Here is a 54,140-nt window from a genome sequence, read left to right as displayed (position 1 = left end):
GGGGCGATGACCAACGGGTACCATTGGTTTGGGAATATTGTCTGAATACTCCCGCAAACGCATGCCAAGACCGCCACAAAACAAAACTACTTTCATATAATTGACTCCCTACCTGGCGTGTTACGAAAAGAAAGTTTCGATCATTTCTGTTCGTAACAGGTCAATCTGCCGCCCGGAGGGTAATTCGATGTCGTCATAGGTCAGGGCGGTGTCTTTTGGTACCTTCCGTTTGACCTTGCAGTTCTGTGCGACGCCCATGGGCAGCAAATTGTCTTTCAGGCTGGTTTCAAAATTATCAATTAACGCATAGTTGGTGAAGCCACCGATGCCATCCAGAGTGTCGCCTTCGGACAGATCTTTCTTGGCTATGGCAACCGCCTCGCAAAAGGGCTTTCCTTTAGGGGCAACGGCGGCATCGTGGCAAAGCACGCCACGGGATACGGTGATCGGTATTTCCAGTTGGGGAAGGTGGAATGGGGTATAGAAAACATAGAAGGGCCCATCACCCATTTTCAGATACCGTAGATAGTCCATTTTCATAGGGTGCTCGGTATGACCGACAATGAACGCACCAGTATAAGGTGAGGCACCCAACAGAAAATCAACTATGCCTTTGCCCGCCTGAAACGCATCTTTCGGAAAATGCTGCAAGCAGGTCCTGACATCGTCACAGGCAGGCCCGTGCATACCCCGTTTTGCAACCCCGAAGCCAAGCGCATTGCCAGTCACTGTCAGCTCCATCGACAGCTTGGTGCCATCAACAAACGAGGTCATCATATGGGGTTTTTGATTATTTGCCTCAGCAAATGCCTTTTGTGTTTCCGGCGTACGGTGAACGTCATAAAAACCTTTCAAGTTGCCCGCGCCGACGACTTCAAGCCCCATCGTTCTGACGTGTCTTGCCAGGTTGGATGCAACCCCCGGTTCGTCGCCGTCGGAATTTGAATAAATAACCCCTTGTTTATCGGCAACGTGCTTCAAAAGCGGGCCGACGGTTGCGTCCATTTCACAGTTCAATGCAAACGTGTGTTTTCCTGCTTTTATAGACGCCAGGGAGGCCCAGGCACCGTATTCGACTTCCCCCGTTGTTTCGATAACGGCGTCAATACTATCAGCGCCCAGCGCCACCGCCGCATCGTCTGTCACACAGTGACGACGTAGCTTGATTGCGTCTTCGAGTTCTGCCGAGCTTTTAATGGTGCGAATGTCGTTGATACCGGCCTGACGAAATATCTTTTCCGCTGAACTCAGTGTCCGGTTAACAATGACGGCAAGGTGAATGCCTGGGAAGGAGCTGACAATTTGTGAAACGATGTGCATGGCGCTGTACCCCGCACCAATGACCGCAACCTGAATAGGACGATCTTCAGCAATGCGTTTTGCAATTTCTGTGTCCACAATAATCATAATAATTCCCTCTATTAGATTTTGTTATTTGAAATCAGGCCAGCAGGTGTCGTTTTCGGAAATAACACTAACGTCAAGAGGCCACCGAATGCCGAAGTTGGGATCGTTGTATCGAACACCGGTCGCCGATTCAGGGTGATAAAATTGGCTTGTGTGATAGTAAATTTCGGTATCATCAACGAGCGTCTGATAACCCGTGGCACAGCCTTCCGGCACGTAAATCATGGAACCATTATGGGCGTTCAACTCCACTCCGTACCAGCTTTTAAATGTACCGGATTCCGGTCGCAAATCGACGATTACATCAAATATTGCGCCTCTGGGGCAGCGGAGAACTTTTACTTCTCCGTGGGGAGCGGATTGCAGGTGGAGTCCTCTCAGTGTGCCGGCTTTGGCGCTGACCCCAATATTGGATTGCCGGATGTCAGCCACTAACCCCATGTCGTTAAATTCCTTTTCACACCACAAGCGTCCAAAAAAACCGCGTTCATCACCAATTCGATTAACATCAATGACGAAAGCGCCTTGAATCGGGGTTTCGCTGAATTTCATAGGTCTCTACCGGTGTTATATTTGCCAAACAAGGTTGTTATCCAGCTTGCCACTTTCAATCAGATCGAGGATGTGAGCGATGCGTTTGTATCGAACTCCCTCATAGTCGTCCTTGCTGAGGCCGTATTTCAGATAAAAATCGAAACATTCCTGAACACCCTTTTCGGCCGTCCATCGAGTTTTGAATTCGGGAAAAACGCGGTGAATTTTATCAAAATTCACTCTGTAGGAGCGTGGGTCGGGGCCTGCATCTTCAGCGTACTCAACGTCGCAATCCGGCACGGTTTTCTTTACGAATTGGGCAAGATCCCGCATTTGATAGTTTTCATTATTACTTCCGACATTAACGGCCAGGTTGTGAATAACGCTTTGCTCCGCCCGAAGTGCGCAGACAACGGCCTGGGTGATGTCTTCAATGTGCACCAATGGACGCCAGGGGGTGCCATCACTTTTTAGCAATATTTTGCCTGTCGTGTGAGCCCAGGCAACGAGGTTATTGATCACCAGATCGAATCGGATACGGGGAGAGACACCATAAGCCGTGGCGTTACGGAGGAATACGGGGCTGAAATCATCCGTCGCCAGTTGAGATACATCGCGCTCTACGTAAACCTTGGATTTGGCGTAGGGCGTGACAGGATTGAATTCCGCTGTTTCGTCCAACACGTCCTGGCCAGCCTTGCCATACATGCTGCAGGACGAGGCAAACAAAAATCGCTTTACCCCGACCTCCCGAGCCATCTCAGCGATGCGCACGGACGCTTTGTAATTAATGTCGTAAGTCAGATCGGGATTGATATTGCCCAGTGGATCATTGGATAACGCGGCGAGATGAACGATGGCATCAAAACCTTCAAGATCCGCGCGCTCAACGTTGCGCACGTCTTTGTTGATGGTGGGGATTTCGAGCGGATCGTCGCCATACGTACAAAACCGGTAGAGATCAGTATCCAGGCCGGTAACGTCGAATCCTTCTTCCAATAACATTGGAACCATGACTGTTCCAATAAATCCTTTATGGCCTGTTACTAGTACTTTCATGTTATCTCCATCAGAGGGGTAAGCTCAGGATCGGTGCAGCAGGCCGTAGCGGATCACATCGGCCAATTCTTTTTTCATTGGTTTCTTGTACCAATAAGCGCGTTTTAGAAGGTGGTAGCAGAGCGTCGCTTTTTCGCGTGGTGGGATAGGTGACCTTGCGACCGCTTTGTAAAATTCGTAAATACTTCGCCAGGTTTGCATGACCATCCGACGTTTGGCCGGGTCCCAGAAATTCCGTTGTCGTTCCGCATCGCTTCTTTCCCAGCTACTTGCTTGAGGGTGCATGCGACGATTAAATAAATGAACAGGTACCTCTTTGAACTTACCGTACAAGGACAGCTCGCCAATCAGATTAATATCGGATGCGATGTAGTTCCCCAATAACGCTGTCTTTGCCAGAGGTTCGCGACGAATAAGGCCATACATAACATTTTGTAAGCCAATATTTTGGGTACAAGTGATAAAGCGCTGAGCGGCACTGGCCGATAACAGTTCAAGGTTGTCGTTATAGTCTTCGATTAAATGCCCATCAGCATCAATAACTTTCGTCTTACCATAAGCGAGCACAGTATCTGGGTCCGCCTGCAAGGCTGCCAGGCAGTTTTCGACCAGAGTGGGCTCTATCGGATCATCGGCATTTTGCCAGCGAAAGTATTCGGATCGAGCAGGTGCAAAACAGCAGGTATAGTTTTTGGACGCCCCCAGGTTGATGGGGTTTCGGGAATAATGGATGCGTTTGTCCTGCCGGGCGTAATCACGACAGATTTCTTCGGTAGCATCGCTGGAGGCATTGTCTGCAATATAGACAATGAAGTCTCCGAATGTCTGCTGTAGAACCGAGACAAGTGTTTCTTCCAAGTAACGTTCACCATTATAGACAGGCATTCCAATGGCGACTGGCGGAGTCTCTTGATACTGCTGATTCATAGCGCTTTCCTTCGCCGAACCCAGTGTCACAGTTCAAGGTTAATGTTAGTACATAATGGAATGCAATAGTAGAGATTGGAGGCTATTTTCCTCAGATTTACAACGTTCGAGAGACAATACTCGCAAGCTCTTGATCGCACTAAGCAGAAACGTGGCATTCTATTTAAAGTCATTTTTGAAGGAGTGTTTTTAGATTAAAAGACAGTAAAAAAAAATCTATTATAATAAATCAAACCAGTAAGTTTTAACTCCCCGTGCAAACAACGGTGATTTGCATTAGAAAGCAGATGTCACCACACCAATTTGGGTATTATCTAACTTACAGCCAGGGACATGGGCAGGAGAGGAACATGTTGCACATTATTGGGGCGTCCTTTGAGTCACATGGAGGTAGTTGTAGTGTTAAACGGGCCTATTCAGCACGTATTCGGAGCGGTCTCTTAGCTTTAGTCACGTTTGTCATTGCCGGTTGCAGCGAAACGCAAGGGCAGGCGAGTGCTTCCGAAGACGCTCTTTACAGGTTCGAATTCGTTGATTTGGCAGGTCCCAACGCGCCCTGGGGCAAGGCGGTAGGCGATATTAATGGGGATGGACTGCTGGATATTGTGGTGGGCGGTCATCGGGCTCGCCACCTATCGATTATGGAACGGCTTGGGAGCAAGCTCGGGCTGTTTGAATTTGATTACAGTGGTGGAGAGCTTGTCTGGTACCAGAACCCTGAGTGGTCACGCCATGTTTTAACGGAAAGGTTACGCATCAGGACGGATATCGAGATTGCCGATATCGACGGTGACCACCAAAACGATATCGTTTTGGTTTCCGATACCGGCTTGTTCTGGCTTCGGAATGATGACTGGAGTCAGCATCGAATCAGTACTGATAAGTTTCATGATGTGGAGATCAGTGACCTCGATCATGATGGTGACTTGGATATTATTGCCAGGAACCAAAGTTTGTTTGGCTACAAGAATGGCGATCAGGTTCATGTTTTTAGACAGGATCCCAATGATTCCTGGGTTCAAATTACGATGTCGGTGCCCCACGGAGAAGGATTGAAGCACGCGGACATGGATGGCGACGGCTTTGACGACATAATTGTGAATCAAGTCTGGCTGCGCAACCCGCAAACGCTTGATCAGCAGGCCGAATGGCAAAACGTTGTCTACACCGGCGGAGTGACGGATGCGAATGCAAACTATGTTTGGCAGGACGTTTTTATAGATACGGGTGATTTCAATGGGGATAACCGTGAAGATATTGTGCTAGCGCCATCAGAGGCTGCCGGCCAGTATTATCAGATTGCCTGGCTGGAGGCGCCTGAAAAAGCGGGCGATGAGTGGGTGAAGCACATAGTCGATGCCAATGTGGAGGCGGTACATCACTTTATTGCGGCAAGGGACGTGGATCGAGACGGTGACCTGGATATTCTGACGGCTGAAATGAATCAGGGGGAGGGGGACAATCCGGTCAAGCTGTATTTGAATGAGGGTGCCCAATGGACGAAACAGATTATATCTCACGAAGCATCCCACAGTATGCGGGCGGTGGACATCGACAATGATTTTGATATCGATCTCATGGGCACGAATTGGCAGATTGCCAATTATGACAAAGCTTACCCAGTCAAGTTGTGGCGGAACACTTCGGCAGAGGGTATAGCCTGGAAGCGGCATGTCATTGACGGCGAACGTCCGGGCCAGGCGACCTTTGTCTTTGCTGAGGATATTGATTCAGATGGGCTGCGCGACATCGTGACCGGTGGGTACTGGTACAGCAACCCGGGCAACTGGACAGCCGATTGGCCTCGGTTAAAAATTGGCCCCCGTGCCAATAATGTTGCTTTCGCCGGCGACTTTGATGCCGACGGTGACGTTGATTTACTTGCTTCCGGATGGCGTGGCTATAACCAACAGCCGACCTTGTCTGAGAAAATATTGAATCGGCTGGGCTTAAAAGAGGTTGATTACAGCAACAACGGTGAGCGATTTGTGTGGGCAGAGAACACCGGTACAGGCCAATTTCTGATTCATCAAAATATTGAGCCCGCCGCTGGCGATTTTCTCCAGGGCACAGCGAAGTATAAAAACGTTGATCAACAACTATCGGAAATTCTGCTGTCCTGGCATAAAGCGGGCATGGGTATTCAGAGCCTGACGGTCCCGTCCGATCCTGTTTCGGATCTTTGGCACTGGCAACAGGTCAGCACAATTTCAAAGGATGAGGCGATTACAGCCGCCGATCTGGACGATGACGGTCGACCAGACATTGTATTGGGGACGACTTGGCTGCGGCAAAAAACCGATGGGCATTGGGAGGAGCATGTGTTGGACAGTACATTCGAAAGCCCGGATCGCAACCGGGTGGCCGATTTGAACGGCGATGGTGTGCTTGACGTGTTGGTTGGGTTTCAGGCGGTCAGCCAAGAGGGTGAGCTTGTTTGGTACGAACGCTCGGAAGACGACCGCACTCATTGGGAAAAACACGTTATTGCCAGGGTGATTGGTCCGATGAGTCTTGATGCGGCGGATATTGATGGCGATGGCGATCTGGACGTGGTGGTGGGTGAGCACAATCTGAAAAATCCAGAAAACGCCAGGATGATCTGGTTTGAAAACCTCGAAGGTGACGGTGTTACGTGGCGGGGGCACCTGGTTTACCAGGGTGACGAACACCACGATGGGGCTCTGTCTGTTGATCTTGACCGTGATGGTGATATCGACATTCTCTCCATCGGCTGGAGTCATGGCAAAGTGGTGGTGTATGAGAATCTGGGGTTGCAAAAAATGGAGTAGCGCATGGAGGTGACTTGCAGGCAACGATTTGTCATCAGGCCCTCATAACGGTGTGGTGGCAGACAGTTCACAGGCTCCCTAAATGACCCATTGCTAATTACCACTAATCGTTACTATTTATAACGACTTATAACGACTTATGACAGTTTAATACTAGGCCTGATCTTGCGACAGGTCGTTGTTCCCTTTCAGTGACGCTGTCAGTGATTTTAGTTGCTTCCATTCTTCACTGCGTGCCAGCAAAGCGCTACTAAAGCCCCAGGTCAAAACAACAGCAAAGAGTACAAACAGACAGCCTCTGATTAAAAACTCCAGCAAATTCGGCAGTGTCGAAAACGTCAATTGCGTTAATAGCCAAGCTGCCCCGAGGCTGGCTGCAAATGAGGGGGTACAGAGCCAAAGCAGTCTTAATAGGTTGAAGGGCGCCAGTCGGTTCAGGATCACAATCAGGCCAAAAGTCGTTACCACGGCAAGCCAGCCGCGGTACCACGCCATGTTTGAGAGACTATCGGTTGCAAGCGTCAAAAGAGCAATGATGATCAGTGCAGTAGAGATGACATCAAATGTGAACAATGCCTTCACTCTTCCCAGCGCGATCATGGCGTCACTGACCAATGCAAACAAACAAAAGGTGAGAAAGAATAGGCCGAAAGGCCGGAGTAGCGGCGCGTATTCCGACCATTGAGGGCCGAGAAGTACCGCGGTGATGAGCTCGGGGTAGAGCATCAGGAAGGTGGTGAGGGGCATCAAGATCGTCGCCATTAAAGCAAGGCTGAGTCTTATCCGGTAAGCCAGCACGGGTTTGTCATATTTGCTTTGCGCTATTGCCGCTAATAGGGGCTCGCTCATGGGTATGATGGCGGAAAGGGCCGGTAGCAGGCTGACCTCACGAACCAGGTTGTAACCACCAAGCTGCACGGTACCAAAAAATCTTGAAACCATCAGGTTGTCTATCTGCGATCGAGTGAAGCCAACTATGCCCCGCAGCACCAACCATTGAGAAAAGCTCCATTGATCGCTGATGCGTGTCAGGGACCAACGGGGCCGGAATGAATGCACCCGATAAGATCCAATGGCGAGAACAATGGATGAGACGAGGGTGCCGGTAATAATGGCCCAGTGACTGGGCTGGATGAGCGCAATGATGATCACCGTGACAAAGGACAAAACCTTTTGCCAAAGGGCGAGCCTGAACCCCGGTCGGTAGTTGATCTCCCTTGCCAGCAACATCATTCCTGGCGTCTTGAGCGCCCGGATCGGCAACGTGAGAGCGGCGACGCTAAGCGCCAAGGTCAATTCTGGTGTTTGAAAGTAACCGGCTATGGACGGTGCGCTAACCATGATCAAAATAGCCATTGTGGTTTTGATGAGCACATCCATGCTCCAGGCAGTGTTTAGATCGTGGTCGTCGACATCGTCCTTTTGCACGATGTATTGCTGATTGCCCGTTTCCACCAAAAGCTCAAAAAACTGCAGCGCAATCATGACCAGAGCGACAATGCCGAAATGCTCAGGCGTCAACAGTCTCGCCAGAATCAACGTGCTTGCGATGCCAAGGCCACGCTGCACCAGTTGCAGCGCTAACAGCAAAGCAGAGCTTTTGATCACTTTTTGGCTGGCGGACATTTGGGGCTTAAGGCTCCGGTGCGTCGGAAAGGGGTGATGTATTGAGGATGTAGTCTAGCTGAGATCAGAAGAGAGAAATGAATTGATGCGGAATTCAGTTCTTGCGTTGGTTTCTATAAAAAAACAATCGCTAGTAAAAAGCCAGTCGAGGCTGGCTTTCTACCTCAACGTATTCGACTGTCAGCTCTTGCGTCGCCGTTGGAACGCCAAGCCCAAGATTCCAAGGCCGAGCAATGCCAGCGTTCCTGGGGCCGGTACTTCTTCCGTAACCACCGTTAAAACAGATTTCCCAAGGTAAAAGTCTCCTAGGATCGATTTGACTGTGACGTCTAGCATGCCATCAGCATTAATTGCCGCCAGCGCAGTGACCTCAAGAGCGCCGTAAAAACTGCTGAGGCTGATGCCGCCAGAGTCAAAATCAAACTCCTCTATGACGAACAAAATGACCTCGGGAAGAAAATCGTACCATGGGTCATAATCGTCATAGATCGAGACTTTTAAATCGCCGCTGATGGCAGTCCCTGGGGTAAACCCTTCGTCGATCAGGTTATGGGTGTATGAGTACTGCGAGCCCCAGTTAACTTTCTCATACTGATACACGGTATCCACAATCACGCCAGCGGTTGCACTAGAGAACGTCAGCATTAATCCGACCAACACCAAACCAATTCTTTTCATTTTAACGTTTCCTTACGTTTTAGGTGGTGCGATATTGCCACTGCTAGGGCTAAGCAAAAGGGGGGCCACTCGTACAATTTTCTTTAATAACAAATGAATCGCAGAATTTTATGGGTGCTGTTTCAGTGAGATTGTAAGAATTACCGACATTGTCTCTGTGGCTACAGTATCTTTGGCTGAAGTGTCAGATGCTCACTGGTTTCTGTGATTTTTTGAATGGCACTGTCGCAGGATTGCGCGTTGCAATTCGATTGCAATGTCACAACGGCAAACCGGGTCTGGCCAAGAAAAGTGGCAGGGATTTGAAGCAGTTTAGCGAAGGTGTAGTTGCTGGTTCGGTAGGTCCCGATTTGAAACCATTGAGCGTAAGCTGTCCGTTGCAATCCATTGACTCGGCGGTAGACCTTTACCAGATTTCCCTGTTTTTTCTGATCCTCGTACCACTGCTCTGGGTCAATCGGGTTGTGAAGGTATGGTACGAGTTTTTCGTCGGCGGATTGCCGTTGGGTTTGGGCGATCGATATCCAGACACTGTCGACCTGAAAATTCCACACCTGGTGGTCGAATTGCTGAGGAAAACTCAAAGCAATGGGTAGACTGCTGCCCACGTCGGAGCGAGCATCCGGGTTCGATAAAGTCCAGATGGGGTCATTTTGTTGAGTTGATTGCAGCAACGTGATTGTCAACGTTCCAGCCATAAATGCTGCGATGACAAATACAAAACGGTTCCTGGTGACTATCGGTGGCGTGGCAGGGGTGTTGTGGTGACGAGTATGAGCTGGAATAACCATCGTAATGGGAATGACAAATGCTGCAAACAGAAGCCAGCCAAACAGCTCATGATTGGCGACCAGATCGCTCTTCATGTCGGAATAATAGGCGATCAGGACGAGAGCGGTAATACGAACCCAATTGATCAATAACGCGAGCAGGACGGCGCCGCAAATCATGATCAACCAGCCTTTGGCTTTGTAGTCGTTCAATATGGAAATTGTTGACGCCAATAGGATAGAGATTGCCAGATAACCGATACCGGAGCAGCCGTTGGCAATGATCAGTCGCCCGAAAGGCAGAGTGATATTGCTTCCTTCGATCAATGCCGTGACACCAAAGCCTGCAACCCACGTACTAACAACGGCACTGGATATCTTGACGAGTGCTGGAATCAGGTCTGCCCAGATTGGAAGCGACAGACTCAGGAGCAGAACATATGGTAAGAATACTACTGTCGGTTTATACCCGAGTAACGTTGCTGTTACTGCCAGCAGCACCACCGGGAGCATCAGGTAGGCAAGGGTGTCGATGCGAATAAGTTCGAGAATGGCCCAAACCAGAACAACGGTCAGCAACCCAAGCCCCTCAATAGCAGTTTGCCGCTGGTCGGATTGTCGGTTGTCTGAGTCTGTTCGGGTCGGTGGGTGGATGGTGAACAAGCCAAGGTAAAGCAGGAACGTAGGCAAACCATGGGCGAGCGATTGCTCCCACTTTGTCCACTCTTGAATGAGCCGAAACCAGGTCGGGAAACACAGGACCATGCTGATAGCGGTTATCAGCAGATAGTATTTGGCATCAGCAATCTGTTGCAGAGTTTTCCGTAACATCTGGTCCATTTCTTTTGTCTGACAGAAAGGCCTCAAGGATACTGTTTGGTGAGGATTCCGTCACTACTAAACCCTGGGTCAGTCGTCAGTGCCACTGTTAACTGGCAGCCAGATTCGTGCGTGTCTGTTGTCGCGGCGAAAAAAAAGCCAGCGGCTTGAACCACTGGCTTTTCACTTACTGTCACATTTGGATCAGGCCGTCATGCTTTTTTTCGACGCGCAGCACCCAGTCCGATCAAACCCAGGCCCAGCAAGGCTAATGTGCCCGGTTCAGGAACCGCTACAATATCCTCTACGTAAATCAGAAGGTCATTGAAGTCGCTATCCGAACCATCTTCGAAGCCCAGGATATAGTCGTCACGCTCCCAAAGAGTGCAGTCCGCAAGAGAGTCAGCGGCGCATCCGTAATTGATTTCACTGCCGAGATTCAGGTACTGACCCTTGCCCTGAATTGCAACAAAACGCTCTGTTCCGCCGTTCAGCTCGGAATCTGAATAGACCAGTGGCGCACCGCCACGTCCCAGGTAGAAGCCAAATTCGTTGCTGCTGAATGTGCCTGCCTTTGTGTTATTGACATACACGCTATAGCTGCCGCCAGAAATATCGAAACTGACCTGGGCGCGAGTGGCGTTATCAACAACCGGACCGACGTAACTGCCCGATGTGGTGTAGCTGCCTTCATCCGCACCGGAAAACAGCTGGATGTAGTCTGATCCGTTATAGATGCCGAAAGACTGGCTGGATAGCCCGCCCGTAATCTCGATCAAAAAGGTGGCCGAGCTGTTGCTGCTGTCAGGTGAGGATCGGAAGTATGGGTTGGTTGTTGCCTGGTTTGTTGCGGTATCGCCCAACACATCGACCGAACTGCCTGCTACGAGCAGGGTACCATTGATGATTTCATTCAGGTTCGCTTCGGACCCATCGTTTATCATGGCGGCATGGGACGACGCAGCACTCAGAGCCACTAATGCAAAAGTCGTTCTGACAAATTTCATAAATCATTCACTCCGTGATTTATCGGGGACTTCATGTGCGGCTCGGCTGTCTTCGGGAGACCCGTAGCTTTCCGTCCTTGTCTCGCAACAAGTTTGGCATCTAACGAGCAAAATTAACTCAGTCATCCCTTAAGCTAAATTCGTGCCAAAACAAAATAAGACTATATATCAATAGGATGGGATGGGTTTATTGTTGGCTATGTAAAGCAAGCTGACACTGCCTGTTAATAAATAGGAACACTCTTGTCAGGTCGGCAGCAGACGTTGGCCGGTAAATCCGGCAATGGAAATAAAAGATTGCGTGGAGATCTGGGGCAGATCATTCGTTTGAATACTGTAAAAACTGAAGCGTTTTCCTGGGAAATGGCACCGCTCAGGAGTTTACAAAGACGGAGGTCTGGCCATATAGAGGCCATTGAAGCAACCAGGAACGGTTGCTCCGATGAGTGAGAAGAGTTGAATTGAATATTCAGCCGTGCACGCAGGTGGCTGGCTAGTAGGCTTGTTTTACGGACTGAAGGTGCTTTTTGATGTCGTTATTATCCGGCGCTTGAGCGTGAGCTTTTTCCATAATTGCAATGGCTTGTTTGTTTTGCCCTTGCAGGTGAAGAATCCAGCCGTAGGTATCCAAAACGGCCGGGTTGTCAGGCGCCAGGCGGCTTGCTCGCTCTGCAAACTCTAGTGCCCGAATACCATCGCTTTCGCGCAATAGCCAAGCCAGATTATTGAGCGCTGGAATATTCTCGGGCTGCTTTTCCAGAACCGATTTGTAACGTGAGGCAGCGGCTTGCTCACGACCTTCTGAGAGCAAACCTTCAGCGTCGGCCAAGCCCGCCACTATGCTTTCTGGCTCAACCGTGAGCCAGGCTTCTGTTAATGACGTGACGGCTGAAGGATCTTCTTTCTTGGCCAGTTGAACCAGCAGTGGCATGAGGGCAGGATTTTTTGAGGCCTGCCACTGTGCGTTTAGCTGTTGGTAAGCCTCCAGTGTGCCAGCCTGGGCTGTCAGCAACCTAACTCTCATCTCCACGGTGGCCTTGGAAACACCGAAGGAGCTCTCCAGACCGTTTAGTAGCTCTGCCGCGTCGGCGTACTTTCCCTCAAGTGTGGTGATTCGGACTTGTGCCAGCGCAATGATGAGGTTGTTTGGCTGCATGGTCTGCGCTTCTGCCACCTTCGAATGCGCAATGGGCCAGTTTTCGTCCGTGGCCGCCTTTTGTGCTTCGGCCATCAGCAGTTGCGCCATTGCCCGTTCGGCTATCGGCGGTGCGTCAACATCATTGATGTCTGTAAGTTTGTTACGAGCCTGAGCAAAATTCCCTTGTTGTATGTCGAGCAATGAGGTCAATACGGTGGTGGTGGTTTGAAGAGCGGGGGTGCTTTTGCCTATGCTTTCCAGCCATGCGTCCACTTCGGCCGCAGAATGGTTGAGGGCATAGATCTGACTTGCCTGCTGGATCGGAAACGGATTGGCTGGGTTGATTTCAGCTGCAGTCAGTAGCGTATTGATGGCTTTTTCGGTCTGATTCTTTTTCAGATAAAGTTGTGCCAGGACAATGAGCGGCTCCTGGAAGTCCGGTGAGTCGCCGACCAGGGTCTCGAGTTCCGTAACGGCCGTTTCCGTCTTGCCAAGTCCGAAGTCAGCGATACTCACCAGCAATCTTGCTTCGGGCTCGTCCGGATAGCCAAAAACCAGAGAGTCCCTCAACTCCGACACTTCTTTGGTCAGGCCCATTTGGAGCAACAAGGACAAATAAGTGCCCGTTGCTGTCCATTCCGCGGGTTCGGCTGTGAAGGCCATGCGCAGTTGGCCGAGTGCCTGTTCCTTTTTGTCAGTGTTTGCATAATGCTTTGCGAGCGCGAGGCGAAGCCTGATTTTGTTTGGAGTGATTCCGAGTACTTTGCTAAGACTCGTGACGCCCTCGGACTCATGCCCTGGCAAGCTCAGAGCCAATATGCCATGCATTGAAAGCAGGTCAGTATCATTTGGCCTTGCTTCAATTGCCCGGTTAAGTGTGTCCAGGGCTTCATTGCGCTCACCGGCATCGATGCGGGCCATGGTTGCGGCCCGGATGAACTCTGTGGGAGAGGTCTCGGGATCCAGGTTGTCGGTGAGCAAGGTCATGCCTTCAGCGTGTTGGCCTTGCTCAAGACTCACGACACCGAGAATTAACGCAACGCGCTCGTTGTCCGGGTTGAGTTTGAGGATGTTTTTCAGAATCGTCTGGGCCTCTTCAAACTTGCCCTCCTTGATCAGGCCGATTGCCGTCTGCGCCTGATCCTCTGCTTCTGAGTTCGTATTTTCCGCCAATATACGGTTGTATATTTGTGCGTCCGTCATTTTGCCTTGCTGGGTAAGCGTCCGGGCGAGAAGGATCAGTGTGTCCCTGCGTAAAGGGAGGAAAATGTCGGAGTCGGGCAGCAGGCTCAGGGTGTCCGTCAAAGCCTCCACGGCTTGTTCGAGATTGTCGGACTGATAGTGTGCCAGGCCTTTTAAGTACGAAATTCGGGCGCTATCGCCATGTTGGGTGGTCCAGCCATCAGCAATGTCGACGGCTTCGGCGAGTTGTTGCATCGTTAACCGCGTCCGGATTTCACCTGCTTTCGCTTCAACATTATCCGGGTGTTCGTCGCTTAACGTTGTGAACATGGCAAGGGCCGCAGTGGTCTCGCCCGACTGCCTTCTCGCTTCCGCTTTGATCAGGTTTGCCTGGGTGCGTCGCTCGGGAGAGTCAAGTGACACGTTGTCGAGGGTCTCAACGGCGGATAAGTGCTTCCCTTGTTCAACATAGGCTTTCGCCAATGTGAGACTTACCGCCTCAGGCTGCGATTCGAGCCAGGGGCTCAGTAGTTTAGAGGCTTCTTTGGCGGCGCCCACGTCAAGGTAAAGATTCGCCAGCCTGACAATGTAGTCGACATTGGCAGGTTCTTTCTGAATGGCATTTTTTACTTCAATCAGGGCAGAACGGTACTGCCCCTGCTCGGCGTAGGTCTCGCTTCTGTTAATGTGGGAAAGAGCCTCAGAATTGCCAGACTCATCACCGCAACCCGTCAGTAATGTTACGGTAGGCGCAGCAATAACAAGCATTAACAGAAACAGTTTTGGTAGTGCTCTCATGAGGTTCACCTAAAGCGGCTTTCTAAGTCGTCCATTGATTTTAGAGGCAGAGATCATTTGCCCGCTTTTAGGCGCCTGATGCTTCATGCGAGGTATCAATCTTATATTTGTCCGTCAAATTGTACATTGTGGGTCGAGTCACACCGAGTAGTCTCGACGCTTGTGCGATGTTGTAGTTGCTCGTTTGAAGGGCTTGCATTATCGCTGTACGTTCGGCGTTCTCCCGAATCTGCCTCAGGTTCAAATGGCTTTCTGAGCAATCGGCGTGGGTTGCGAGTTCGAGGTCCGTTGCGGCGATACGTTTGCCATCCGCCATGATGATGGCGCGCTTGACCTTATTGATCATCTCGCGAACATTGCCGGGCCACGAATAGCTGTTGATCGACCGGATGGCGTCTTCGGCAAATTGCATGTTGGGTCGATCCATTTGTTTCCCAAGGGTCTTTAACAATGATTGGGCAATAACGATCGCATCCCCGTCACGATCCCGTAGCGACGGAACGGTCAGCGTGATTTCGCTGATTCGATAGTAGAGATCTTCCCTGAAGGTGCCTTCACGAACTTGCTGTTGAACATCCTGGTGGGTCGCACAAACGACTCGGACGTCGACGGAAACCGGCTGAGACGATCCCACTCTGTCGACGGTACGTTCCTGCAGGAAGCGAAGCAGTTTCGCCTGCAAGGCCATGGGCATATCACCGATTTCGTCAAGAAACAGCGTGCCGCCATTCGCCGATTCGATCTTGCCTTTTTTGTTTTGAGTGGCGCCTGTAAACGCGCCTTTTTCATAGCCGAACAGTTCACTTTCCAGAAGATTTTCAGGAATGGCGGCACAGTTGATTGCCGCAAAGCTTTTGTCGGCGCGATTACTGAGGTCATGGAGCGCTCGTGCCAACAATTCTTTGCCGGTACCGGTCTCGCCGGTGATGAGTGTTGTGACATCGGTGGGCGCTACCTTCTCCAGGGTACGGCACACCGTCAGCATCTGCGGACTGGCGGCGATAATGCCCTTGATGGAGGTACCATTACGGAAGCGCGTAAGCTCTTGGTTTTCTCTTTCCAGTTCCGCCAGCCTGAGCGCACGGTTGACAACAAACGTGAGGATATCGGCATCGAGGGGTTTCTGATAAAAATCGCTTGCCCCCATTCCGATGGCCTTGACAGCGTTTTCCTTATCTTCACGCCCGGTGACGACGATCACTTTGGTTTGAGGGGATAAGCGCAGGATATCGTCCAGCAGGGCAAAGCCCTGACTGGCGCCGCCAGCATCCGGTGGCAATCCCAGATCCAGAGTGACGACGTCCGGTTCCAGACGGCGTAGGGCCGTCAGGGCCGACTCTCGGTCACTGGCAACACTGATATCCAACTCATCATTGAAACACCAGCGCATTTGGCTCTGGAGTCCTGGGTCGTCTTCAACAATCAAGATGCGTTTACTCACAACAGCGACAAATCCTTTTCGGTTATCGTGATAAGCACTGACTCATTCGGTTTTGTGCATTTTTAGAGTGATATAGCAGATCAAACCCCAAGGTGAAGTTTTCACTGAATTTTGACGCATTGCAATCACAATAATGTCCAATGCTCCGAAACGCCAATTATTCGGCGCCACCAGCCTCCTGGGCTCCGGGTAAGTCGATCAAGCCCTCCATTCCAGTCGCGGTATTGCTGGTGGTTTTGGCAATGGGGAAGCGAACCGAAAAGCACGAACCGACACCCGGTTCACTGGTGACATCGATATTGCCCCCAATCTGTCGGACATACTCACGGGCCTGATAGGCGCCGATGCCCATGCCCGCCAAGCCTTTGGTGCTTTCGAAGGGCTTGAATAATTGCAGCTTTATGAACTCTTCTGACATGCCGGTACCACTATCCTGAATGAACAGAACAACTTGACCGCTGGATTTTTTCAGAGTCAGCGTCACTTCGCCTCCGGGTGGCGTCGCATCCTGAGCGTTTTGTATTAAGTGGCCGAGAACACTGCGCAGGAGCTCCGGGTCGGCGCGGACCATGACTTGCTCCTTTGGTCCTTCGACTTGTGGGGCTGGCTTGTTGCGTGCGTATTGGGCAGCCAGGTCCGATACCAGACTGAAGAGGTCAATGGGGAGGGCCTGGCTGGAGTTTTCAGTGGGTTTTCGAATATGGTCGACGAGGTTGGCCATTTTTCGCACGGCATGATCCGTGGTGTGGATCATGTCGTCAATGAACGCTGGGTTACCGCGATGTTTTGGGGCATTTTTGACCATAAGGGAGAGTTGCGCAATCAACGTCTTAAGGTCATGAACCATGAACGCGGAGGCTTTGCTCACTGCCTCGAATTGCATGGCCCGGGAGAGGCGATTCTGAGCATCCGCCTGCGCCAGAAGGTTAGAGGTCTGACGGGCAACCACGCGCACAAGATCAAAATTCTCCCAGTTCAGTTCCACCTTGGCGTAAGGGGTACCGATCAGCACAATGCCGTAGAGTTCTTCGCCGAGATACATTGGTATGACAAGCCAGCCATCGGTAAATTTGAGGATGGCGTCCGGGATTTCGAGGAGGTTGTAGCGTACGGGATCAATCCGGTATTCGTTAAGGTCTATGATCCATTCGCGATCCCGAAAAAACCTCACCAGCTCGGATTTATTATCGATGGTGGTGTACTTGGGTGGGGCCAGGTTAACGGCAGTATTGAGAACGTAGTTGCCTTCCTCGTCCCGTATCCAGAGCACTCCGGAATTGCTTTCAACCAGACCAGTCAATATACGCACGATGCGCTCCGGAAGTGGCGGGTCTTCAGACAGGTGGGCAAACAGCTGGGTCATTTTCAGCCATTCTTCACGATAGTCGTATTTGTAATCGAAAAAATTCTGGCTGATAAATACCATCAACCGCGCTCTGAAACGGTTTGAGGTCAGCAGCGTTGCAAAGAAGGTCAGAAAGGCGGTGAAAAACAACACCTGCAGTGCTTCGCCCCAGCCTCCGCCGAGAACCCGGACATAATAACCACCAGCCGCTACGGTCAGAAGGTAGCCGCCCGCGAAAACGAGCGTGCCAACGTGGAAGATAACGTTTCGGGACAGCTGGAAATCAACGGGCTGTTTGCGGGTATTGATCATATTCACGGCAAAGAGAGGCACAATGAGGGTGTTAACCCCACCGCGGGCATTCCAGTATGCATTGGAAATATGGCCAAAGAGCAGTGCATCCGAATACATGAAAAAGTCGAACGCAAAAATAGTGGCAATGCCAATGCAAATGTATTTGACACTGGAGCGACCAAACGAAACGGAATTACGCCAGATCTGCTCAACCAGGCAAATGCCGAGCAGCGACAGTGCGATTTGACCAATGATCTTGGTTTTACCGTTGAGAATTTCCCAACCCAGAAAATATTCGAGGGCGCCAACAGTCAGTAAGGCCAACACCAGTCCCAGTGCCATCGTGCCAAGCACAGTGCGTATCCGGCCCGTTAATTCAATAGTTCTTGAGCCGTCGCGTATGAGGGCAAAAAGTACCGCAATCCAGGCCGCATCGCGGAGTAACTCGAGCAGGTAGCGGATGAAAAATGGAGGTTGACTCCAGATGCTTTGTGCCGCCAGGGAGGCCGCCCAAAGCACCGATACGATGGCAGCCAGCAACAGGGTGCGGTCTGTATCGCGACGGAGGTATTTGGACGCAACAAGAATGGCGAGCAACAGAAATGCCAGAGTCGCAGCAGCATGGCTGACCAGACTAAAATCTGTGACCATAATCCATCACGTCCTGTGACACTCAGCAGCCGGACCGTCCGGCTACAACTTATTATATGGGCTTCTTGTTTTCCCGATAAAACCGGAATATTTCTTTTAACGGTCGCTTTGGCTGAAAATTGAATGCCCTTGAAAATGACCGTCCGTCAATAACCACAGGATACTTGAAAAAATCTATCAGATAAGATGGGAAACTTCTCAGATTCAGCGTCCGCAAAATCAACCTGGGCAACACAGGTGGTATTGAGGGCACCGGTATGCGCTTGCAGTCACAGAGTTTCAGGGCGTGCTGGTAGGCTACCCAATCCTCTGGGGCCACATTGTAAATTCCTTTGTGGTCTTGCTGATAAGCCAGGACGATGGCGTCAGCCATGTCGTCAATGTGAATAAACTGCATCATGGGCGAAAAACCGGCCAATACCGGCGCACGCTCACTTGCCAACAACGTGCTGATCGAGTTTCGAACGCCCGGGCCAACGATGTTGCAGGGTCGAAGCACTGTAATGTTCAGGTCGGGATAGCGCCAAAGGTAAATGTTGGCGAGATTTTCAAGTTCAACAGAATCGATCAGATCGGCGGTAAGCCCGGCGCCTTTTAATGGAGCCTCTTCATCAATCAGCGCCGGGTTATACGCAACGGCGCCGTAGACGTGATAGGTGGACAAGACCACGACTCGTTTGATGCCGTATTTGTGGCTCAGGTCCAGCAATTTTTGGCTGCCCAGCACGTTGGCGTTATAGCGCCGCATGCGGGTCAACTGGCTCGACATGATGCGCCCAAGGTGGATGACGCCATCAAAGTCATAGCGTCGAAACAGATCTTCGAACACACGTTTATTGAAATCGATGCAGTAACTTGGGATATCGTCACCCAGGTACACTTGCTCCCTGAAATCCACTGCCACAAGGTCGCAGTGGTCTCGCAGGCGATTAATCACTTGCTGGGCGAGGGCGCCGGCGGCGCCGGTAATAAGAATATGGGGTCTGCGAGGCTCGTTCATCAGAACAGTCGTTTCCTTTCACTGAGGCCTTTATCGATCAGTTCACTGATCGCCGCTTTCACTTGCTCGACTCGCTCGGTTACCTGTTCCTCAGGAATTTCGGCATCGTCAAAAATTAGGGGGTCACCGAAATTCAGGTGGACCTTGGCCGGAAATACGAAGGGCAGGGCAATCGGGGCGTAGGGCACGCCCAGTAATTTGGCCAGGGGTTTGATGTTGGCAATCGCCGGGATGCTTTCCTCACACCCGACCACGCCGACCGGCACAATAGTCGCCTTATACTTCATCGCCAAATGCATGAAGCCATTACCAAAGCGCTTGAGCTGATAGCGGTCGCGATAGAGTTTGCCTGACCCCCGGACACCCTCGGGGAACACAATTACCGCTTCATTGTTGGCCAGCATCTTGGCGCAGTTAGTGGGGTCGCCCAAGACAGCGCCCATTTCGTTGAGCAGGTTGCCAAGATAAGGCACGGTTGGAAAAAACCGTTCGATCATGGCACGGGGCATTCTCGGATTGTGCTTGCGGGAGGCGAGCGCGTAACCAATCAACACGCCATCCAGCGGAAGTTGGCCACTGTGATTGGCGATGATCAGCACGGGGCCATGGTCGGGGACCTTCTCAACGCCATCGGCGGACACCCGGAAGTACTTTTCGTAAAGTTGCCGGGTAAAAGCAAAGCCGACTTTCATAGCTTCGTTGTTGTAGCCCCAGGGGTCATAGCCAAGGCTGCCTATCGGTTTGCGGATTCGGTTGATTTGATCATCCAGTGCAGCCGGTACAAGTTTTGTTCTCAGGAATGACCTAATGCTCATGGATTGTCCTTTTCGATCCAATGTTTGTCCGAGTTACCTGTTGAGCCCCGGGGTTGAGCCAATCCAGGGAATTATACTTAAATGCTGGCAGGGATCAGTGCTCCACGCCAGTTTTTATCAGCGGTTCTCTAACAGCACCCATCTGATGATCATTCCTTTCCGAGCCGCAGGGCGAGTGTGTGACTTTGGCCTTGATTTAAGACTTGATAGTCGTTGGCCGCATTGGCCGTCTCAACACACAGCATGTTCTGCCAGCCCAATGTGGGGAAGTCGGAAAGCCGTATCGACTTCTCAGGACCAGGGTTCCAGACCACGGTGGAGTCGCTGCCAGAGGAAGATACAAGCTGAGTTCCCGCTGGAGTGACGATTCGTAGCGGCCCATCTGACTCGTAAATTCGGTCGGTTTCGCCGGAAAAGGTGACCGGGCCATTTTGAGTGTGAGCCTGCCACTGATCGAGAGTGTCGATGTAGTGGGCGCCCTCCAGACCGAGAATTTTGGTGTTGGCAATATCCGGCGTTGGCAAATAAGTGTGGAGGGCTTGGCTGAATGCCAGGGCTTGGCTGTCCGCATTGGTCGTTGTCAACGCAAGCTGGCATTCGGTGGCCGAGAACCGAAACGTTATCAAGGCCCGGCACCGACCCTGCCAAAGACCCTGAAAATCCCGATTGGCATCCAGAGAAAGGCTGATCTCAACAGTTTGAGCGGATTCCCGGACATCCTCCAGCTTCCACACCGCCGTGCGGGCAAAGCCATGAGCCTTCATCGCGACAATTCGCCTACGCACTTCCGGGGCATTTTTAGCCGGCTCACCGAACCAGGGCCAGCAAACTGGAATCCCGCCTCGAATGGCTCGACCGGTTTCGTAACGTGCGGATTCGCTCACCCAAAGCCAATTTGAATGGCCACTGGGCGCGAAATGAGTCAAGTGTGCGCCTTGCAAAAACAGCCGGGCGCTGAACAGAGGGTGGTTGACCTGCAGAGCTTCTAACTGTCCTATCGTCGTCCAGCGGGTAAACGACCATTGACCGGGTGCAATTGGCAAAAGTGACCTCGTAGTGCGGTTGGGTATGGAGTTAGGGGTATGTCCGTATCTTTAACTCACAACATGGCCGCGCGTCCAGCACGCAATACGGATAGACTGGGTTTCATTGTTCTCGAGGTGGGCCATGGACATATCCGAATTAAACCTGACAGTTGCTTCTGCCTCAGGCGAAACGTTACCCATTACCTTTGCTTGGACCGAGGATTGGCTTGACGAGCTGGCGTTTGGCCTGACCGAGCAAGGCTGGGTATCGCATGATGTTCATGAATATTTGCCGATAGGAATGCTGGGCGCCTTGGGTCTTGAAGTGCAGGGACTGCATCGGCGACAAGCAATGACGTTGGCGGGTATCGGGCGTGGTCTTGATCATGTCACTGACCCCTCTGTCCGCCGAGACCGGATAGCCTGGCTTGATGGGGTGTCACCGCCGCAAAAAGCCTTGTTTGAGTTTTTGACCCGGATACAGGTTGCACTTAATAAGCGACTGTTTCTCGGATTGCGACGGTTTGAAGCGCATTACGCTACGTATCAGCCCGGAGATTTTTATCGCAGACACGTGGATAGTTTTGTCGGGCGTGCCTCCCGGGTAGTCAGCCTGGTGCTGTACCTGAATGACGGCTGGCAAGCAGAGCAGGGTGGTGCACTCCAGATCCATAATAAAGACAGTGACGATGAGGTCTGCGGTACTGTGCTTCCGGAAGCCGGGCGCATGGTGGTGTTCTTGAGTGAGGAAGTGCCTCACGAAGTACTGAAAGCACAACGCACCCGGCACAGCATCGCTTGTTGGTTTCGACAGGACGAAGTACCGATTCCGCTGTAATTAAACGACAACTATCAACACTCGGTGCTTTTGGGATTGATGCGGTGCCCGCTGCCTGATACTATGCGCGCCGCATCCCGACATGTGGGTGCGGAACGTTATGGTGGCTCCGCTGGTGCCTCCGCAACATGAAATCGTGAACCCGGTCAGGCCCGGAAGGGAGCAGCCGAAGCGGTGGAATTGTGTGCCGGAGTGTTGCTGGTGGGGCCACCCCCAGTCTTCCTTGATTGTCAGTTCTCCCCGATACCAGTTACATCCGAATTCCCTCTGATTTGTATACTCGCCCGGCCAGGTCCTGCATCCGCACCTTGCTCTGTTTGGCTTCTTCTGAGTTCGTGTCCATGCTAAGGTTGAGCCCATTTACAGCCGCAGTTGACCGACAAAATGAGCTATCAGGTACTCGCCCGAAAATGGCGCCCCCAGACATTTCAGGACATGGTTGGGCAGGAACATGTTCTGCAAGCCCTTGTGCATGCCCTTGAGCATAAGAGATTGCATCATGCGTACCTCTTTACCGGTACCCGAGGTGTTGGTAAAACCACCATCGGAAGACTGTTGGCTCGATGTCTGAACTGCGAAACCGGCATCACTTCTAAGCCGTGCGGGGTGTGCTCCAGCTGCGTCGAATTGCAGGAGGGGCGGTTTGTTGACCTGATTGAAATCGATGCCGCCTCCCGAACCGGTGTTGACGATATGCGGGAACTGACGGACAACGTCCAATACGCCCCGACCCGCGGACGCTTCAAGGTTTATCTGATTGATGAGGTCCATATGTTGACCAATCAATCGTTCAATGCTTTTTTGAAAACCCTTGAAGAACCGCCGGAACATGTGAAGTTCCTATTGGCGACTACGGACCCCCAAAAATTACCCGTCACGGTGCTTTCAAGGTGTCTGCAATTTAACCTGAAGCGCATGACGCCGGAACATATCGCGGGTCATTTGCGACATGTTCTTACTGAAGAAACCATCCCGTTTGAAGATCCAGCGCTGTGGCTGTTGGCCCGTGCCGCGGATGGCAGTATGCGGGATGCATTGAGTCTCACCGATCAGGCCATCGCTTTCGGTAATCAAAAGCTCTCCGCCAGCGATGTCAGTAGCATGCTGGGCACCATCGACCAGCGCGATATTGAGCAGTTGGTGACCGCACTTTCCAACAACGATGGCCCGGCCTTGCTCTCGGAGATTCGCCGAATTTCCGATTTCGCCCCGGATTACAGTGCTATTTTGGCCGATCTGTTGTCGCTGTTTCATCGGGTCACCATGGAGCAGGTGGTGCCGGGAAGCGCCGACAACGCCCTGGGCGATGTGGAACAGGTCCAGACTTTGGCGAAGCAGTTGAGCGCTGAAGATGCGCAATTGTTCTATCAGGCGGCTCTGATGGGGCGTAAAGATCTTGCGGTTACACCAGATGCCCGTATGGGGTTTGAAATGACACTGTTGCGAATGCTGGCGTTTCGGCCCGGAACTGACCGCAGGGAACCGCCAACGTCGTCGTCATCTCAGCCAGTGAATGCGGCTCCAAAAGAGGAACCCGACCCTTCGGCGCAATCTGCGCCAGCCGAGGTGGCAGAGTCTCACCCGGTGACTCAAACTCACACGCCAGAACCGTCTGCCGAGGCGGAGCAGCGACTCAGTGCCACGGAGACCGCTAAAGCGCCTGTGGCGCCGCCAGAAGCCGTTCAGAAGCCGCCCCTGCCTTGGGAAAATCAAGAGGGCGACACGGGTCAACAGGCCGAACTGGATGCCTACGCAGACAGTCTGGCTTCGCAGTCCGATGAGCTGGACGCCGGCGAGGGCTATGATCAGCCGGCGAGTCCATCGGTTCAATTGGCACCAGAGCCAGAGCCAGAGCCAGAGCCGGGACCAGAGCCAGTCGCAGCCTCAGGTTCGGCGCAGCCGTCGACGTCCGTCACTCACACCGTTCCGGAAGCAGACGCTGACGAAGCATTGACGGTCGAGACCAACGCCGGCGCGGGCGATGCCAGTGACTTCAACTGGCCACGAGATTTTCGCAGCCTTGAAATTGCCGGAATGCCCGGGAATTTAGCCAGTCATGCGGCTTTCCAGCGCGACGGTGATCTGATTACGCTGACCATTGATGAGGGGCATGCCCGATTGCTCACGGACCGGCATCAGACGCGAATCCTGGAGGCGCTGACGACTCGGTTTGGCGCGTCGGTGAAATTGAACGTCGTTGAAGGCGACGCGGGTGACCGGACGCCTGCGATCTGGGAGGAGCGTGCCAGGGTGGCGCGACAGCAGGCGGCAGAATACGCAATTCATAACGACCCGGCGGTTAAGTCCATTGTTGAACGATTTGAAGGCCGTGTAGTCGAAGACAGTATAAAGCCGGTTTGACTAAATGTTGGCTGCGATTAATAGAAAGGGTTGCGGTAGTGGGCCGCAGTGGCGGTTTTTTTAGCCCAACCGATATTTTGAACCATTGAATACCTTAAACCATCGACAACCAACATGAGGGAGAATAGCCATGAATGGTATGGGCGATTTAATGAAGAAGGCCCAGAAGATGCAAGAAGATATGCAAAAGGCGCAGGAGGAAATTGCGCGGGCCGAGGTAACAGGGGAGTCGGGTGCCGGTCTGGTCAAAGTGACCATGACGGGGCGCCATGACGTTCGTAAGGTAGACATTGATCCATCTCTGATGGGCGAAGACAAGGATATTCTGGAAGACCTTTTGGCTGCGGCAGTGAACGATGCTGTGCGCCGGGTCGAGGAAAATCAGAAAGAGAAAATGTCCGGTCTGACTTCGGGCATGGGGCTTCCTCCCGGGTTTAAAATGCCGTTTTAAAACAGTGTGATTGACTCAGCAATGATGTCCATTGTCACCCGGGTGTTTGGCGTAACAGGGGCGCTTGGCCCACTTGATTGAGGGAGTTGAATGGCGTTTAGTCCGTTAGTTGATGAGCTGGTTGAAGCGTTGAGATGTCTGCCTGGAGTGGGTCAAAAAACCGCACAGCGGATGGCCTTCCATCTCCTTGAACGGGGACGGTCCGGGGGCGAGCAACTGTCCGATGCCCTGGCTAAAGCCATGGTGGGCGTCAGACGCTGTGAGACCTGCCAGAACTTTTCTGATACGCCGACGTGTCGTCTCTGTGACAATCCGGAGCGCAACACTGGCACCGTTTGTGTGGTGGAAAGCCCATCGGATTTGTTGGCGATCGAGCAGGCTGGCGACTACCAGGGCAGTTATTTCGTTCTGATGGGGCATCTTTCACCCATTGACGGCGTGGGTCCTGCCGATATCGGCATCGACCTGCTATTGAAAAGAGTCCGGCAAGAGGGCGTCAGTGAGCTCATACTGGCGACCAACCCGACGGTCGAGGGCGAAGCCACCGCGCATTACATTGCTGACCGTCTCGACGGTACCGACGTCCTGATTACCCGCCTCGCTCACGGCATTCCCGTCGGTGGTGAACTAGGCTATGTCGATGGCTTTACGTTGACCCATGCGTTTCGTGGGCGAAAGCCGCTGGCCGACTAAACCAACCTGAGTATTATTTATGGTTTCTATTCCTGATCCGGCGCCAACCCACTGGGTTCGCACGCCTGCTGCATTAGACGAGTGGCTCCGGGCCGGCCATGACCAACCTCTGGCCCTCGATACAGAATTTGAGCGTATTTCGACGTTTTTTCCCATTCCGGGTCTGGTGCAGCTCGGGCTCGGCGATAGGTTTTGTCTGGTAGACCCCTCAGTGGCGGAACAGTCGGCTGAATTCAAATTGGCGTTGTCCGATCCGGACAAGCCCAAACTGCTTTATGCCATGAGCGAAGATCTGGAACTGTTCAGGCACTGGCTTGGCATTCACCTTGAGGGCGTGCTGGACCTCCAGATCGGAGCCGCTTTGGCCGGTGCCGGGTTCTCTGTGGGGTATGCCCGTCTGGTTGAAACACTGTTCGGACACGCCTTGGACAAGTCCGCCACGCGTTCCGATTGGTTGGCCCGTCCCCTGACACCGGAACAGGAACGTTATGCGCTGGATGATGTTCGTTTCCTGAAGCCACTGTACCACTGGATTATCGACAAACTGGCACTGCGCCAGCTGCAGTCGGCTCTCGCGGAAGAATCCTCGCGATTTGCGGAGGAACTAAACCGGCAATCCGATCCAGATCAGCACTACCAAAAATTACGGGGTGGCTGGCAGTTGAATGCCAGACAGCAGCGGCTGTTGCAAATCCTGACAGGCTGGCGAGAGGAGGAATGTCGTCGTCGTGACCGCCCACGCAATCGTGTGCTTGCAGACAGCGCCCTGATCGCGATTGCGGAGGGTACGCCGTCAAATACGGGCACGTTGGCGTCATTACGAGATGTGCCGCCGGTTGTTGTCAGGCGTTATGGGGATACCTTGATCGACCTGGTGCGGCAAGCCCCGAGTGACGTGCCTAACGATTTTACCGCGATTACCACACCGCTCACCCGGGACGAGCAGGGTACCTATAAGAAAATCAAACGAGTGCTGGCGGTTATTGCTGAACAACACGATGTCCCGATCGAGATCCTGGCTCCCAGACGTCGGCTGGAATCGCTGGTTAAAAGTCGCAGTGACATCAAGATGTTCAACCAAAGCTTACTTTTTGAGGGCTGGCGCGCGCCATTGACGGCGCCTGTCACCGATAACATAAAGGCAATACTTGCATCATGATTGAAAGACAGTTTGTTTCCGTTTATCGGAGCAGCAAAAGCAACGATACCTATGTGTACATCAAGCGAGGTAAGGCTTGGACCGAGCTCCCTGACACGCTCAAGCTGGCATTTGGTCAGCCAGTTCACACGATGGATCTTTTGCTGGACAGAGAGAGAAAGCTGTCACGTTCCACTGGTGAACAGGTACTGACGGCCATTGAGGATCAGGGATTTTTCCTGCAAATGCCCGAAAAACTCGAAAGTTATCTTGTGGAGTTCAAACAAAAGGTCAGGAAGCGCGAGCAATGATCGCAGCGATACCGTTCTGGCAACGCAAACGGCTGGACGAAATGACGCCCGCGGAATGGGAGTCGTTGTGCGATGGTTGCGGCAAATGTTGTCTGGCCAAGCTTGAGGATGAGGATACCGGTGATGTCTACTACACCGACCTGGTCTGTCGCTACATGGATCAAAATGCTTGTCAGTGCAGCGTTTACGAGACGCGGTTGGAGAAAGTGCCTCAATGTACAGTACTGACGGCCGACACCGTTGACGATTACCATTGGTTACCGCGCACCTGCGCCTATCGAACACTGGCCGAAGGACGGCCATTGGCCGATTGGCATCCATTGCGCTCAGGTGACCCCGACTCGGTGCATGAAGCGGGGATTTCAGTGCGTCATCGAGTGATATCGGAGGACAAGGTACCGGAGGAAGACTGGGAAGAGCATATTATTCACTGGGTACTTTAAGACAGTACATCGCGGATTGGCATGAAAGCACCGACTTTGCAGGCATTCAGCAGAGACGTTGGCCGTGAAGACGGTCACCTGGGAATGCTGTTTGTATCGGTCGCCGTCGCTTCCGTTTCGGAGCAGGCCCACGGCTTGGCAGATTGTCCTCAGGCCCTTCGAAGCTGAAGCGTCGGCTACGAAAGAGCCGTCGGCGGCAAAGGTTGAGGCTCCACTAAACATAGTCGGGCTTACCGGTAAAATGCGAACGATCTGTCAGAGGGTCTCACGAGGTCCTTTTTAGCCGATAAGTCCGGTAGATAGGTCCGGTAGATAGGTCACGTTCATAGCACGATCATAGATGCATAGCACGCTCATAGACAGGTGCGCCGCCTTGTAGGCAGTAAAATACGTTTTAATTAACCATACGGGATACAGATTATGGGTGCAGACGCCGAGCTAGCGTACGCTATTAGTTGGTCGCTCTATGCGGTCGCATTTGTCATTTTTTTCTACATGATCTCGAAGCTGTTTCGTTTCTTGCCAGTGTATGGTTTGAGAACGTTATTACAGGCCGCATTGGTGGTTATCTTTCTGACGCCTGTGGAGTCTTCAGAGGCCATTAACTGGTGGATTCCGGCTTGGTTGCACGCGGGTTATGAAGGCATCCTAGGCCAGGCCGATGAGGCTGCCCGCGCCTTCTTTAACCTTGGGCTTGCGGCCTTGGTAATGCTGTTGGTCTGGATTCTGGACCTGGTTCGTTATCGGATCAGCCGAAAGTAACGAAATCCTCTGAATAAGTGATCTGTAAACGACAATATACGGAAATCAGGTGGGGTTCGATGAGAGGTCTGGTTCAGGGTGTTGCTGTCACTTTTCTGTGTCTGTTAAGTGGGCATGGTTATGCCCAAACGTCGAAGGACATCCCTCCGCTTCCCGAAGATGCCGATATCCGGGTTATTGTCGATATTTCAGGCAGTATGAAAACCAACGACCCTGCCAATCTGCGCCAGCCAGCGGTAAGGCTTATAGCGCGTTTATTACCCGATGGCACGCGCTCAGGGGTCTGGACCTTTGGCGAATATGTCAACATGCTGGTGCCATTTGGCGAAGTGGACGCGTCCTGGCGTGAACTAGCCCTGACCCGCTCGAGTCAGATCAACTCGGTTGCATTGAGAACCAATTTGGGAAAAGCACTGGAAGTCGCAAGTGATGATTATTTCACCCGCGGTGACTTGTCCAATACTCAGTTTATTTTACTCACGGATGGGAAAGTCGATGTTTCCCCCAGCGACAGAACCAACGAAATCGAACGCCGGCGGGTGTTGGGCGATACGTTACGACGGTTGCGCGACAAGGGCGCTAAGGTCCATACGGTTGCCCTGTCCCGGGAAGCCGACCTGGATCTGCTCATGACTCTCGCCATTGAAACCAACGGCAGCCAGTCAATTGCAGAGTCCGCCGATGAGCTTAGCCGGGTTTTTATTTCAGCATTAAACGCCGCAGTTCCCCAAGAGCAGGTGCCCATCGAAAGCAATGGGTTTGAAGTAGACGGCGGGGTTGAAGAGTTTACTGCGCTGATCTTCACCGGTGATGTGGCCACTGCGAAAACACCCTCCGGAGTGCTGGCTCTTAAAACCCCCGGCGGTTCGCAAATGACGGCCACTCACAAGCCCGAAAATTTACGTTGGGTCGTTGAACCAGGCTATAACCTGATTACCGTCGAGAAGCCACAACCCGGGCGTTGGCAGATCGAGGGAACTCTGGGCGAGGGAAGTCGGGTTACTGTGGTGAGCGATCTAAGACTGGTGGTGGAGAAATTGCCTGCACGCTTCTACCAGGGTCAGGCCGTCAGTGTGAACGCGGCTTTTTATGAAGACACGTTACTGGTCAGCGATCCGGATTTTCTGAGTGTGCTGAATGTTAACCTTATGCTGACGGCCGACGATGGTCGCATGGGAAGCAAACAACTGTCGGCGGAGCAGCCACCTGCAGACGGGGTATATCGGGACGTGATTCAGCGCTTGAGTGTGCCGGGCGACTACCGCCTCGAACTGATAGCCGATGGCACCACGTTCTCCCGGAAATTTAGCCGCACAATCACGTTGCGCCCACCCGTGCAGGTCGTCGTCGATGCCGAAGGCTCACCAAGTGACACGCGTTACAGCGTTACCGTGAGGCCGGAGCACCCTGATTTGGATGTCGAACACTCCGAAGTGATCATGGCGGTCGCTTTTAATAACGGTGAGACGGTCGCGACGCGGCTTCCATTCTCCGTCCGTGATGGTGAATGGGCTGCCGTGATCACACCGGATCAGGGCAATGGGACTTACCGCGTTGGGGTAGCGTTTCAAGGCCGGACGACCGGCGGTGAAGCATTGGCCTACGCACCGGAATCGTTCAGCGCGAAATTCCCGAGAGAGCCCGGTGCCCAAAACACTAAAGTTCCACTGGCCTCAGCGCCTGAACCGGAAGTGTCGCCTCAATCGCAATCCCTGCCGGCAACAGAGCCAGAACCAGAAATGTCATCAGTGGATCTGGATGATACCGATGAATCCGCAGCGGGTATTCCGGAAGTCGGCCCCATCGATATAAGCCAGGTAGAAACCCCTCAGGCGTCAGCGCCACCAGCGTCAAATCCGGACACCCGGCCATTGGAAATGACCTGGTTGTGGCCTGTAGTCGCGGGTGGTACGACTCTTTTCGTTCTGGTTGGCGGTGGACTGTTCTGGTGGTGTCGCCGAAACGCCTCGCAACTGACGGAAGACCTGGACACCGTGCCTCCGCACATAAAAGACGTTGAAGAGCCGAGTGAATTGGGAGCGGAGCCATCGCCGCTTGAACCAGAACTCGTTGCCGTTGCCGATGCTGACGAGACAGCGCCCCTGCTGAACGACGGCGAAGCGGCTGGTTTGTCCAAGGAGCCTGAGGGCGCCAAGGGTGAGGAACCCGATAGTGGGGAGAATGTCAGTGAGGATGAAGATTTCGGCATGGAGGATTTCGATTTGTCAGACCTTGAGGCCTTGCCGGAAACAGAAGAAAACGAATCGGGAGGAGATGCCCATGATGAGGCCCTCGGCAAAGGCAAAGAGTAGCCTGCTAAGGTTTTCCCGGTTTCCATAACGCTTTATACTCGCCTCGTTGACCATGAGACACATTGAATAGGATTGAACAGCATGAAGTTTACCGGTACTGAAAATTATGTAGCGACAGACGATCTCCAAATGGCTGTGAATGCCGCTATCTCTCTACAGCGGCCATTGCTTATTAAAGGTGAGCCGGGCACCGGGAAAACTCTGCTGGCTGAAGAGATGGCCTCTTCGTTGGGTATGCGATTAATTCCGTGGCACATCAAGTCGACCACCAAAGCGCAGCAGGGACTCTACGAATACGACGCGGTTTCTCGCCTGCGTGACTCCCAACTGGGTGACGAAAAAGTCAAAGACATCAGCAATTACATCGTTCAGGGCAAGCTTTGGGAAGCGTTTGATTCCGAGGAACAGGTGGTGTTGCTGATTGATGAGATTGATAAGGCGGACATAGAGTTTCCGAACGATCTGTTGCTAGAGCTGGATCGCATGGAATTTTATGTTTATGAGACCAAGACGTTGGTTAAGGCCAAGCATAGGCCCATCATTGTTATTACCAGTAATAATGAAAAAGAATTGCCGGACGCCTTCCTGCGCCGCTGCTTTTTCCATTACATCAGTTTTCCGGATCACGACACCATGCAGAGCATTGTGGACGTCCACTTTCCGAATCTGCAGCAGGAAGTGGTGCGAGACGCACTGGAAGTGTTTTTTGATGTTCGTAAAGTCCCAGGCCTGAAAAAGAAGCCCTCAACATCCGAGCTGATTGACTGGCTCAAGCTGCTGATGGCGGATGAGTTGTCAGCCAAACTCCTGCAGGATCGTGATTTGAGCTCCGCCTTGCCACCGTTGTATGGAGCATTGGTGAAGAATGAACAAGACGTGCATCTGTTGCAAAAGCTCGCGTTTATGGCACGCCGCCGTAGCTAATTCACCCTGAACACAGGGGGCAGCAGCCTATGTTGATTGATTTTTTTATGGAAGTGCGCCGGGCCAAGGTGCCGGCCAGCCTGCGTGAGTTTCTCGACCTGCTCGAGGCGCTGAAAAACCGCATTGCGTTCGCCAACATGGAGGAGTTTTATTACCTCGCCAGGCTTTGCCTGGTAAAGGACGAACGCCATTACGACAAATTTGACCGGGCGTTTGATGCTTATTTCAAGGGTATTGAGAACCTTGATGAGCTCATGCAGGCACTGATTCCGGAAGACTGGTTGCGTGCCGAGTTCGAGAAGCAGTTGTCGGATGAAGAGAAGGCAAAGATAGAATCGCTGGGCGGTTTGGAAGAGCTGATTGAAGCCTTCAAGAAGCGCATGGAAGAGCAAAAAGAACGGCATGAAGGTGGTAACAAGTGGGTCGGCACAGGTGGGACATCGCCTTTTGGCGCTAACGGCTATAATCCGGAGGGATTTCGTATTGGTCAGAAGAACGGCCGCCATGGTCGTGCGGTCAAGGTCTGGGAAAAACGAGATTTTAAGGACCTGGATGACAGCATTACATTGGGCATTCGCAACATCAAAGTGGCGATGCGTCGCTTGCGGAAGTTTGCCCGCCAGGGCGCGGCAGACCAACTTGATCTGGATGACACCATCAGTTCGACCGCTCGCAATGCCGGCTACCTCGACTTAAAGATGGTGCCTGAGCGACACAATGCAGTGAAGGTACTGATCTTTTTTGACGTGGGTGGCTCCATGGACCCTCACGTCAAGGTGTGCGAGGAGCTGTTCTCGGCTGCAAGGGTCGAGTTCAAGCATATGGAGTATTTCTACTTTCACAATTTCATCTATGAAAGCGTCTGGAAAGACAATATCCGGCGGATGAACGAAACGACCAATACCTGGGACATTCTTCACAAATACAGCTCGGACTATAAGGTGATTTTTGTTGGCGACGCTACCATGGCGCCCTATGAAATCGCGCAGCCGGGCGGTTCAATCGAGCATTGGAATGAAGAGGCGGGCGCGACCTGGTTTCAACGGTTATCCGACCATTTTCGTAAGGTAGTCTGGCTCAATCCTTTGCCGGAGCAGTATTGGAATAATGGCGGATCACTGGGTATGACCCAGCAACTGGTCAACAACCACATGTATCCTCTCACCATTGAAGGTCTTGAATCTGCAATGAAACAGCTCAGTAAGTAAAGCCGAGAGGTATTACCGAGAGGGTAAAAAGTTCATCGCGGATGGGTGTGACAGCACGGACGCTGCCAATGGTTACCGAAAATCGCTGCTAGCCAGTGTCCCCGGCGCTTCATCTTAGGTGCAGGCCCCTGGACTGCCAGATTAACTCCAGGGGCCCTTCGAAGCTGAAGCGTCGGCTACGAAGGTCCGTCCGCCGGCAGAGGTTGGCGCTCCCGCAGAACGTTACCGACTTTCCGGGTAATGGATGAGGGAACAAAAAAAGCCGATGCAGTTGAGGTGCATCGGCAAAGCTCGGCATATCAAACGGAAACTCGTTGGGAAAACCCGCGAGTTAACGCCCTCTGGCCTAAGCAAGCACCAAGCCATATTAGCTATCTAGCTGATAGCTATAGGTATAATATTTTTCTTGAGCATTTTTAACGGCCTGTCGATTAAACACCCCCGCATCAATGTAAAACTTTCCGACAGATCACTTTTTCATTTGGTGATCTGGATACCGTTCTTGATTGAAACCCAATGTTACTCTTCCTGCACATTTGTTACTAAAGTTTGCGGGAGTTTTGCCTGCCATGTCCGATTTATCCCACCTGTTCCGTTTTTGGCTGGTCAAAAGTGCACTCATCCTATTGCTCTCGTCTTGTTCAGGGAGTTTGTGGGCGGAATCACTGGACCAGGAAATTGATACCCTGAAAGCGGATGTAGCGGCGCTGAACCAAACGCTTTTTGAGTTGGAGGAGGAAGTACTTCATCCCACGGATACCCAGGTAGCGGTTTACCTTTCGATGGCAGATCCCGAGGCATTGGTGCTCGAATCCGTAGAACTGGCCATCAATGGGCTGCCGGCAATTTTCTATCTGTACACAGACCCGGAACGGCAGGCGCTGGAGCAGGGCGGTGTTCAGCGACTGTATGTTGGCAATTTGCCGTTCGGGGAGCATCAACTTAACGCCACGCTGAATGGTCAAGCCGCCAACGATCACTATGTTCGTCGAGAAGCCGAGTTTACGATTCGCAAATCCCAAGGCAAAAAACAGGTTCAGTTGGTGCTTACAGCGCCAGCGCCAGAGTTCCAGCCGGAACTCTCGCTAAAGGAATGGCAGTAGTCTGTGATGGTGTGTTGCAACGTTTCGGCGTCGAAAATTCTAGTCTGCCTGTGGGCAATGCTTGCCACAGCTCCTGCGGCTCTGGGCGCTGCGCAGCCCGGTGACGAAAACCGTGTAGGGTTGGCGCAATTTTCTCTTGCGGCCGGAGCGCCCGCAAGGGCTCTCTTCTGGCTTGGCGACTCGACATCGGATAGAGCAAATCTTCTTAGGGCGAGGGCCGAATGGCAGGTGGGGCTCAGAGAAAACGCGTACAAAAGCCTCGACGCTGTTGCTACAGAGGGCAGCCATTATCGGGCAGAAGCTTATCTGGAGCTCGCGAAAATTTCCATTTGGAACGGCGAAAAGCGTGCGACGACTGATGAGGCAGTTTCCAAAGCCGTTAATGTGTCGAACGGAATGCTTCGGCAACAGGCCTTATTTTCCCTGGCTGAGCTTCGTCGGACAGCAGAGCAATTCGAGGCGGCCGGTCGTATTCTGGCAAAGATGGATCCAGGGTATTGGGCTGCCCTGGGCTACCTCAATCTTGCATCAGAATACAGTCGAATAGATCGCGATCCGGCCCGTGCGCTGGTGGCGTTGCGAGTTGCCGAAGCGATGATCGGTGCGGATGACGATCACGCGCGGGCGTCGGACCTAACGGCTCTGATCCGCCTGAAAGCAGGCGTTCTTTCCTATCAGCGTAGCGAATACGACAAGGCCATAGGGTTTCTCAAGACAATCAACCTCGACAGCTACCAGGCCCCACAAGCGTTGTATTTCCACGGTCTAGCGCTGGCCGGTCAGCAAAATTACCGGGCTGCGATGCAGTCGTGGCACCGGGCGAAAAAATACCCGCTGGCTTACCCCGGCGTTGTCGACGCCTGGCTTGGAATGGGGAGGGGGTACGATGAGTCTGGCTACCTGGGACAGGCAGGGGAAGCCTACCAGGCGGCCAATTCTGCGTTCGAGAGTGAGCGGGTTAGCCTCCGGTTACTGATTCGGAAAGTCGAGGCCAGCGGTGCCTACGACGCGCTGGTAAGAGCGGCCCGTCATGAAGATGTTGAATGGTTCCTGGCCGATAGCCGAACCTTGACACAACCACGAGTTGCCTACCTTTTACACTACATGGAGGGCGCTGACGCACAAGTCGCGGTCAACCGTGTAGCGGAGCTCGTGTCGCTCGATAGTGCCCTGGCTCACAAGGAGCAGGACCTGGCCGTTTACATCGCGATGTTAAGGCAGCGACAGGCCAAAATGACAGCCGGTGTCGGGACCTCGGGGCGAGCGTCAGTGGAAGCCGGTATAGCGCCACTGGCTCAACGTCTAAAAGTGCTGAAAGCGTCGGCTGCGGCGAATAGCGGTCAGACGGAGCAACTCACCCGGATTTATCAAAGCTTGCTGGACACGAAGCGGCGCGTGGGAGTTTTTGACCGGCTGGCCGCCAAGGCTCCGAAGCAGTTCGCCCAATTGCTGCGTAGGGCGGTGGCTGCGCAATCAGCGGTTAAAGACCAGCGCCAAGTCCTTTCAGAGCTGCAGGGCCGGGCTGAAACCATCTTGACCGAGGAGGTGATTGCGTTCCTGAAGCAGCAACATGAGCGTATCACTTTCGCTCTTGACCGTACCGAGCAGCAGATTGCCCATTTATACGAACATTTGGCGCTGACCGGGCTGAAGCGGGGTGAGCAAAAATGAAGGCAGACACGTTCCTCCGCTGGGTCCTGATCGGCACTCTGAGTACCCTAAGCGCAGACCTGTCGGCGCAGGAATCGTTCTCCGTCGATTTGGCGGACGATGGCAAGACGATTGGCGATATGCGCCCAGTATTCCTGCCCTACAGAGCCCAGGCGATGCCCGCCATCTCGCCACGGGAAGTGGCGCGTCGTTATCAGCGCCTATTTGACGAGTCTGGTGAGCCAAAAGTTCGAATTGACGCGCTGAATCGGTTGGCAAACTTGCACACGATTGCGGGGAGTGAACTCGATCTCAACGCTGAGCAGGAGCAGCGCTTATACCATGGTGCCATCGAAAGCTATGAAATGGTGGTCAGTAGTGGCTCGTTTCAGGGCCGGCTGGACGAACTGCTATATCAATACGCCAAAGCGTACGCGTTTGTGGGCCAGGGTACCGAATCGATTGAGCGTCTCAAGCAACTCGTCGGCCTCTATCCGAGATCGGAATTAGCGCCCGAGGCACGATTTCGAATCGCTGAATCGGCATTTGCCAATGGCCAGCACAGCGAAGCGGAAATGGGCTACCGCCAAGTACTCACTGGCGCGGCAGGTCAGGATCTGAAAAGCAAAGCGCGCTACATGCTGGGCTGGAGCCAATACAAGCAAGGGGCATTTGATTCGGCGGGAGAGAGTTTCATCATTACGCTGGACGATTACGCGGATCAGTCCGGTGGGTTTGCCATGGTCCCACCCGGATCGGTTGACGTTGTAGAGGACACCTTCCGCATTGTCGCCATTATGTCAGCTGAAACGGATGGAGCCGACGCTTTGAAGGCATTGCTGGAGCGGATTGGGCCACGGCCATACGACTATTTGCTTTATGATCGCCTGGCTGACCACTACGCAGCGCGGGGCCAATATGCCGACAGCGTGGCAGTGGCCAAGACGTTTTTGGATATGGCCCCCAATGACACAACTGCACCTGCGTTTCGAGCCCAAATAGTCGATGTCTGGGGCTTGGCCGGTTTGCCCGATAAGGCACGCAGGGCACGGGCGGAATATGTGGCTGCCTATGAAGCAGCCGCATCATTCCGAGCACTGGGGGCGGTGTACCAACAACGCTGGCTTGACTACGCGCAAGCGCTGGCCGACTACCATTATTACAGCGCGTCTAACAACGCCGCGTCTCAGTCCAAAGCATCATTTGCCCAGGCTGCAGGCTATTACGAGATGCTGGCGACCAGGCAGGCCGAGTATGGACCGACGCTGAGGCTAGCAGGCGATGCCTGGCTTCAGTCGGGTCGGGCGGATGCCGCCTTGATCGCCTTTGAAAAGGCCGGCTTCTCGGCTCCTGCTTTCGAACATTCAGCGGATGCTGCCTGGGCTGCGGTCAGTCTGCGTTTCAAGTTACTCAACCGGTCGGATGATACTGACCAATTGACCGCGTTGGCAGCCGTTGCCGATCGGTTTGCCTCAACCTATCCTGCCGACCCCAGAATACCTGCCATGCAAGTGGATATTGCGCACCGTATGTCCACGTCGGGTGGGTTGTCTGAAGCTGTTCGATTCGCCACCGCCGCGTTGGATCATCCGTCGCTGATCGCATCGGACGCATTCAGCGCATGGCTCGTATTGGGTGATATTCGTCAGAGAGAGAGTGCCTATCGCTCAGCGGAACAGGCATGGCGCAAAGCGCTTACCATTGGGTCAGACAGCGCGCTTGGCGTGTCGAACGCGGATGAGCTAGCAGGTATTCGAGCGCAACTGGCCACCAGCATATACCGGCAGGGAGAAAGCGCAGAACGCCGTGGCGTCATTGATCAGGCCGTTGCCCATTTCCAGCGTGTAGAGCTCGTGTCGCCGGCATCGGAGGTCGCGATAAAAGGTCGATACGACGCAGCAACCTTACTGCTGAAAGCCGGTCTTTGGCAGCGTGCGATCACCGAACTGCAAAGGTTCCGTGCCGATTATGGTGATCACTCATTGGCGGATGATATCCGTGAAAAACTGGTGCTGGCCTATGAATCGTCCGAGCAACCGTTGCGGGCTGCACACGAACTCACCGCGGTCGCACACCCGTCTTGGCCGGATCGGCTAAGGGCAGCAGAGTTGTATCACCAGGCGGGTGCTCTCGACGACAGAAATGTCCTGTATGTCGATTACTTGAGCGAGCGCGTCACAGTGACAAGTGCTGCAGAACATCTGGGCCAGCAACGTATGCGAAAGCGCTTGATAACAAGCGGGCACCAGGATGAGAACCTTCGTGAACAGATGATCGACCATGAGTTGGCCAGCGAGTGGCATTCGGAGGCGTCCTTGCAGTGGGCATCTGACGCTGCCCTGGATTTGGGTGAGCAATTGGTGACGGCGTTCCAAGCGATTGAACTGACATTGCCACTGTCTGCGTCGCTGGCCTCAAAACGGCAAACCCTGGACGCCGCTCGCGCACGGTACCGTCAGGCAGAGCAACTTGGTGGACGTGAGGTTCGCTCGGAATCGCTGTTTCAACGGGCTGAACTGTATCGGATTTTGGCTAGAGACATTGCGGCGTCAAGCCGACCGCACGGGCTAAATGAGCTTGAACTTGCCCAATACGCTCTGTTGCTCGATGAGCAGGCATACCCGTTCGAGGAAAAGTCAATTGAGCTTCATGCCGAAAATCACCAACAGATAGCTGACGGCGTTTACAACCGCTGGGTTGAGAAAAGTCTGGGTGTGTTGGGCCAGTTGTTTCCTGGCCGGTACGCACGAGACAGCCGCTGGATTGCATGGCAACAGGAGTCAAAGGATGACGCATGAAGACATGTCCGCTCGGATGAGCCATCGATTCCCTATGAAGAAATCGAAAGCCTGGGTGAGGATATTGGTCGGGTTGCTGGCTGGGTTACTTAATGGCTGCGCGCACTCGCCAATGGAAACATCGACGGCTAAAAAAGCAACCCCAGTGAACAATCATCGGGTTTATCAGGTGGCACCGTTTTCTGCGGACCACCAACAGGTGTTTGATGGGGCACTGGAAGCAAGCCAGCAATCAGCGTGGCCTGTTGCTGAACAAATGCTCAAAACGTTGGCTGTCGCGCGCCCGGATGTTGCGGCGGTAAAGGCCAAAATAGCCTGGGTGATTCAGCGTCAGGGAAGGCAGGACGAAGCGCGTCGGTGGTATCGAGAGGCATTAATATTAGATCCTTCAGACACCATGACAACGAACAATTTAGCGTTGATCCTCAAGGAATCGGGTGAGTTTCAGGCAGCCCGTGATTTGCTATTACAGGGTTTGGAGCACCATCGGGAGGTGCCCGAGTTGCATTACAATCTCGCCGTGCTATCCGAACTCTACCTGCTCGATCTGGCCGCCGCACTGAAGCACTACCAGGCGTATCAGGATGCCGTGCAGTCAGAGGATGGGCGGGTCAAAGGTTGGATTGCGGACCTAGAACGGAGGCTTAGGTAGCATGGGCCAACCACTGGGATTGTTCGCAGCCATTGTGTGCCTGATTTCCTGGCCGATGAGTGCGGCAACCGCCGAACGGGGGTTGTCTCCGGCGCCCGGGCCCGAGTCGGGCATCGCCCTAACGGTCGAAGGCATCGCCCGAGTTTCGGAGGATCGAGATCCCCGAGTGCTATACATCTTGCCATGGCAGCCACCGACGTTGCCCAAGCGGCCAAGAGTTGAGCTCGATTCCGATGCGCCGGCATTGATGGCGCCGGTCAATCCCGAAGTATTCGAACGCCATCGTTATTTTCGGCACACGCTGGACCCCAACTTGGGTTCAGCCCCGTCTTCCTATTAAATTACTGGAGTCTGTTCATGTCCGATACTGTTGTTCGTTTTTTCCAGGAAGGTGGTCCTTTCATGTACCCCATTGCCTTGGTGTTGATCATCGGTCTGGCGATCACGCTGGAGCGTTTTGTCTACCTGGGGGCGGTTCGCCGTAAGAATCGCCGTGCCTTTGAGCAAGGCATCCTGCCGTTGCTTCAAAAGCGCGACTACCAGCGGGCCATGCAAGCCACTAACGGGTCCAACAGTGCCATAGCGGCCATGATGGGGGCCGGGATCAGTCGGTTACTGAACAACAATCGCCGGGACGACATCGAGTATGCTATGGAAGAAGGCCTGATGGAGGTGCTGCCAAGACTGGAGAAACGGACTCAGTACCTTGCCACGCTGGCAAACATCTCTACCTTGCTGGGTCTTCTGGGTACCATCATAGGGCTGATTGCGGCCTTTACGGCGGTTGCCAGCGCCGACCCGTCACAAAAAGCCTCGTTGTTGTCTCAGAGCATTTCAGTCGCGATGAACACCACCGCCTTTGGATTGATGTCCGCAATCCCATTGCTAATGTTTCACGCCCTGTTACAGACCCGTACCAATGAGATCGTTGACAGTTTCGAAATGGCCGGTGTGAAGTTACTCAACATTATTTCAGACCAGAATGCCCAGCCAGTCGCCTGATACGGATCACTCTGAATGAGACGCAAACATCGCAAAATGCAGAGTAACCCTGAGCTGGACATTACGGCTTTCATGAACTTGATGATCGTATTGGTGCCGGTCTTGTTGCTGGGCATGGTGTTTAGTCAGGTACGTATGATCGATCTGAATTTTCCAGGCATGTCCGCAGGCGACCCTCCCAATGTCGATTCATTTCAACTTGCAGTCACCCTTGTCCCGGCCGGGCTGACGGTGACGGATGGAGAGCGTGGACTGATCCGGCAGTTGCCATTGAAGGATGGGAATCACAACCTCTCTGGTTTGCGTGACGTATTGATGACCATCAAGCAGCGGATGCCTGACAAAACCGATCTGGTGCTTGAAGTGGGCGGTGATGTTGATTATCAAACGCTGGTTGAGGTTATGGACACGGCCCGTTCGTACCGCACAGTTGTCGCTGCCAGCGTTATAGAAGCCGAGCTTTTCCCTGACGTGTCCCTGGCTAATGCGCCAGAAGAGGGGAAGGTACATGTCCAAGAACTCGGGAAGGTGCTATGAAAACCTCCCGTCGCGCCAGCAGGATGCAGCGTCATTACAGGCGAATGCACCGAGCGGGTGGTCTGAACCTGGTTTCACTGATGGACATTTTTACTATTCTGGTCTTCTTTTTGATGGTGAATTCGTCCGATGTGAAGGTTATGCAAAACACCGCGGATGTGCCACTGCCTGCCTCAACATCTAACAGGGCCGCCCCGGATACATTGATCGTGCAGGTCACAGCAACCCGGATTCTTGTTCAGGGCCGCGAAGTTGCGCGTCTGGATCAAATCCCGGCAGAGACCGTTGCCATAAAAGGTCTCTCGGAGGAGTTGGCCTACCTCAAACAGCGAAGGTATTCAATTCCGGATACTGGTCTGCAAGTGACGGTCATGGCTGGGCGCGACACTCACTATCGATTGTTACGGAAAATCATGCAGACCTGTGTTGATCAGGACTACCGCCAGGTCCATTTGGCCGTCGAACAGAGCCGGGAGGTTGGCCGTGGCTGATTGCAGCGATCGAAGTGGTGGATTGCCGTGGTCATCAGAGCCCGGTGAGCGGCTGCGGCTTGGACTGTCGCTGGGGTTGATGCTGGTGCTGTTTGTGCCGCTTGCCGTGGTTGTGACTCAAGCTCAGTTGCCTGAGCCTGACCGGGCTGCAAAGGAGCCGATACTGCCACAACTGGCGCGCTTCGTGAAGCGCAAGCCGCCACCAGAGGCGGTTAAACCGCAGGAACTGGTGCCAGTAGTGGAGGAAGCAATTCCGCCGACGCCTGATGTTGCCAAGCTGCAACCGAAACAAGAGTCGGTTTCCAGGCCGGTTCAAAAGCCAGTGCAGGAACCTGTTCTGGAGCCCAGGCAGACTGTTGAACAGGCCCGAGATGTCGCGGCGCGTTCAGGTTTGCTGGCCATGCAGGATCAACTGGCGGCGATGCGTGAGCCGGAGTCACCAACGGCACCGTCGGCCATGGCCGTCAATGTGCGTGATCAGGGCCGCCAACATTCCCCGGCGCCAGATCTCGCAAAGACATTGGCCGGCAGTGGCGGGGTGCAGGAACACAAGGGCCCTGTTCGGGAGGTTGCAGTGGCTGAACATGCGGTCAAGCAGGTTGCCGCGCCGGCAGACAAGAGCCCTGCGGCCCCGTCCGCCAAAGACAGCGTCAGCAGTCGATCCGAGCGGGCAATGAGCAACATCCGGCGAGTAATGGATAATCAGAAATCGGTTTTGTACGCTATCTATAATCGCGAGTTAAGGCAGGACCCGACGCTGGAGGGCACGGTACTTTTGGAATTGGTTATCGAGCCGGATGGGCGTGTTTCAGATTGCAAAGTGATCAGTTCTGAACTGAACAATCCGGCGCTTGAAGCGCGATTGGCTAATCGTATTCGATTATTCAATTTCGGAAAGGCTGACGTCGATAGTCGAACGCTGACCTTCCCACTCGATTTTTTACCTTCATAACCTTGGGAGGCCAGTGTGCCTGGTTGTTTCCCACGTCAGTCTTTGAGTGTGATTTTGGGTAGCAGGGGCCGGGGCAGCGACAATTTCTGTTTTGGTGCGATCACCTTGGCCTCGCCCACCACCACCAGTTCGCCATTCTGGTTTTTTACCTCGCAACCCACCTTAACCCGGTTTCTGGGCTCTTTCCCAACAATGGTCAGGAAGACAGTCAGGGTGTCGTCAAGCCTGACGGGTTTTGTGAATTTCAGGCTTTGCTCAAGATAAATGGTTCCCGGCCCCGGCATGACAGTGGCCAAAGCGGCAGAAATCAACGAGCCACTCCACATGCCGTGCGCGATACGGCCTTTGAAAAGGGAGTCGGCTGCAAGTTCCGGGTCAAGGTGAACCGGATTTACATCGCCCGATACAATGGCGAACAAAACCAGTTCATCTTCGGTTAATGTGCGGGTAAACGTTGCGGTATCGCCCTCGGTTAGCTCTTCGTAAGTGATGTTTTCGAGAAAATCCAGAGAGTCGTTCATTCAGGCCAATACTCCAGGCGTGGGCGCCTACATCATAGGATTGTCCTAAACTTATAGCCCGGGCAGGGGGATGTCTTCAAGCCATTGCGTCAGAAGTTGGTAGATGTGCTCTTTATTGAGTTCATTGAAGGGTTCGTGGCGAACACCCGGTAAGACATGAAGAGAAACATCGGAATGGCCGCTGTCACGATAAGCGCTTGCCAGTCGGCGAGCGCCTTTGCCAAAGTCACCCACCGGATCTTCATCACCGCTCACAATCAGCACTGGTAAGTTCTGCGGTATGGCCGATAGGGCGCTGGGGCGCTGCAGTTGCGAGAGCCCGATGCCGAGATCTCGCCATAGCTGCGTCGTGCAGTCAAAGCCACATAAGGGGTCGTTAATGTACGCTGCCACTGCCGAAGGATCACGGCTGATCCAGTCAAATTCGGTATGACGGTTTTTAACCGATTGGGCAAACGCGCCAAAGGTCAATTTGTGAATCAGTCGACTCGTCGCATGCGGGCCCTTGAGTAACCGTTGACTGCCGACCATCAGCCGCAAGGCTGCAAGTTTTATGGCCGGGTCCCGTCCGGAGCCTGACAGCACAAGACCGGCAAAGACGAGTGACTGTTCCGGGGCAAGTAGTGCGCCTTGCGCAATAAACGACCCCATGCTGTGACCGACTAAAAAATGGTTGAGGCGGGGGTATTGGCCGCGAAGAGTGTGCTGAACAGTGAGTACATCACGAGTGACTTTCTGCCAGCCGCCGTCGTCGGCGTAGTGGCCCAGTTCATGGGGCTTTGTATCGGGCCCGTGTCCACGATGGTTGTGTGCGAAGACCGCGTAACCCAACGCTGTCAAGGTGACTGCCAGGTCCTGGTAACGAGCAGCATGTTCGGCCATGCCGTGACAGATATGGATGCACGCTTTTGGGAATTCAGTGGGTAGCCACGCAAGGAGGGGAATCTGGTGGCCATCATCCGCGGCAATATAGGAAACGGTTGGCCCGGTGGCCAGTTGTAATGCTTGATGAGCTGCAGGCACGGGGGTCGCTTCTCGTTATTGTCGATTTAAGATTCAGATCATAAACCGGTCACTTTCCAGTGCAAGGCATCCTCCCTTGCGAAGACCTCCGAACAGTGGAAATGTGACGCCGCTCACGTGTTTTCTCCATATTCCGAAAAACATCCAGATCGGAAAAGTCCGTTCATAACAGCGCCTGGCGCTACCTCATTGCAGACAAAACTGCTATTCTCACGAATCTTTTTCGGGCTGATACCTTTGTCTGGTTGTTTTTTTAACCAGTTTTCTTGTAAGCCGGCTGGCTCGGTTCGCAAGAAACAGGTGTTTGCCGCTAACAACAGAAGCCAGGCGCGACAACCTAGGAAGGTGTTCGGGATCTGGCCAAAACCTGTCGAAGACTACAAGCACAAGCGACAAACAGGAGATGGTGTGATGGATTTAGCGCAGTTCTATAAGGATAAGTATCCTCCCGGCGTTCCCAGTCAAATTGAACTCAACAAATATAAAAGCATGGTTGATGTATTTGAGCAGGCCGTCAAAAAGTACGCAGATCGGCCTGCCTTCAGTGCAGTGGGCGTAACGCTGACGTATCGGGATATTGATGTCCAGAGTCGCAATTTTGCCGCCTGGTTACAGAATAAAACCAACCTGAAACCCGGCGACCGCATTGCTGTGCAAATGCCCAACCTCACCCAATACCCGGTTGTTGTATTCGGTGCTATGCGGGCAGGGTTGATTGTGGTCAATACCAATCCGCTGTACACCACCCGTGAAATGGAGCACCAGTTTAATGACTCCGGTGCCAAGGCCCTGGTGGTACTGGCCAATATGGCGCACAACGCTGAAAAAGTCCTGCCGCAAACAGGCATTGAACACGTTATCGTGACGGAGATTGCGGATATGCACTCTCCGCTAAAGCGAACGTTGATGAATGCGGTTGTCAAGCACGTGAAGAAAATGGTGCCGAGTTACAATCTACCGCAGGCTCACAAATTACCGGCCGTGTTGAGTGCCGGCAGCAAAGAAAAATACTCACCGGTCGAGTGCAAGCAAGACGATGTGGCCGTGCTGCAATACACCGGCGGCACTACAGGCGTTGCGAAAGGTGCGATGCTGACCCATGGCAATCTGGTCGCCAACCTGCTGCAAACGGGTCCGATGCTGGGCGACGTTATTAGTGAAGGTCGTGAAATCATCATTGCGCCATTACCGCTCTACCATATTTATTCCTTCACGCTGAATTGCGGAATTATGCTGGCGGCAGGTGCGCACAACGTACTGATACCGAATCCACGTGATATCCCCGGATTCGTCAAAGAGCTCAAGAATCACAAGTTCACCGGCTTTCTCGGGCTCAATACTTTATTTGTGGCGCTCTGCAACAACGAAGAATTCAAAACACTGGACTTCAGTGCCCTGAAGCTGACCTCGTCTGGTGGTATGGCGCTCACCAGTGATACGGCCAAGCTATGGCAGCGCGTTACCGGCTGCGAAATCAGCGAAGGTTATGGGATGACAGAAACGTCGCCTGTAGTGAGCATCAATCCGCCTTCGGCCATACAACTGGGCACGATCGGTTTACCGGTCTGCAATACGCAGATCAAGACCATCGATGATGACGGTAATGAAACACCATTGGGTGAACCCGGGGAATTGTGCGTCAAGGGCCCGCAGGTCATGCGAGGCTACTGGCAGCGTCCGGAAGAAACCCAGAAATCCTTTACCGAGGACGGCTATCTCAAGACCGGGGATGTTGCCTTGATTCAGGAAGACGGGTACGTTCGCATTGTGGACCGTAAGAAGGATATGATCATCGTGTCCGGGTTTAACGTCTTCCCCAATGAAATTGAAGATGTCGTGTCCAGCCATCCCAAGGTAATCGAATGCGCCGCGGTAGGCGTAGCCGATGAAAAAAGTGGGGAGGCGGTGAAAGTGTTTCTGGTGTCTACTTCGCCGGACCTCACCGAGGGAGAGCTTAAAGAGTTCTGTCGCGAACGTTTGACGGCCTATAAGGTGCCGAAAAAGTTCGAGTTCCGGGAAGAGTTGCCAAAAACCAACGTTGGTAAAATCTTGCGCCGCGAGCTGCGCGATGAAGACGCGAAAAAGACGTAATCGAGTCCCGATGTCAGCTTAAGCCGGCGTAGTTGTTGGCTTGAGTTGCAGGAATCGAAACAAACCCTGCCCAGGCAGGGTTTTTTCGTTGTAACAGAAGAGTAGGTTATAAGCGAGCCCAATGACTCAAAACCGATCTGAACAATTTCAAACCGACGCCAGTGCGGACGCGGAGCTGCAAGCTGTCATGGCTCAACTGGAAGGTTGCAACCAGCTTGAAGCCGCCCGCATACGACGGTTGGTTGGTCGTAATCGTAGCCGTTTGTCTCCCAAGGAAATGGCGAAGATCGCTCAGTGGCTTGATCGAGGACTTACCCGCGTTCAATTACGTCAGGCAGGCCATCGGCCGGCGACGTTTCCTGCCGAATTACCGGTTTCCGATCGGGTGGAGGATATTCGCGAAGCGCTCGAACAGCACCAAGTGGTCATTGTGGCTGGTGAGACGGGATCGGGTAAAACAACCCAAATACCGAAACTATGCCTGAACGCCGGGCGCGGTATCCGTGGCCTGATAGGCCACACTCAGCCTCGACGAATCGCGGCCCGCAGTGTTGCGGCGCGGATATCCGAAGAGCTCGGTGAACAGCCAGGCGACACCGTCGGTTTTCAGATCCGGTTCACCGATACCACCTCGGAACAATCCCGGGTCAAAATAATGACCGATGGTATTTTACTGTCGGAAATCCAGCACGATCGTTTTCTCGACCGATACGATACGCTGATCATTGACGAAGCCCATGAGCGCAGCTTGAATATTGATTTCCTGCTGGGATACCTGCGCCAGTTACTTCCGAAACGCCCGGATCTGAAAATCATCATCACGTCCGCCACCATTGAGGTCGACCGATTTAGCCGCTTTTTCAATGACGCCCCAGTGATTGAGGTTTCGGGCCGTACCTACCCTGTCGATGTGTGTTATCGGCCGTTGACGGGTGATGAGGAAGACAAAGACCAAGGCTGGTCTGACGGTGTTCTCGCGGCTCTGGAGGAAATTGAAGCGCAAGAACAATCCGCCAGACAGCCACCTGGCGATGTGCTGGTATTCCTTCCCGGTGAACGCGAGATCCGAAGTTTGAGCCGGAACCTGAGACACGCCGAGTTGCATCACACCGAAGTGGTGCCACTGTATTCCCGGTTGAGTAATAAAGAGCAAAACCGTGTATTCCAGTCTCACAGCGGTCGTCGTATTGTGCTGTCCACCAACGTCGCCGAGACCTCGTTGACCGTGCCCGGTATTCGGTATGTGATCGATACCGGGGTTGCCCGTATCAGTCGCTACAGTGTGCGCTCAAAAATTCAGCGCCTCCCCATTGAACCGATTTCCCAGGCCAGCGCCAATCAGCGCGCGGGTCGGTGTGGGCGTGTGGCCCCTGGCATCTGCTTTCGTTTGTATGACGAACTGGATTTCCTAAACCGACCCGAATTTACCGACCCGGAAATTCTCCGGACCAATCTGGCCTCAGTCATCCTGCAGATGGCGAGCTCCGGGCTTGGAGAAATCCGCCGATTCCCGTTTTTGGAAGCGCCAGACAACCGCCTGATCAATGACGGTTATAAACTGCTTGAAGAGTTGAGCGCCGTCGATGATAGGCGCGGGCTGACAACCCTTGGCCGGACCATGGCGCGGTTACCGCTTGATCCGCGCCTGGCGAGGATGTTGGTCACTGCGGCGGAGCAGGGCAGTTTGGCGGAGATGCTCATTATTATCGCCGGGCTGAGCGTTCAGGATCCCCGCGAGCGGCCACAGGAAAAACAGCAGGCCGCCGACCAGGCTCACTCTCTCTTCAATGACAAAGACTCTGACTTTGTGACACTGCTGAATATCTGGACATTCTATGAGGAGCAACGCCAGGCCCTTTCCCACAATCAGCTCAAACGAGTGTGCCAGAAGCATTTTCTGTCCCCCATGCGAATGCGGGAATGGCGGGATATCCATCGTCAGCTGACACTCATCTGTCGCGAACAGAAGCTGTCGTTCAACCCCGAGATCGCCGGTTACGAGCCTATTCACAAAGCGATCCTTGCGGGGTTGTTAGGGCAGGTGGCCACCAAGCTGGAGAAGCGCGAATACCTTGCCACACGTAACCGCAAGGTGTTGATATTTCCTGGCTCAAAAGTGGCGAAAACCAGCCCTAAGTGGATTGTGGCCGCCGAAGTGGTGGAAACCAGCCGCGTATTTGCGCGAATGGTGGCAAAAATTGAGCCTGAATGGGTGGAACCGTTAGCGGGCCATGTCGTAAAACGTCACTATTTTGAACCCCACTGGGAGCAGAAACGTGCCCAGGTAATGGGCTATGAGAAAGTCACGCTGTATGGCCTGGATATTATTCCAAAGCGACGAATTCCCTATGGCAAGATTGACCCTGCTGAATGCCGGTTGCTATTTATCCGGCGGGCACTGGTTGAAGGGGACTACGAGACCAAAGCGCCGTTTATCGCACACAACCAGTCGATGTTGGACTCGGTTGAAGACCTGGAGCGGAAGACCCGTCGGCGAGATTTGCTGGTCGATGAGCAGTCGCTGGTCGATTTCTATGATGCTCGCCTGCCGTCTGACATCGTCAGTGGCCGTCACTTTGAAAAGTGGTGGAGCACACTTGCACCAGAGGCGCTTAACGCCCTGGAATTGACGGAAGCGGACATTCTTCAGCGCCCGGTTGATCAAGACGCCGATACGCTGTTCCCGGACCACCTCGAATGGGAGGGCGTGAACTATCCGCTCAACTATGAATTTGAACCGACAGGTGATCAAGACGGCGTGACGATGCGGGTGCCGCTGATGGCCCTCAAGCAGTTGCCCGCTCAGCGTCTCGAGTGGTTGGTGCCAGGTTTGGTGCGGGAAAAGTGCATTGCCCTGGTGAAAAGTTTGCCCAAAAACCTGCGTCGTAATTTTGTTCCGGTCCCGGATTATGTCGATGCCGCACTCGATAACATTACACCCTCAAATGAACCCATAACACAGAAATTGGCGGACCAGTTACGTCGGATGACCGGCGTTCGGATTGAGCCGGAGGCCTGGCGGTTGGACAGCTTGCCCAGCCACTTACGGATGAATCTCTGTGTGGTTGATGATCAGGACAATGTGCTGGAGCAAAGTCGGGATGTACTGGCTTTGCAAGGCCGTCTGGATGCTCGCGCAGAGGCGGCGTTAAAGGAAGCAAAATCCGACATGGGCTCCGATACTGAGCGCGTTGCTGCCCGAGACTGGCAGTTCGGGCGCTTGCCCAGTTCAGTGCAAACTGAGAAAGCCGGGATGCAAGTGACGGTGTTTCCGGCATTGGAAGATCTGGGCGGCACCGTGCGCCAGACACGGTTTCTCGATGCGCTCACGGCCGAGGTTGCAACGCGCAAGGCCGTCGGCCGCCTGGTGCTTAACCGGCTGGGCAATACCCTGGATAACATGGCCAATCGTTTGCCACATTTTAAAGCGTCCGGTTTGATGTTTGCGCCTGTTGGAAAAGCCAGCGCGCTGTTGGATGATCTGATGCTGGCAACTGCCATGGCGCATTTTACCAACGCTACTTTGCCACGAACGGAACATGAATTTGATGCCGTATTTGAGGCGGGTCGCGGTGACTTTATACCGGCGCTTGAACGAGCGGATGATCAATTGAGCCGTGCCTTGACTGGTTACCATAAAGTCATGAAACAGTTGAAGGGGAAAATTAATCTCGCGCTGGCAAACAGCATGGCGGATCTGAAGTTTCAACTGGAGAATCTGGTGTACCCTGATTTTATCGTTGATACACCCTTTGACTGGTTCATGCATTTCCCCCGGTACTTTGAAGCTGCCGACGCCCGTCTGCAGAAAATGCCTCGCGAAATGGGGCGTGAGCGAGAATTCATTCACACCATCGAGCCGCTGTGGAGCCGGTACGCCAAAAAACGGGAGGTGCAGCAACGTCAGGGTGTCCGTGATGAAGAACTCATCACCTACCGGTGGATGCTGGAAGAATTCCGCGTATCCTTTTTTGCCCAGCAACTTGGTACAGCCGTCCCAGTCTCCGTTAAGCGACTTGAAAAACAATGGGAAAAGGTTCGCACTTAGTGCCGCAATCGTCGGCTGTTGGTAGACCTTCGTTGCGTCGGGCAGACGCCTTGTTCTGTGTTAGTATCAAGGCACTATCAAAACAGTTTCCAACATAATGTCGTGGGGTAATGCGTGATAAAAGCTGTCATTAGCGGAACCGGGTTGTACACTCCGCCAGCCACAATCGATAACGAGGAATTGGTTGAGGCCTTCAATGCGTACGTAGCGTTATATAACGAACGTCACGCCGACGAAATAGCCCGTGGCGAATGTGTCGCGCTTGAACCATCGGCATCCGCCTTTATAGAAAAGGCTTCTGGCATTAAGCGCCGCCATGTCATTGACCGCGAGGGGATTCTCGACCCGGAGCGGATGTGTCCCAGCATACCTGATCGCGGCAACGATCAACCGTCAGTGCAGTGCGATATGGCCGTCGTCGCTTGTAATGAAGCCCTGGCGCAGGCAGGCAGAACAGTCGCCGATGTTGATGCGGTCATTGTGGCTTGCTCCAACCTTCAGCGTGCCTATCCTGCGGTGTCCATTGAAGTGCAGGCTGCATTAGGCATCCAGGGTTTTGCCTACGACATGAACGTCGCGTGCAGCTCTGCCACTTTCGGGCTGCAAGCCGCAGTGAACGCAGTTGAAAACGGGACCGCCAAGGCGGTACTGGTGGTAAGTCCTGAAATATGTTCCGGTCACCTCAATTTTACGGATCGGGACAGCCACTTTATCTTTGGCGACGCCTGCACGGCCATCCTGGTTGAACGCGACTCGGATGTGGAGGCCAACCAAGGCTTTGATATCCTGGGCACCCGTCTGGTAACGCAATACTCCAACAATATCCGTAATAATTTTGGCTTTCTGAATCGCGGCGATGAGTCTGGCATCGGTAAACCCGACAAGCTGTTCATCCAGCAAGGTCGGAAGGTATTCAAAGAGGTGTCCCCGTTGGTTGCGGAAACGATTCAAGGTCACCTTTCGAGCCTCTCTTTGACGCCGGAGTCCCTACGGCGCATGTGGCTTCATCAGGCCAATCTGAACATGAACCAACTTATTGCGCGTCGAGTGCTCGGTCGTGATGCGACGGCGGAAGAGGCGCCGGTAATTCTTGACGAATATGCCAACACCAGTTCTGCCGGGTCGATTATTGCTTTTCACAAGCACAAGGACGATCTGGCTACGGGTGATCTGGGTGTGATCTGCTCGTTCGGAGCAGGGTACTCGATTGGCAGCGTTGTCGTTCGCCGGCGCTAGAGACAGGCTCGTTTGACCGCTCCTGCGTTCGACAGGAGCGGTTTTTGTGTTTCAACCCACCGCATAATTTGTGGCCTAAGCGCCTCCTCTAAACACTACTCTGCCGCCAATGACCTGAGCACATCGGGCAGCGTTGTTGATTTGTGTGTCTTCCGGTCGAACCAGACAATCTTGGCATAGCCCTCCGCGTACAAATCCCCGGATTCCGAATCTGTAATGGTGTGCCAGGTCTCCAGACTGGTATTTCCTGCCTTTCCAGCGTATGTTCTCACCTCAACAGTGGCAGGGTGGCTGAGCTCCTTCAGGAATGTCGCACTGGTCTTGATGACAATGGGCCCAGTCGGTGCGCCCTCCGCCCCTAGTTTGAGTGAGGACAGCCATGTAATGCGGGCCTCTTCAAAAAAACGAAAATACACCGTATTGTTAGCGTGCCCGAAGGCATCCATGTCGCCCCAGCGGAGCGGCATTTGTAGTGTGTGAACAAGGTTTCCTAACTCAGACATGACAACTCCTTCGGGTAGTTCAGGCAAAATAAAAATATAAGGGCCTGAAGAACACGGCTATTGTCGACGAATGAACCGTGAAGTCAAAAACTCAGGCCTGAACATGACCTTACCAAATGCCAAAGCGACCGGCGTAGGTGTCGCACTGTTTTTCATTCTTTTTATGCCCGGTTTCACCGTGGCTCAAGCGCCCGTTGCACAGCCAGATACTGGTGGCATCCCCGCGATCACTGCGGCGGACCCTTATGAGAACTGGAACCGGAAGGTGTTCGGTTTTAACGAAACCATCGACAACTGGTTCTTACGGCCCGTCGCCAAAGCCTATCGTTTCATCCTACCCTCGTTTGCCGATCGCGCAGTAACCAACTTTTTCCGTAACTTGGGTGAGTTGGGGAATTTTGCCAACAGCATTTTTCAGTTAAAAGGCGAGTCAGCCGTTGTGGCAGCCGGACGTTTTACCTACAACACCGTGTTTGGGCTCGGCGGTTTGTTTGATGTTGCGACCGCGTTCGACTTACCTGAGCGATCAGAAGACCTCGGCCAGACGCTTGGTTACTGGGGAATGACCAGTGGCCCCTACTTGATGATGCCGTTTCTGGGCCCATCTACGCCGCGAGATTTTACGGGCTTCGTCGTTGAGCAGGCGACCATTCCGGGCCTGGGACTGGTAGCGGACGAACCCGTTATCTATTACCTGTTTGGCCTCAAAATCGTTGATAAACGAGCAGATCTGATCCCTGCAGAGAGCTTTATCTCCGGCGATAGCTATACTTTTGTAAGAAATGCCTACCTGCAGCGCCGCGAATTTTTGGTCAATGATGGCCGTACGGAAACCGATCCGTTTGCCAATGACGACAATGATGAACTGATGTTGGATGATTTTTAAGATCACCACGGGTTTTGTTGAATGCGCCGTCTGCACGGGCGAATGTTAAGGGCCTCAGCCGTGCGAGCGTGTGAGATTGCTGGAAGGAGCTGATTGGAGCATCAATCATGGTAAACAGCCGGATACGCAAATTTCGGAAAATGCTGGCCGAAGCCCGGAATTATGAAGTCTGGAAGGCGGCGGCATTGGAGCTCGACTACCTGGAGGGTAATGTTGAGTGGAAAGAGGATTTTGCTTCCGATCTGTATCACTATGAACTGATCTACGACCGTCTTAGCCACCTGCGCCAATATCACCAGCAGAAAGATTATGAACGGTTAAAACGAGCACTGCGTGAAGGGCTGCACCACGATCTTGGTAATATGGGGAATCTGGCGCTCTATACCCATTCCCGGGTTGGCACCAAACACCTGATTGAAGAATACATAACCGAAGTTTGCGAATCTCTGGATTTTCTCGCGGACCAGCCCGTTCCGGGGTTTTCTGACGAAGAAAAAATTGTCTTTTTCCGTGACACCCTGACCAGCTACGGGCGACCTGCGCTGCTTCTCAGTGGTGGGGCTACTTTGGGCATGTTCCACTTGGGGGTTACGAAGGCGCTTTGGGAGAGGGGTCTGTTGCCCCAAGTGATCGCAGGCTCCAGTGCGGGCGCCATTGTTGCCGGTATGCTGGGCGTGCACACGGACGAAGAAATCCCCGGCATGCTAAACCCGGACACGCATTACCTGACAGCCTGGAAACCCAAAGGCCTGTTCAGTGCGCTGCGGGGTGAAGGGCTGATGGACCAGGCGCAGCTCAAGGCCTGTTTACGCGCGAATATTGGTGAGTACACGTTTGAAGAAGCCTACGAGCGCACAGGCCGGTCCATTAATATCAGCGTCTCTCCGGTGCAAACCCATCAGAAGGCTCGATTGCTCTGTGGCTACACCTCGCCGTATCAACTGGTCTGGAGTGGTGCACTGGCAAGCGCTGCCGTTCCGGGTATCTTCCCTCCGGTCACCCTGATGAAAAAAGACATGAACGGCAATGTGCTGCCCTATATGACCCGGGTGCAATTTGTCGATGGCTCAGTGGTCAGTGATTTGCCGATCGAGCGCCTGATGCACCTTTACGATGTGAATTTCACGATTGTAAGCCAAGCCAACCCCCATGTAGTGCCGTTTCTAAACCGCCGTGGGGAGGACGAAAAGGTGGGCCTCGCGGGACTTCCGTTTCACCTGCTCAAGTCGGAAGTGCAGTTTCATGGCCGTGGGCTGTTTGATTACCTCAGAAAACGGGTGCGCCCCGAACTCCTGAGGCAGGCTGCCGGCCAGATGTACAGCATCATGGCCCAGAGGTATTCCGGAGATGTTACGATTGCCCCCCACTATGAGCTGGGCCACTACCGCCGCATGCTGTCCAATCCCGATCCGGAGTTCGTACGGCAACTGATATTGGAAGGCGAACGCGCCACATGGCCGAAAATCTCAATGATCCGTGCCCATGGTAAGATCTCAAAAACTCTGGAGCGCTGTGTTGCCCGGTTGCGTGCCCGGAGGCGCCAGAATCATGGCGATCTCAGGCTGGTTTCGTCCAGTGAATGAAGGCTGAGTGTGCAGGCCTCCATTCTTGATCGGATAGTGACAGTGGCAAGACCGCAACGGTATGATTGGTAACCTCTGTGCGCACCAAACTGGACATTCATGTACTACGATTTTTTTGGTTTTCGGGAGCCTCCGTTCTCCATTGCACCTGACCCCCGCTACCTTTACCTGAGCGAGCGCCACAAAGAGGCGCTTGCACACCTTATGTACGGTGTTGACGGACAAGGCGGCTTTATCATTATCACCGGCGAGGTCGGGACGGGTAAAACCACTATCAGCCGCTGCTTTATTGAAAACGTGCCGAGCCACGTTGAT

Annotated in this window: 46 protein-coding genes, 1 other RNA gene and 1 riboswitch (1 of these 48 running past the window's edge); of the genes, 29 read left to right on the top strand and 18 right to left on the bottom strand. The window is 53.3% G+C overall.

Going from position 1 to position 54,140, the window contains the following annotated elements; all coding sequences use genetic code 11:
* Positions 1-120: 120 nt before the first annotated feature.
* From GRX64_RS14425 to GRX64_RS14410, 4 genes are read right to left on the bottom strand one after another with little or no spacing between them, the layout of a single operon-like run.
* Complete coding sequence (locus GRX64_RS14425) at positions 121-1,407, bottom strand: NAD(P)H-dependent oxidoreductase (protein WP_166268440.1); 1,287 nt, start codon at positions 1,405-1,407, stop codon at positions 121-123.
* 24 nt (positions 1,408-1,431) lie between these two features.
* A complete protein-coding gene (locus tag GRX64_RS14420) occupies positions 1,432-1,959 on the bottom strand; it encodes a dTDP-4-dehydrorhamnose 3,5-epimerase family protein (protein ID WP_166268439.1) in 528 nt (175 codons plus the stop codon).
* Between the two features lie 15 nt (positions 1,960-1,974).
* Positions 1,975-3,000 (bottom strand): NAD-dependent epimerase/dehydratase family protein, encoded by a 1,026-nt coding sequence (locus GRX64_RS14415; RefSeq protein WP_166268438.1) that lies wholly within the window; start codon positions 2,998-3,000, stop codon positions 1,975-1,977.
* Between the two features lie 24 nt (positions 3,001-3,024).
* Entirely contained in the window at positions 3,025-3,927 is a 903-nt protein-coding gene (locus tag GRX64_RS14410) for a glycosyltransferase family 2 protein (protein ID WP_166268437.1), read from the bottom strand.
* A gap of 350 nt (positions 3,928-4,277) precedes the next feature.
* Here GRX64_RS14410 and GRX64_RS14405 point away from each other — a divergent pair, with 350 nt between their 5' ends.
* Positions 4,278-6,719, top strand: coding sequence for an FG-GAP repeat domain-containing protein (locus tag GRX64_RS14405; RefSeq protein ID WP_166268436.1), 2,442 nt, complete (start codon positions 4,278-4,280; stop codon positions 6,717-6,719).
* Positions 6,720-6,872: 153 nt separating this feature from the next.
* On the opposite strand, the gene GRX64_RS14400 is transcribed toward GRX64_RS14405, so the two are convergent.
* The 10 genes from GRX64_RS14400 to GRX64_RS14355 form a co-directional block, all read right to left on the bottom strand.
* On the bottom strand, positions 6,873-8,345 hold the full coding sequence (locus GRX64_RS14400) for a lipopolysaccharide biosynthesis protein (protein WP_166268435.1): 1,473 nt from the start codon (positions 8,343-8,345) through the stop codon (positions 6,873-6,875).
* Between the two features lie 180 nt (positions 8,346-8,525).
* A complete protein-coding gene (locus GRX64_RS19490; protein WP_207308812.1) occupies positions 8,526-9,023 on the bottom strand; it encodes a PEP-CTERM sorting domain-containing protein in 498 nt (165 codons plus the stop codon).
* A 161-nt stretch (positions 9,024-9,184) separates the two neighbouring features.
* Positions 9,185-10,558 (bottom strand): exosortase/archaeosortase family protein, encoded by a 1,374-nt coding sequence (locus tag GRX64_RS14390; protein ID WP_166268434.1) that lies wholly within the window; start codon positions 10,556-10,558, stop codon positions 9,185-9,187.
* A 266-nt stretch (positions 10,559-10,824) separates the two neighbouring features.
* Positions 10,825-11,619: a PEP-CTERM sorting domain-containing protein gene (locus GRX64_RS14385; RefSeq protein WP_166268433.1), complete on the bottom strand. Its 795-nt coding sequence runs from the start codon at positions 11,617-11,619 to the stop codon at positions 10,825-10,827.
* A gap of 33 nt (positions 11,620-11,652) precedes the next feature.
* A riboswitch (cyclic di-GMP riboswitch) is annotated at positions 11,653-11,727 on the bottom strand.
* A gap of 385 nt (positions 11,728-12,112) precedes the next feature.
* Positions 12,113-14,737 carry a tetratricopeptide repeat protein gene (locus GRX64_RS14380; RefSeq protein WP_166268432.1) on the bottom strand — a complete coding sequence of 875 codons (2,625 nt, stop codon included), beginning with the start codon at positions 14,735-14,737 and terminating at the stop codon, positions 12,113-12,115.
* 67 nt (positions 14,738-14,804) lie between these two features.
* Entirely contained in the window at positions 14,805-16,178 is a 1,374-nt protein-coding gene (gene prsR, locus GRX64_RS14375) for a PEP-CTERM-box response regulator transcription factor (protein ID WP_166268431.1), read from the bottom strand.
* A 157-nt stretch (positions 16,179-16,335) separates the two neighbouring features.
* On the bottom strand, positions 16,336-18,468 hold the full coding sequence (gene prsK / locus GRX64_RS14370; RefSeq protein ID WP_166268430.1) for an XrtA/PEP-CTERM system histidine kinase PrsK: 2,133 nt from the start codon (positions 18,466-18,468) through the stop codon (positions 16,336-16,338).
* A gap of 52 nt (positions 18,469-18,520) precedes the next feature.
* Complete coding sequence (locus GRX64_RS14365) at positions 18,521-19,468, bottom strand: SDR family oxidoreductase (RefSeq protein ID WP_166268429.1); 948 nt, start codon at positions 19,466-19,468, stop codon at positions 18,521-18,523.
* Positions 19,468-20,283 carry a lysophospholipid acyltransferase family protein gene (locus GRX64_RS14360; protein ID WP_166268427.1) on the bottom strand — a complete coding sequence of 272 codons (816 nt, stop codon included), beginning with the start codon at positions 20,281-20,283 and terminating at the stop codon, positions 19,468-19,470. The genes GRX64_RS14365 and GRX64_RS14360 overlap by 1 nt, the downstream gene beginning before the upstream one ends.
* A gap of 149 nt (positions 20,284-20,432) precedes the next feature.
* The gene (locus GRX64_RS14355) at positions 20,433-21,326 is read right to left on the bottom strand and encodes a D-hexose-6-phosphate mutarotase (protein ID WP_345790083.1); all 894 of its coding nucleotides are present in this window, start codon (positions 21,324-21,326) and stop codon (positions 20,433-20,435) included.
* Positions 21,327-21,450: 124 nt separating this feature from the next.
* On the opposite strand from GRX64_RS14355, the gene GRX64_RS14350 reads away from it, so the two are divergent.
* Together GRX64_RS14350 and ffs are read left to right on the top strand one after the other, a co-directional pair.
* Positions 21,451-22,146, top strand: coding sequence for a 2OG-Fe(II) oxygenase (locus GRX64_RS14350; protein WP_166268425.1), 696 nt, complete (start codon positions 21,451-21,453; stop codon positions 22,144-22,146).
* Positions 22,147-22,256: 110 nt separating this feature from the next.
* An RNA gene (gene ffs, locus GRX64_RS14345) (signal recognition particle sRNA small type) lies at positions 22,257-22,353 on the top strand.
* 153 nt (positions 22,354-22,506) lie between these two features.
* On the opposite strand, the gene GRX64_RS19630 is transcribed toward ffs, so the two are convergent.
* The gene (locus GRX64_RS19630; RefSeq protein ID WP_235937696.1) at positions 22,507-22,647 is read right to left on the bottom strand and encodes a hypothetical protein; all 141 of its coding nucleotides are present in this window, start codon (positions 22,645-22,647) and stop codon (positions 22,507-22,509) included.
* On the opposite strand from GRX64_RS19630, the gene dnaX reads away from it, so the two are divergent.
* The 20 genes from dnaX to GRX64_RS14245 all read left to right on the top strand — a co-directional run bounded on the left by dnaX (position 22,582) and on the right by GRX64_RS14245 (position 41,934).
* Complete coding sequence (gene dnaX, locus GRX64_RS14340; protein WP_235937694.1) at positions 22,582-24,507, top strand: DNA polymerase III subunit gamma/tau; 1,926 nt, start codon at positions 22,582-22,584, stop codon at positions 24,505-24,507. The two genes, GRX64_RS19630 and dnaX, sit on opposite strands and share 66 nt — an antisense overlap.
* A 130-nt stretch (positions 24,508-24,637) precedes the next feature.
* Positions 24,638-24,958, top strand: coding sequence for a YbaB/EbfC family nucleoid-associated protein (locus GRX64_RS14335; RefSeq protein WP_166268421.1), 321 nt, complete (start codon positions 24,638-24,640; stop codon positions 24,956-24,958).
* Positions 24,959-25,048: 90 nt separating this feature from the next.
* Positions 25,049-25,651 (top strand): recombination mediator RecR, encoded by a 603-nt coding sequence (gene recR / locus GRX64_RS14330; RefSeq protein WP_166268419.1) that lies wholly within the window; start codon positions 25,049-25,051, stop codon positions 25,649-25,651.
* 19 nt (positions 25,652-25,670) lie between these two features.
* Complete coding sequence (locus GRX64_RS14325) at positions 25,671-26,810, top strand: ribonuclease D (protein ID WP_166268417.1); 1,140 nt, start codon at positions 25,671-25,673, stop codon at positions 26,808-26,810.
* Positions 26,807-27,100 (top strand): YcgL domain-containing protein, encoded by a 294-nt coding sequence (locus tag GRX64_RS14320; protein WP_166268415.1) that lies wholly within the window; start codon positions 26,807-26,809, stop codon positions 27,098-27,100. Before GRX64_RS14325 ends, GRX64_RS14320 begins: the two co-directional genes overlap by 4 nt.
* Positions 27,097-27,543, top strand: a complete 447-nt coding sequence (locus GRX64_RS14315; RefSeq protein WP_166268413.1) for a YcgN family cysteine cluster protein — start codon at positions 27,097-27,099, stop codon at positions 27,541-27,543. The genes GRX64_RS14320 and GRX64_RS14315 overlap by 4 nt, the downstream gene beginning before the upstream one ends.
* A 21-nt stretch (positions 27,544-27,564) precedes the next feature.
* A complete protein-coding gene (locus GRX64_RS14310) occupies positions 27,565-27,711 on the top strand; it encodes a hypothetical protein (protein ID WP_166268411.1) in 147 nt (48 codons plus the stop codon).
* A gap of 252 nt (positions 27,712-27,963) precedes the next feature.
* Positions 27,964-28,305, top strand: coding sequence for a hypothetical protein (locus tag GRX64_RS14305; RefSeq protein ID WP_427901664.1), 342 nt, complete (start codon positions 27,964-27,966; stop codon positions 28,303-28,305).
* A 59-nt stretch (positions 28,306-28,364) separates the two neighbouring features.
* Entirely contained in the window at positions 28,365-30,617 is a 2,253-nt protein-coding gene (locus GRX64_RS14300) for a VWA domain-containing protein (protein ID WP_166268409.1), read from the top strand.
* Positions 30,618-30,698: 81 nt separating this feature from the next.
* Positions 30,699-31,541 carry an AAA family ATPase gene (locus GRX64_RS14295; protein WP_166268408.1) on the top strand — a complete coding sequence of 281 codons (843 nt, stop codon included), beginning with the start codon at positions 30,699-30,701 and terminating at the stop codon, positions 31,539-31,541.
* A gap of 29 nt (positions 31,542-31,570) precedes the next feature.
* Positions 31,571-32,749, top strand: coding sequence for a vWA domain-containing protein (locus GRX64_RS14290; RefSeq protein ID WP_166268406.1), 1,179 nt, complete (start codon positions 31,571-31,573; stop codon positions 32,747-32,749).
* 569 nt (positions 32,750-33,318) lie between these two features.
* Positions 33,319-33,852: an AraC family transcriptional regulator gene (locus tag GRX64_RS14285; RefSeq protein WP_235937691.1), complete on the top strand. Its 534-nt coding sequence runs from the start codon at positions 33,319-33,321 to the stop codon at positions 33,850-33,852.
* Positions 33,853-34,248: 396 nt separating this feature from the next.
* Positions 34,249-35,523: a tetratricopeptide repeat protein gene (locus tag GRX64_RS14280; protein WP_166268404.1), complete on the top strand. Its 1,275-nt coding sequence runs from the start codon at positions 34,249-34,251 to the stop codon at positions 35,521-35,523.
* Positions 35,520-38,300 carry a tol-pal system YbgF family protein gene (locus GRX64_RS14275; RefSeq protein ID WP_166268402.1) on the top strand — a complete coding sequence of 927 codons (2,781 nt, stop codon included), beginning with the start codon at positions 35,520-35,522 and terminating at the stop codon, positions 38,298-38,300. The genes GRX64_RS14280 and GRX64_RS14275 overlap by 4 nt, the downstream gene beginning before the upstream one ends.
* Positions 38,290-38,952, top strand: a complete 663-nt coding sequence (locus tag GRX64_RS14270; RefSeq protein ID WP_166268400.1) for a tetratricopeptide repeat protein — start codon at positions 38,290-38,292, stop codon at positions 38,950-38,952. Before GRX64_RS14275 ends, GRX64_RS14270 begins: the two co-directional genes overlap by 11 nt.
* A gap of 1 nt (position 38,953) precedes the next feature.
* Entirely contained in the window at positions 38,954-39,292 is a 339-nt protein-coding gene (locus GRX64_RS14265) for a hypothetical protein (RefSeq protein WP_166268399.1), read from the top strand.
* Positions 39,293-39,309: 17 nt separating this feature from the next.
* Positions 39,310-39,954, top strand: coding sequence for a MotA/TolQ/ExbB proton channel family protein (locus tag GRX64_RS14260; RefSeq protein WP_166268397.1), 645 nt, complete (start codon positions 39,310-39,312; stop codon positions 39,952-39,954).
* Between the two features lie 15 nt (positions 39,955-39,969).
* Entirely contained in the window at positions 39,970-40,491 is a 522-nt protein-coding gene (locus GRX64_RS14255; protein ID WP_166268395.1) for an ExbD/TolR family protein, read from the top strand.
* Positions 40,488-40,982 carry an ExbD/TolR family protein gene (locus GRX64_RS14250; protein WP_166268393.1) on the top strand — a complete coding sequence of 165 codons (495 nt, stop codon included), beginning with the start codon at positions 40,488-40,490 and terminating at the stop codon, positions 40,980-40,982. The genes GRX64_RS14255 and GRX64_RS14250 overlap by 4 nt, the downstream gene beginning before the upstream one ends.
* A complete protein-coding gene (locus GRX64_RS14245) occupies positions 40,975-41,934 on the top strand; it encodes an AgmX/PglI C-terminal domain-containing protein (protein WP_235937690.1) in 960 nt (319 codons plus the stop codon). Before GRX64_RS14250 ends, GRX64_RS14245 begins: the two co-directional genes overlap by 8 nt.
* 35 nt (positions 41,935-41,969) lie before the next feature.
* On the opposite strand, the gene GRX64_RS14240 is transcribed toward GRX64_RS14245, so the two are convergent.
* Positions 41,970-42,455 carry a MaoC/PaaZ C-terminal domain-containing protein gene (locus tag GRX64_RS14240; RefSeq protein WP_166268391.1) on the bottom strand — a complete coding sequence of 162 codons (486 nt, stop codon included), beginning with the start codon at positions 42,453-42,455 and terminating at the stop codon, positions 41,970-41,972.
* 51 nt (positions 42,456-42,506) lie between these two features.
* Positions 42,507-43,478 (bottom strand): alpha/beta fold hydrolase, encoded by a 972-nt coding sequence (locus GRX64_RS14235; RefSeq protein WP_166268389.1) that lies wholly within the window; start codon positions 43,476-43,478, stop codon positions 42,507-42,509.
* Between the two features lie 411 nt (positions 43,479-43,889).
* Here GRX64_RS14235 and GRX64_RS14230 point away from each other — a divergent pair, with 411 nt between their 5' ends.
* From GRX64_RS14230 to GRX64_RS14220, 3 genes are all read left to right on the top strand, one after another.
* Positions 43,890-45,569 carry an AMP-binding protein gene (locus GRX64_RS14230; RefSeq protein WP_166268387.1) on the top strand — a complete coding sequence of 560 codons (1,680 nt, stop codon included), beginning with the start codon at positions 43,890-43,892 and terminating at the stop codon, positions 45,567-45,569.
* 121 nt (positions 45,570-45,690) lie between these two features.
* Positions 45,691-49,617: an ATP-dependent RNA helicase HrpA gene (gene hrpA, locus GRX64_RS14225; protein ID WP_166268385.1), complete on the top strand. Its 3,927-nt coding sequence runs from the start codon at positions 45,691-45,693 to the stop codon at positions 49,615-49,617.
* Between the two features lie 114 nt (positions 49,618-49,731).
* Complete coding sequence (locus GRX64_RS14220) at positions 49,732-50,853, top strand: beta-ketoacyl-ACP synthase III (protein WP_166268383.1); 1,122 nt, start codon at positions 49,732-49,734, stop codon at positions 50,851-50,853.
* Positions 50,854-50,948: 95 nt separating this feature from the next.
* Here the strand turns inward: GRX64_RS14220 and GRX64_RS14215 are convergent, their stop codons facing one another.
* The gene (locus GRX64_RS14215; RefSeq protein WP_166268381.1) at positions 50,949-51,356 is read right to left on the bottom strand and encodes an acyl-CoA thioesterase; all 408 of its coding nucleotides are present in this window, start codon (positions 51,354-51,356) and stop codon (positions 50,949-50,951) included.
* Between the two features lie 103 nt (positions 51,357-51,459).
* Between GRX64_RS14215 and GRX64_RS14210 the strand changes: the two genes are divergently transcribed.
* The 3 genes from GRX64_RS14210 to GRX64_RS14200 form a co-directional block, all read left to right on the top strand.
* Positions 51,460-52,242, top strand: coding sequence for an MlaA family lipoprotein (locus GRX64_RS14210; protein WP_166268379.1), 783 nt, complete (start codon positions 51,460-51,462; stop codon positions 52,240-52,242).
* A gap of 107 nt (positions 52,243-52,349) precedes the next feature.
* The gene (locus GRX64_RS14205; protein ID WP_235937689.1) at positions 52,350-53,825 is read left to right on the top strand and encodes a DUF3336 domain-containing protein; all 1,476 of its coding nucleotides are present in this window, start codon (positions 52,350-52,352) and stop codon (positions 53,823-53,825) included.
* 99 nt (positions 53,826-53,924) lie between these two features.
* Positions 53,925-54,140, top strand: partial view of an ExeA family protein gene (locus GRX64_RS14200; RefSeq protein ID WP_166268377.1) — the beginning only. It continues 1,503 nt past the right edge of the window; only the first 216 of its 1,719 coding nucleotides appear in the window; its start codon is at positions 53,925-53,927; its stop codon lies off the right edge, out of view.

The organism is Marinobacter caseinilyticus (assembly GCF_011074955.1).
In the GTDB taxonomy this organism is placed as follows: domain Bacteria; phylum Pseudomonadota; class Gammaproteobacteria; order Pseudomonadales; family Oleiphilaceae; genus Marinobacter; species Marinobacter caseinilyticus.
Note: the sequence above shows the minus strand (reverse complement) of the source record. Positions and strands in the feature narration are given on the sequence as shown.

Coding starts and splice junctions, on each gene's coding strand:
- GRX64_RS14425 (WP_166268440.1), bottom strand. CDS start 1,407: ATGATTATTGTGGACACAGAAATTGCAAAACGCATTGCTGAAGATCGT.
- GRX64_RS14420 (WP_166268439.1), bottom strand. CDS start 1,959: ATGAAATTCAGCGAAACCCCGATTCAAGGCGCTTTCGTCATTGATGTT.
- GRX64_RS14415 (WP_166268438.1), bottom strand. CDS start 3,000: ATGAAAGTACTAGTAACAGGCCATAAAGGATTTATTGGAACAGTCATG.
- GRX64_RS14410 (WP_166268437.1), bottom strand. CDS start 3,927: ATGAATCAGCAGTATCAAGAGACTCCGCCAGTCGCCATTGGAATGCCT.
- GRX64_RS14405 (WP_166268436.1), top strand. CDS start 4,278: ATGTTGCACATTATTGGGGCGTCCTTTGAGTCACATGGAGGTAGTTGT.
- GRX64_RS14400 (WP_166268435.1), bottom strand. CDS start 8,345: ATGTCCGCCAGCCAAAAAGTGATCAAAAGCTCTGCTTTGCTGTTAGCG.
- GRX64_RS19490 (WP_207308812.1), bottom strand. CDS start 9,023: ATGAAAAGAATTGGTTTGGTGTTGGTCGGATTAATGCTGACGTTCTCT.
- GRX64_RS14390 (WP_166268434.1), bottom strand. CDS start 10,558: ATGGTCCTGTGTTTCCCGACCTGGTTTCGGCTCATTCAAGAGTGGACA.
- GRX64_RS14385 (WP_166268433.1), bottom strand. CDS start 11,619: ATGAAATTTGTCAGAACGACTTTTGCATTAGTGGCTCTGAGTGCTGCG.
- GRX64_RS14380 (WP_166268432.1), bottom strand. CDS start 14,737: ATGAGAGCACTACCAAAACTGTTTCTGTTAATGCTTGTTATTGCTGCG.
- prsK (WP_166268430.1), bottom strand. CDS start 18,468: ATGGTCACAGATTTTAGTCTGGTCAGCCATGCTGCTGCGACTCTGGCA.
- GRX64_RS14365 (WP_166268429.1), bottom strand. CDS start 19,468: ATGAACGAGCCTCGCAGACCCCATATTCTTATTACCGGCGCCGCCGGC.
- GRX64_RS14360 (WP_166268427.1), bottom strand. CDS start 20,283: ATGAGCATTAGGTCATTCCTGAGAACAAAACTTGTACCGGCTGCACTG.
- GRX64_RS14350 (WP_166268425.1), top strand. CDS start 21,451: ATGGACATATCCGAATTAAACCTGACAGTTGCTTCTGCCTCAGGCGAA.
- dnaX (WP_235937694.1), top strand. CDS start 22,582: ATGGTTGGGCAGGAACATGTTCTGCAAGCCCTTGTGCATGCCCTTGAG.
- GRX64_RS19630 (WP_235937696.1), bottom strand. CDS start 22,647: ATGATGCAATCTCTTATGCTCAAGGGCATGCACAAGGGCTTGCAGAAC.
- GRX64_RS14335 (WP_166268421.1), top strand. CDS start 24,638: ATGAATGGTATGGGCGATTTAATGAAGAAGGCCCAGAAGATGCAAGAA.
- recR (WP_166268419.1), top strand. CDS start 25,049: ATGGCGTTTAGTCCGTTAGTTGATGAGCTGGTTGAAGCGTTGAGATGT.
- GRX64_RS14325 (WP_166268417.1), top strand. CDS start 25,671: ATGGTTTCTATTCCTGATCCGGCGCCAACCCACTGGGTTCGCACGCCT.
- GRX64_RS14320 (WP_166268415.1), top strand. CDS start 26,807: ATGATTGAAAGACAGTTTGTTTCCGTTTATCGGAGCAGCAAAAGCAAC.
- GRX64_RS14315 (WP_166268413.1), top strand. CDS start 27,097: ATGATCGCAGCGATACCGTTCTGGCAACGCAAACGGCTGGACGAAATG.
- GRX64_RS14310 (WP_166268411.1), top strand. CDS start 27,565: ATGAAAGCACCGACTTTGCAGGCATTCAGCAGAGACGTTGGCCGTGAA.
- GRX64_RS14305 (WP_427901664.1), top strand. CDS start 27,964: ATGGGTGCAGACGCCGAGCTAGCGTACGCTATTAGTTGGTCGCTCTAT.
- GRX64_RS14300 (WP_166268409.1), top strand. CDS start 28,365: ATGAGAGGTCTGGTTCAGGGTGTTGCTGTCACTTTTCTGTGTCTGTTA.
- GRX64_RS14295 (WP_166268408.1), top strand. CDS start 30,699: ATGAAGTTTACCGGTACTGAAAATTATGTAGCGACAGACGATCTCCAA.
- GRX64_RS14290 (WP_166268406.1), top strand. CDS start 31,571: ATGTTGATTGATTTTTTTATGGAAGTGCGCCGGGCCAAGGTGCCGGCC.
- GRX64_RS14285 (WP_235937691.1), top strand. CDS start 33,319: ATGTCCGATTTATCCCACCTGTTCCGTTTTTGGCTGGTCAAAAGTGCA.
- GRX64_RS14280 (WP_166268404.1), top strand. CDS start 34,249: ATGCTTCGGCAACAGGCCTTATTTTCCCTGGCTGAGCTTCGTCGGACA.
- GRX64_RS14275 (WP_166268402.1), top strand. CDS start 35,520: ATGAAGGCAGACACGTTCCTCCGCTGGGTCCTGATCGGCACTCTGAGT.
- GRX64_RS14270 (WP_166268400.1), top strand. CDS start 38,290: ATGACGCATGAAGACATGTCCGCTCGGATGAGCCATCGATTCCCTATG.
- GRX64_RS14265 (WP_166268399.1), top strand. CDS start 38,954: ATGGGCCAACCACTGGGATTGTTCGCAGCCATTGTGTGCCTGATTTCC.
- GRX64_RS14260 (WP_166268397.1), top strand. CDS start 39,310: ATGTCCGATACTGTTGTTCGTTTTTTCCAGGAAGGTGGTCCTTTCATG.
- GRX64_RS14255 (WP_166268395.1), top strand. CDS start 39,970: ATGAGACGCAAACATCGCAAAATGCAGAGTAACCCTGAGCTGGACATT.
- GRX64_RS14250 (WP_166268393.1), top strand. CDS start 40,488: ATGAAAACCTCCCGTCGCGCCAGCAGGATGCAGCGTCATTACAGGCGA.
- GRX64_RS14240 (WP_166268391.1), bottom strand. CDS start 42,455: ATGAACGACTCTCTGGATTTTCTCGAAAACATCACTTACGAAGAGCTA.
- GRX64_RS14230 (WP_166268387.1), top strand. CDS start 43,890: ATGGATTTAGCGCAGTTCTATAAGGATAAGTATCCTCCCGGCGTTCCC.
- hrpA (WP_166268385.1), top strand. CDS start 45,691: ATGACTCAAAACCGATCTGAACAATTTCAAACCGACGCCAGTGCGGAC.
- GRX64_RS14215 (WP_166268381.1), bottom strand. CDS start 51,356: ATGTCTGAGTTAGGAAACCTTGTTCACACACTACAAATGCCGCTCCGC.
- GRX64_RS14210 (WP_166268379.1), top strand. CDS start 51,460: ATGACCTTACCAAATGCCAAAGCGACCGGCGTAGGTGTCGCACTGTTT.
- GRX64_RS14205 (WP_235937689.1), top strand. CDS start 52,350: ATGGTAAACAGCCGGATACGCAAATTTCGGAAAATGCTGGCCGAAGCC.